At 45.8% G+C, this 56,707-nt stretch carries 59 protein-coding genes (2 of these 59 only partly in view); 28 read left to right on the forward strand and 31 right to left on the reverse strand.

Features of this window, described 5'->3' with window-relative positions; translation table 11 throughout:
* Together NI461_RS01790 and NI461_RS01795 are read left to right on the forward strand one after the other, a co-directional pair.
* On the forward strand, positions 1-396 hold the 3' portion of the coding sequence (locus NI461_RS01790; RefSeq protein ID WP_151204019.1) for an HAD family phosphatase. Its footprint begins 255 nt before the window's first position; 396 of the gene's 651 nt are visible here — the last part of the coding sequence; its start codon lies off the left edge, out of view; it ends in the stop codon at positions 394-396.
* A 163-nt stretch (positions 397-559) separates the two neighbouring features.
* Complete coding sequence (locus NI461_RS01795) at positions 560-799, forward strand: DUF2789 domain-containing protein (protein WP_151204018.1); 240 nt, start codon at positions 560-562, stop codon at positions 797-799.
* Positions 800-890: 91 nt separating this feature from the next.
* Here NI461_RS01795 and ovoA read toward each other — a convergent pair whose 3' ends face one another.
* The 3 genes from ovoA to NI461_RS01810 all read right to left on the reverse strand — a co-directional run bounded on the left by ovoA (position 891) and on the right by NI461_RS01810 (position 4,755).
* Positions 891-3,074 (reverse strand): 5-histidylcysteine sulfoxide synthase, encoded by a 2,184-nt coding sequence (gene ovoA, locus NI461_RS01800; protein WP_253156337.1) that lies wholly within the window; start codon positions 3,072-3,074, stop codon positions 891-893.
* Between the two features lie 147 nt (positions 3,075-3,221).
* Complete coding sequence (locus NI461_RS01805; RefSeq protein WP_151204016.1) at positions 3,222-4,091, reverse strand: LysR family transcriptional regulator; 870 nt, start codon at positions 4,089-4,091, stop codon at positions 3,222-3,224.
* A gap of 415 nt (positions 4,092-4,506) precedes the next feature.
* Positions 4,507-4,755: a DUF2061 domain-containing protein gene (locus NI461_RS01810; protein WP_253156415.1), complete on the reverse strand. Its 249-nt coding sequence runs from the start codon at positions 4,753-4,755 to the stop codon at positions 4,507-4,509.
* A gap of 369 nt (positions 4,756-5,124) precedes the next feature.
* On the opposite strand from NI461_RS01810, the gene leuC reads away from it, so the two are divergent.
* The 4 genes from leuC to leuB all read left to right on the forward strand — a co-directional run bounded on the left by leuC (position 5,125) and on the right by leuB (position 9,076).
* Positions 5,125-6,558 carry a 3-isopropylmalate dehydratase large subunit gene (gene leuC, locus NI461_RS01815; protein WP_253156339.1) on the forward strand — a complete coding sequence of 478 codons (1,434 nt, stop codon included), beginning with the start codon at positions 5,125-5,127 and terminating at the stop codon, positions 6,556-6,558.
* A gap of 97 nt (positions 6,559-6,655) precedes the next feature.
* Positions 6,656-7,306: a 3-isopropylmalate dehydratase small subunit gene (leuD, locus tag NI461_RS01820; protein ID WP_253156340.1), complete on the forward strand. Its 651-nt coding sequence runs from the start codon at positions 6,656-6,658 to the stop codon at positions 7,304-7,306.
* Between the two features lie 86 nt (positions 7,307-7,392).
* Positions 7,393-7,956: a hypothetical protein gene (locus NI461_RS01825; RefSeq protein ID WP_151204013.1), complete on the forward strand. Its 564-nt coding sequence runs from the start codon at positions 7,393-7,395 to the stop codon at positions 7,954-7,956.
* 40 nt (positions 7,957-7,996) lie between these two features.
* Positions 7,997-9,076, forward strand: a complete 1,080-nt coding sequence (leuB, locus tag NI461_RS01830) for a 3-isopropylmalate dehydrogenase (protein WP_253156342.1) — start codon at positions 7,997-7,999, stop codon at positions 9,074-9,076.
* 61 nt (positions 9,077-9,137) lie between these two features.
* Here the strand turns inward: leuB and NI461_RS01835 are convergent, their stop codons facing one another.
* Both NI461_RS01835 and infA read right to left on the reverse strand, forming a co-directional pair.
* Complete coding sequence (locus tag NI461_RS01835) at positions 9,138-9,557, reverse strand: hypothetical protein (RefSeq protein ID WP_253156344.1); 420 nt, start codon at positions 9,555-9,557, stop codon at positions 9,138-9,140.
* A 295-nt stretch (positions 9,558-9,852) separates the two neighbouring features.
* A complete protein-coding gene (gene infA, locus NI461_RS01840) occupies positions 9,853-10,074 on the reverse strand; it encodes a translation initiation factor IF-1 (protein ID WP_001284370.1) in 222 nt (73 codons plus the stop codon).
* A 230-nt stretch (positions 10,075-10,304) separates the two neighbouring features.
* Between infA and NI461_RS01845 the strand changes: the two genes are divergently transcribed.
* Complete coding sequence (locus tag NI461_RS01845; RefSeq protein WP_151204010.1) at positions 10,305-11,312, forward strand: AraC family transcriptional regulator; 1,008 nt, start codon at positions 10,305-10,307, stop codon at positions 11,310-11,312.
* Positions 11,313-11,418: 106 nt separating this feature from the next.
* Here NI461_RS01845 and truA read toward each other — a convergent pair whose 3' ends face one another.
* The 5 genes from truA to asd all read right to left on the reverse strand — a co-directional run bounded on the left by truA (position 11,419) and on the right by asd (position 17,280).
* The gene (truA, locus tag NI461_RS01850) at positions 11,419-12,216 is read right to left on the reverse strand and encodes a tRNA pseudouridine(38-40) synthase TruA (protein ID WP_253156346.1); all 798 of its coding nucleotides are present in this window, start codon (positions 12,214-12,216) and stop codon (positions 11,419-11,421) included.
* Positions 12,217-12,234: 18 nt separating this feature from the next.
* A complete protein-coding gene (locus NI461_RS01855) occupies positions 12,235-13,200 on the reverse strand; it encodes an asparaginase domain-containing protein (RefSeq protein WP_253156418.1) in 966 nt (321 codons plus the stop codon).
* Positions 13,201-13,249: 49 nt separating this feature from the next.
* Entirely contained in the window at positions 13,250-14,572 is a 1,323-nt protein-coding gene (locus NI461_RS01860) for a fimbrial protein FimV (protein WP_253156350.1), read from the reverse strand.
* A gap of 71 nt (positions 14,573-14,643) precedes the next feature.
* Positions 14,644-16,038: a FimV family protein gene (locus NI461_RS01865; protein WP_253156352.1), complete on the reverse strand. Its 1,395-nt coding sequence runs from the start codon at positions 16,036-16,038 to the stop codon at positions 14,644-14,646.
* A gap of 123 nt (positions 16,039-16,161) precedes the next feature.
* Positions 16,162-17,280: an aspartate-semialdehyde dehydrogenase gene (gene asd / locus NI461_RS01870; protein ID WP_151207055.1), complete on the reverse strand. Its 1,119-nt coding sequence runs from the start codon at positions 17,278-17,280 to the stop codon at positions 16,162-16,164.
* A gap of 193 nt (positions 17,281-17,473) precedes the next feature.
* On the opposite strand from asd, the gene NI461_RS01875 reads away from it, so the two are divergent.
* A complete protein-coding gene (locus NI461_RS01875; protein WP_161981119.1) occupies positions 17,474-18,601 on the forward strand; it encodes an endonuclease/exonuclease/phosphatase family protein in 1,128 nt (375 codons plus the stop codon).
* A gap of 378 nt (positions 18,602-18,979) precedes the next feature.
* On the opposite strand, the gene NI461_RS01880 is transcribed toward NI461_RS01875, so the two are convergent.
* Complete coding sequence (locus tag NI461_RS01880) at positions 18,980-19,915, reverse strand: lauroyl acyltransferase (RefSeq protein ID WP_253156354.1); 936 nt, start codon at positions 19,913-19,915, stop codon at positions 18,980-18,982.
* 121 nt (positions 19,916-20,036) lie between these two features.
* Positions 20,037-21,944 carry an ATP-binding cassette domain-containing protein gene (locus NI461_RS01885; protein ID WP_253156356.1) on the reverse strand — a complete coding sequence of 636 codons (1,908 nt, stop codon included), beginning with the start codon at positions 21,942-21,944 and terminating at the stop codon, positions 20,037-20,039.
* A gap of 33 nt (positions 21,945-21,977) precedes the next feature.
* Between NI461_RS01885 and NI461_RS01890 the strand changes: the two genes are divergently transcribed.
* The 12 genes from NI461_RS01890 to NI461_RS01945 all read left to right on the forward strand — a co-directional run bounded on the left by NI461_RS01890 (position 21,978) and on the right by NI461_RS01945 (position 33,702).
* Positions 21,978-22,223, forward strand: coding sequence for a SlyX family protein (locus NI461_RS01890; RefSeq protein WP_151207047.1), 246 nt, complete (start codon positions 21,978-21,980; stop codon positions 22,221-22,223).
* 217 nt (positions 22,224-22,440) lie between these two features.
* A complete protein-coding gene (locus NI461_RS01895) occupies positions 22,441-23,439 on the forward strand; it encodes a hypothetical protein (protein ID WP_151207045.1) in 999 nt (332 codons plus the stop codon).
* Positions 23,440-23,977: 538 nt separating this feature from the next.
* Positions 23,978-24,133 carry a hypothetical protein gene (locus NI461_RS01900; protein WP_253156358.1) on the forward strand — a complete coding sequence of 52 codons (156 nt, stop codon included), beginning with the start codon at positions 23,978-23,980 and terminating at the stop codon, positions 24,131-24,133.
* Between the two features lie 112 nt (positions 24,134-24,245).
* Positions 24,246-24,695 carry an ammonium transporter gene (locus NI461_RS01905; RefSeq protein WP_151205382.1) on the forward strand — a complete coding sequence of 150 codons (450 nt, stop codon included), beginning with the start codon at positions 24,246-24,248 and terminating at the stop codon, positions 24,693-24,695.
* Positions 24,696-24,725: 30 nt separating this feature from the next.
* The gene (gene topA / locus NI461_RS01910; protein ID WP_253156359.1) at positions 24,726-27,368 is read left to right on the forward strand and encodes a type I DNA topoisomerase; all 2,643 of its coding nucleotides are present in this window, start codon (positions 24,726-24,728) and stop codon (positions 27,366-27,368) included.
* 95 nt (positions 27,369-27,463) lie between these two features.
* A complete protein-coding gene (locus NI461_RS01915) occupies positions 27,464-28,222 on the forward strand; it encodes a hypothetical protein (protein ID WP_253156360.1) in 759 nt (252 codons plus the stop codon).
* A gap of 134 nt (positions 28,223-28,356) precedes the next feature.
* Entirely contained in the window at positions 28,357-28,929 is a 573-nt protein-coding gene (locus NI461_RS01920; RefSeq protein WP_151207040.1) for an HdeD family acid-resistance protein, read from the forward strand.
* 66 nt (positions 28,930-28,995) lie between these two features.
* On the forward strand, positions 28,996-30,129 hold the full coding sequence (locus tag NI461_RS01925) for a glycerate kinase (protein ID WP_253156361.1): 1,134 nt from the start codon (positions 28,996-28,998) through the stop codon (positions 30,127-30,129).
* 146 nt (positions 30,130-30,275) lie between these two features.
* Positions 30,276-32,264 (forward strand): ATP-dependent helicase, encoded by a 1,989-nt coding sequence (locus NI461_RS01930; RefSeq protein WP_253156362.1) that lies wholly within the window; start codon positions 30,276-30,278, stop codon positions 32,262-32,264.
* 83 nt (positions 32,265-32,347) lie between these two features.
* Positions 32,348-32,599 (forward strand): RNA-binding protein, encoded by a 252-nt coding sequence (locus NI461_RS01935; RefSeq protein ID WP_151203329.1) that lies wholly within the window; start codon positions 32,348-32,350, stop codon positions 32,597-32,599.
* 209 nt (positions 32,600-32,808) lie between these two features.
* Entirely contained in the window at positions 32,809-33,312 is a 504-nt protein-coding gene (locus tag NI461_RS01940; RefSeq protein ID WP_151203330.1) for a DUF6586 family protein, read from the forward strand.
* Between the two features lie 111 nt (positions 33,313-33,423).
* Positions 33,424-33,702 carry a hypothetical protein gene (locus tag NI461_RS01945; protein WP_151203331.1) on the forward strand — a complete coding sequence of 93 codons (279 nt, stop codon included), beginning with the start codon at positions 33,424-33,426 and terminating at the stop codon, positions 33,700-33,702.
* A gap of 171 nt (positions 33,703-33,873) precedes the next feature.
* Here the strand turns inward: NI461_RS01945 and NI461_RS01950 are convergent, their stop codons facing one another.
* The 4 genes from NI461_RS01950 to NI461_RS01965 all read right to left on the reverse strand — a co-directional run bounded on the left by NI461_RS01950 (position 33,874) and on the right by NI461_RS01965 (position 37,744).
* Entirely contained in the window at positions 33,874-35,586 is a 1,713-nt protein-coding gene (locus NI461_RS01950; protein WP_151207032.1) for a cation:proton antiporter, read from the reverse strand.
* A 135-nt stretch (positions 35,587-35,721) separates the two neighbouring features.
* On the reverse strand, positions 35,722-35,877 hold the full coding sequence (gene rpmG / locus NI461_RS01955; RefSeq protein ID WP_001205031.1) for a 50S ribosomal protein L33: 156 nt from the start codon (positions 35,875-35,877) through the stop codon (positions 35,722-35,724).
* Between the two features lie 16 nt (positions 35,878-35,893).
* Positions 35,894-36,130, reverse strand: coding sequence for a 50S ribosomal protein L28 (gene rpmB / locus NI461_RS01960; RefSeq protein WP_004976147.1), 237 nt, complete (start codon positions 36,128-36,130; stop codon positions 35,894-35,896).
* 165 nt (positions 36,131-36,295) lie between these two features.
* Positions 36,296-37,744: a coniferyl aldehyde dehydrogenase gene (locus tag NI461_RS01965; protein WP_151203333.1), complete on the reverse strand. Its 1,449-nt coding sequence runs from the start codon at positions 37,742-37,744 to the stop codon at positions 36,296-36,298.
* A 116-nt stretch (positions 37,745-37,860) separates the two neighbouring features.
* On the opposite strand from NI461_RS01965, the gene NI461_RS01970 reads away from it, so the two are divergent.
* The 5 genes from NI461_RS01970 to NI461_RS01990 all read left to right on the forward strand — a co-directional run bounded on the left by NI461_RS01970 (position 37,861) and on the right by NI461_RS01990 (position 41,528).
* Positions 37,861-38,592: a TetR/AcrR family transcriptional regulator gene (locus NI461_RS01970; RefSeq protein WP_151207028.1), complete on the forward strand. Its 732-nt coding sequence runs from the start codon at positions 37,861-37,863 to the stop codon at positions 38,590-38,592.
* A gap of 47 nt (positions 38,593-38,639) precedes the next feature.
* Positions 38,640-39,506, forward strand: coding sequence for a formyltetrahydrofolate deformylase (purU, locus tag NI461_RS01975; RefSeq protein WP_151203335.1), 867 nt, complete (start codon positions 38,640-38,642; stop codon positions 39,504-39,506).
* 192 nt (positions 39,507-39,698) lie between these two features.
* Positions 39,699-40,475 (forward strand): TonB-dependent receptor, encoded by a 777-nt coding sequence (locus NI461_RS01980; protein WP_201798508.1) that lies wholly within the window; start codon positions 39,699-39,701, stop codon positions 40,473-40,475.
* 25 nt (positions 40,476-40,500) lie between these two features.
* On the forward strand, positions 40,501-41,124 hold the full coding sequence (locus NI461_RS01985; protein WP_151203337.1) for a MotA/TolQ/ExbB proton channel family protein: 624 nt from the start codon (positions 40,501-40,503) through the stop codon (positions 41,122-41,124).
* On the forward strand, positions 41,124-41,528 hold the full coding sequence (locus NI461_RS01990; RefSeq protein ID WP_151203338.1) for a biopolymer transporter ExbD: 405 nt from the start codon (positions 41,124-41,126) through the stop codon (positions 41,526-41,528). The genes NI461_RS01985 and NI461_RS01990 overlap by 1 nt, the downstream gene beginning before the upstream one ends.
* 61 nt (positions 41,529-41,589) lie before the next feature.
* On the opposite strand, the gene msrA is transcribed toward NI461_RS01990, so the two are convergent.
* The 5 genes from msrA to thyA all read right to left on the reverse strand — a co-directional run bounded on the left by msrA (position 41,590) and on the right by thyA (position 45,315).
* Positions 41,590-42,114, reverse strand: coding sequence for a peptide-methionine (S)-S-oxide reductase MsrA (gene msrA / locus NI461_RS01995; RefSeq protein ID WP_253156363.1), 525 nt, complete (start codon positions 42,112-42,114; stop codon positions 41,590-41,592).
* Positions 42,115-42,216: 102 nt separating this feature from the next.
* Entirely contained in the window at positions 42,217-42,678 is a 462-nt protein-coding gene (locus NI461_RS02000) for an META domain-containing protein (protein ID WP_151207022.1), read from the reverse strand.
* Between the two features lie 99 nt (positions 42,679-42,777).
* The gene (locus NI461_RS02005; RefSeq protein WP_253156364.1) at positions 42,778-43,824 is read right to left on the reverse strand and encodes a DUF4105 domain-containing protein; all 1,047 of its coding nucleotides are present in this window, start codon (positions 43,822-43,824) and stop codon (positions 42,778-42,780) included.
* Positions 43,825-43,849: 25 nt separating this feature from the next.
* On the reverse strand, positions 43,850-44,362 hold the full coding sequence (locus tag NI461_RS02010) for a dihydrofolate reductase (protein WP_253156365.1): 513 nt from the start codon (positions 44,360-44,362) through the stop codon (positions 43,850-43,852).
* 110 nt (positions 44,363-44,472) lie between these two features.
* Positions 44,473-45,315 (reverse strand): thymidylate synthase, encoded by an 843-nt coding sequence (gene thyA, locus NI461_RS02015; RefSeq protein ID WP_151203343.1) that lies wholly within the window; start codon positions 45,313-45,315, stop codon positions 44,473-44,475.
* 816 nt (positions 45,316-46,131) lie between these two features.
* Between thyA and NI461_RS02020 the strand changes: the two genes are divergently transcribed.
* A complete protein-coding gene (locus NI461_RS02020; RefSeq protein WP_253156366.1) occupies positions 46,132-46,644 on the forward strand; it encodes a CHAP domain-containing protein in 513 nt (170 codons plus the stop codon).
* A 19-nt stretch (positions 46,645-46,663) separates the two neighbouring features.
* On the opposite strand, the gene NI461_RS02025 is transcribed toward NI461_RS02020, so the two are convergent.
* From NI461_RS02025 to lgt, 3 genes are all read right to left on the reverse strand, one after another.
* Positions 46,664-47,050: a hypothetical protein gene (locus NI461_RS02025; protein ID WP_253156368.1), complete on the reverse strand. Its 387-nt coding sequence runs from the start codon at positions 47,048-47,050 to the stop codon at positions 46,664-46,666.
* Positions 47,043-47,435 carry a hypothetical protein gene (locus tag NI461_RS02030; protein WP_253156419.1) on the reverse strand — a complete coding sequence of 131 codons (393 nt, stop codon included), beginning with the start codon at positions 47,433-47,435 and terminating at the stop codon, positions 47,043-47,045. The genes NI461_RS02025 and NI461_RS02030 overlap by 8 nt, the downstream gene beginning before the upstream one ends.
* 91 nt (positions 47,436-47,526) lie before the next feature.
* A complete protein-coding gene (lgt, locus tag NI461_RS02035) occupies positions 47,527-48,336 on the reverse strand; it encodes a prolipoprotein diacylglyceryl transferase (RefSeq protein ID WP_151203346.1) in 810 nt (269 codons plus the stop codon).
* A 93-nt stretch (positions 48,337-48,429) separates the two neighbouring features.
* On the opposite strand from lgt, the gene NI461_RS02040 reads away from it, so the two are divergent.
* Positions 48,430-49,209 carry an NRDE family protein gene (locus NI461_RS02040; RefSeq protein ID WP_253156370.1) on the forward strand — a complete coding sequence of 260 codons (780 nt, stop codon included), beginning with the start codon at positions 48,430-48,432 and terminating at the stop codon, positions 49,207-49,209.
* Positions 49,210-49,248: 39 nt separating this feature from the next.
* On the opposite strand, the gene NI461_RS02045 is transcribed toward NI461_RS02040, so the two are convergent.
* The 4 genes from NI461_RS02045 to tatA all read right to left on the reverse strand — a co-directional run bounded on the left by NI461_RS02045 (position 49,249) and on the right by tatA (position 53,109).
* On the reverse strand, positions 49,249-51,489 hold the full coding sequence (locus NI461_RS02045; RefSeq protein ID WP_253156372.1) for a PhoX family phosphatase: 2,241 nt from the start codon (positions 51,487-51,489) through the stop codon (positions 49,249-49,251).
* A 172-nt stretch (positions 51,490-51,661) separates the two neighbouring features.
* Entirely contained in the window at positions 51,662-52,444 is a 783-nt protein-coding gene (gene tatC, locus NI461_RS02050) for a twin-arginine translocase subunit TatC (protein ID WP_151203349.1), read from the reverse strand.
* A complete protein-coding gene (tatB, locus tag NI461_RS02055) occupies positions 52,441-52,881 on the reverse strand; it encodes a Sec-independent protein translocase protein TatB (RefSeq protein ID WP_151203350.1) in 441 nt (146 codons plus the stop codon). Before tatB ends, tatC begins: the two co-directional genes overlap by 4 nt.
* Positions 52,882-52,890: 9 nt before the next feature.
* A complete protein-coding gene (gene tatA, locus NI461_RS02060) occupies positions 52,891-53,109 on the reverse strand; it encodes a Sec-independent protein translocase subunit TatA (RefSeq protein WP_151203351.1) in 219 nt (72 codons plus the stop codon).
* Positions 53,110-53,256: 147 nt separating this feature from the next.
* Between tatA and NI461_RS02065 the strand changes: the two genes are divergently transcribed.
* Positions 53,257-54,138 carry a permease gene (locus NI461_RS02065; RefSeq protein ID WP_253156374.1) on the forward strand — a complete coding sequence of 294 codons (882 nt, stop codon included), beginning with the start codon at positions 53,257-53,259 and terminating at the stop codon, positions 54,136-54,138.
* Between the two features lie 99 nt (positions 54,139-54,237).
* Here NI461_RS02065 and rdgB read toward each other — a convergent pair whose 3' ends face one another.
* The 3 genes from rdgB to NI461_RS02080 form a co-directional block, all read right to left on the reverse strand.
* Positions 54,238-54,864 (reverse strand): RdgB/HAM1 family non-canonical purine NTP pyrophosphatase, encoded by a 627-nt coding sequence (gene rdgB, locus NI461_RS02070; RefSeq protein ID WP_253151729.1) that lies wholly within the window; start codon positions 54,862-54,864, stop codon positions 54,238-54,240.
* An 81-nt stretch (positions 54,865-54,945) separates the two neighbouring features.
* Positions 54,946-55,824: a LysR substrate-binding domain-containing protein gene (locus tag NI461_RS02075; protein ID WP_253156376.1), complete on the reverse strand. Its 879-nt coding sequence runs from the start codon at positions 55,822-55,824 to the stop codon at positions 54,946-54,948.
* 308 nt (positions 55,825-56,132) lie between these two features.
* A protein-coding gene (locus tag NI461_RS02080) for a tetratricopeptide repeat protein (RefSeq protein ID WP_253156378.1) crosses the window boundary here: on the reverse strand, positions 56,133-56,707 show its 3' portion. 16 nt of this gene lie beyond the right edge of the window; the window shows 575 of its 591 coding nt (coding positions 17-591); its start codon lies beyond the right edge, outside the window — the gene reads right to left on this strand; it ends in the stop codon at positions 56,133-56,135.

Here is a 56,707-nt window from a genome sequence, read left to right on the forward strand (position 1 = left end):
CGCCCGCAAATGCGTCCGGAGGGTTTTAAAGCCATTCAGCGTCATAAGGAGGCCGGCCATGAAATTGTGGGAATCACCGCGACGTCGGACTTTATTACCGCGCCTATTTTCCAGGAGTTTGGTATTAGCGAGATTATTGCCACCAATGCTGAAAGGGTGGAGGGTAAATATACCGGCAAGGTGATTAATATTGCCTGCTATCAGCAAGGCAAGCTGGCACGTCTGGATCAGTGGCTGGCAGGCCGTCAGGTGCAAGAGTCCTGGGCCTATTCTGATTCGATTAATGACCGTTTCCTGCTGGAGTATGCTGACCATGCCATTGCTGTCAATCCGGATGACCGCCTGAAAGCGCTTGCCATTGAGCAGGGCTGGGACATTCAGGACTGGTCAATTTAATTTATTGTAGTGCTACAGCACAACGCCGGTCGTGCTTTTTTATGCCCACTAGGACGAAAGTCGCAGTACTTTTTAGGCTGCGCGTGCCGGAACAAACATGCTATGCTCAGGGACACAAAATAGCCATAACATGATAACAATAGCAAAAGCTGAGGTGCTGAATATGACTCTAGTTCGACCGCGTATGACACATTTATTTGCACAGTTAGGTCTGGATTCAAGTGAAGAAGGAATTGCCAAATTTATTCACGAGCACCAGTTACATAAAGATCTGACCTTACTGGAAGCTCCTTTCTGGAATGAAGCTCAACGTCAGTTTCTGACAGAAAAAATTGCATCGGATGGAGAGTGGGCGATTGTAGTCGACCAGCTCAATGAATCCTTACATGAAACAACCCGCTAAGCCATTTTAAGGGCTTAGAAAGAAAAAAGAGGAAGACCTGGTATCTTCCTCTTTTTTAATTTTTACTAAAAATTCCTGGTCTTGGACTAGATTAATGAGTGCGTTTCCAGATCGTGAGCTGCGCCAGACTGTGCTGATATTTACGTGCAGTTTCACGAATGACAAAGGGCACATCCTGCGGTTCAGCCAGCAGCTCAAAATGTTCATTGAGAAGCGCCGAAATTCCTTCGAATGTGGTCAAAGCTTTTCCATCTTGTAAAAAACCACCCAGCCATTCACTGCGCGCCGTATGGTCTTCTATCCAGGTATAGGGCGAACTCAGCATCAGGATTCCACCAATATTCAGGCGTTTATAAATCTCCTTCAGGAAGGCTTTGGGATGATGCAGGCGGTCCAGCAGATTGGCAGCCAGAATAAAATCATATTCTTTAAAATGCGGTTTCAGATTACAGGCATCGGCCTGGAAGAATTCAACTCTGGATTTGTGCTGCGCCAGTCCTAGTTCCTTTAAGCTAAAGCTTTTATCCTGCATCAGGTCACCTTCGACTGGAATGCGGTAGTGCAGGCGATCTTCCTGAATCAGTTTTACGCCCATCTGGATAAACCGTGCGGAAAAGTCCAGCCCGGTGACCTGATCAAAATCACGTGCCAGTTCAAAGCTGGCACGTCCGGTGGCACAGCCGACATCAAGTGCTTTGTGGCAGGGCGTGGCTTGGAAATAAGGACGTGCCAGATTGACCAGCGTCTGGGCAAAATTGGAAACATTGAAATAATCAGCGCCATACTGGAATTCCAGATATTGCGAGACCAGCTGATCACTTTCATACTGCGACTGGAATTGTGGTAAGGCATACGCGGCTGCCACATAACGAAAACCGGCATGCTGGAAAAAATGCCGTCTAAAGGCATAACGTGAACTGTGTAAGGCCTCATTTCCGGCTGAAATCCAGGAGCCGCCTTTAATCAGGTGATGCTGGCCATCAAAAGTAGGGGAACTAAAATCATCATAAAAAGGATGTACCTGAAAACCTTCAAAAGGATAAATGGCAGTTTCGGTCCATTGCCAGACGTTGCCCTGAACATCATAAAAATCGCCCTGCTGAAACTGATCAACCGGGCAGGAGTTGGGCGCATATTTCAGTTCAATATTGGCCTGTGCCGGACTCGGTAGAGTCGGGTCCAGACCCGACACAGTATAGAGACGATACCATTCATCCTCGCTGGGCAGACGAATCGGCTGGTCGAGCTGCTGCGATTTCCACTGACAGAAAGCTTTGGCTTCATGATAATTTACCTCTACCGGCCAGTCCCAAGGCATGGGAACCTCTTCCAGCATCAGCCGCAGGGACCAGCCAAGTTCAGTCTTGACCCAGAAGGTGGGATGGGTCGCCTGAGAAAATTTTAACCATTGCTGTCCTTCTTCACTCCAGTAATCGGGATATTGATAGCCGTCTGCTTCGACAAACTCTAAGAATTCCTGATTCGACACCAGATATTGCGCCGCCTCAAAGGCTGGAATGTCGGCATGATGATGGCCATATTCATTGTTCCAGCCATAAAAGGGGCTGTGAAAATCTTTATCTAAAATGACCGGTCCAGCAGGGACGGCCAGCAGGCGGTTTTCGGGAGCAATGCCGGTGATCACATTGGCACGCCACAACGGATGATTTTGCACATAGTGTAATTGATGCTGGCGAATCAGCACCGATGAGGTTTCCAGATGAATACGCTCATGCTCAATCGCCATGATGATGGTCCACCAGGGATGTTGCCAGTTCAGGGGAAGCGTTAAGGGTGCATGTTCCAGAATATTCAGGATCAGGGCGCGAACCTGATGCCGGTAATCACGAACGGCCTGCACACTGGGCCAGTCATAATTCTGCTCATCCAGATCATCCCAGCTCATTTCATCGACCCCAATAGCGAAAAGGCTTTCAAAGCGTGGATTCAGGCGTTCCTGGACAAGTTTGGCCAATAATAATTTATTAATGAAAAAAGTCGCCGTATGACCAAAATAAAAAATCAGCGGATGGCGTAAAGAGATGGGTTTACGATAATAGGCTTCATCATTTTTTAGACAGTCAAATAACTGCTCATAGGTATCGAAAGTATTCAGAAAATACTCACGCAAGACTTTGCGCGCGCTGTGCTCATCTTTAAAGTCAAGATGCGGCGTAGGTTTGAGGCTGGGCCTGAGAGACTGCCACAGCTCAGCCTCATCAGTTCTGTCTTGTGCCGTAGCAGATAAGGTTTTGGAATAAGAATGAAGCTGCATCTGGTCCGTCCCTTCAAATACATTTTAAGTATTCATGGTATTAAATGAATTTGTTTATCTTAAAAGTACTCTAAAGCCATCATGAGATGCGAGGTATTCGGTAACAAAATGCTGCATCGCCATAGATGCAGCAGAGCAGAGTCAGATTTAGAGCGCAGGATTCTGCATCAGCTGTACCAGGGCTTCCGCCGCTTTGGACTGGGTCCGGCCCGGATGCCAGACCATGCCCAGACTGCGGTTCATTTGCAGATTAATATCCAGTTGCTGCAAATCATGATTAACCAGGGTTTTGGGTAAAACTGACCAGCCCAGCCCGATGGATACCAGCATGCGGATCGATTCCAGTGGATTATTGCTCATGGTAACTTTAGGTTTGATACCGCGTTTTTCAAACTCGGCCAGCGTGATCTGCGAGGTATAGGTCTGTGAAGACGGCAACAGGCTGGGGTAGTTGAGTAAATCTTCCAGACTCAGTTTTTTTTGCTGGGCCAGAGGATGAAACGGGGCTGCCACAAAAACCAGAGGATCATTCCAGATGGTGACATAGTTCAGGCGTTCATTGCCACGCGGCGGCAAGGTGAGAAATGCCAGCTCCAAGTCACCGGCAATCACCTGTTCATGCGCCTGTTCAGAATCGACAAAATGTACATCCAGAGTGACATCCGGATACTGCTGCACATAGTTACGTAAATGGCTCGGCAGATGATGCAGGCCAATATGATGGCTGGTGCCAATCTTTAATTTTCCCTGTATCTGACCCTGTTCATGGCTCAGGGTATAATGAATATCTCCCAGCTCGTTCAGCCAGTTTTTGACTTTAGGCAGCAGTGAATGGGCGGCATGGGTGGCCTGTACGCCGCGGCCAGCAGACTCAAACAGCTTGACCCCAAAATAGTCTTCCAGACTATGAATACGTTTGGTCACGGCAGGCTGGGTAATAAAAAGCTGATCTGCAGCTAGGGAAATTGAGCCGGTTTCCATAACTTTTACAAAGGCTTCAAAGGCTGCGAGATTCATTTTGATTACCTATAAAGAATTTTCATACTTAATTTTATTATTGTAATTATTTGGGAATAAATCAAAGTGAAATTATGTAAATTTAAAATTAATTGGCCAGCTTGTTCATATTTGAGTATTTTTTAATAAATCAACTTTTTCTCAGCGCATCGGGACACGTCTGCAAGATTCTTATAATCCTCTCGATAAGAGACATCTGCCTGTGCATCCATCCACTGCTTTGTATTTCGCAGAGAGATGATTTTTGAGATGATCCGGCTGAAATTTCAAAAATATCGAGGAGCAATTGATCTTCTTTAGCGGACGCTCTCCATGAACATTGTCACAATTCAGCATTTGCCATGAGTCGTTGTGACCGTTATTGCAATAGTGGTGGCGATTGGCACCTCCAGCTCACAACTACTCTGGACTAGGCTTAAGCTTTAATGTCTTGCGTGGGTGCCCGTTTCTGGCCTTTTCGACTCCATATCTGTTCATGAAAGAAGAAAGCAAAGGCTTGCACAGTCGGTTCAAGTAAGCTGAGAGTGATCGCCATCCATACATTACCGGTGACCCCATAAGTAACGAGCATGGCGACCGTAATGTGCATGAGGTAATAACTTAAGGTCTTTTTGAAAATACGCTGGTTGCTGTGGATAAAATGTTGAATGCGAGCCATGCCGATCACCACTAAAGACTGGAGTTTATTAAATGATAATTATTATCATTTAAAAAGTAAAAAAGAAATTCTGATTGATGATTATTGGTTTATTGAATGATAGTTCTTATAGAAAATGAAGGGAGTAGAAAACAGCTAAATCCATACGGAAAATAGAAAGCAAACTAGGGGGAGGATGAGAGTATAAAGGCAGTGAAACTTCTGAAAACTTACTTAAAATCTTTGCGTTTAAGCAGATCAGGCGCTGAGTAAAACAGGTTTAAAATATTCCAAAAGGTTTTTTAATTAATAAAAACGATAAATTAGATTTATGTAAAAACGTGGTTATAATCAATATCAATGAAAGAATTACCCAGTCCAGTGGAGCACATCGACATGGCAGGCGACAACCAAAAAGCAAAGACTTTGTATGACAAATTGTGGGATGACCATTTAGTAAAACAACGAGATGATGGCTCTGCATTACTGTATATCGACCGCCATTTATTGCATGAAGTGACTTCTCCACAGGCATTTGAAGGTTTGCAGCTTGCGGGCCGTAAACCTTGGCGTTTAAGTGCCAACGTGGCGACTCCTGACCATAACGTTCCGACCTCAACCAAAGAGCGTTCTGAAGGAATTGCCGGGATTGAAGATGATACTTCACGCATTCAGGTCCAAACTTTGGATGATAACTGTAAAACCTTTAATGTGGTGCAGTTTGATATTAACGATATTCGCCAAGGGATTGCCCACGTTGTCGGTCCAGAACAGGGATTGACCTTGCCGGGGATGACGGTGGTCTGTGGTGACTCGCATACTGCAACACATGGCGCATTCGGCTGTTTGGCTCATGGCATTGGAACTTCAGAAGTTGAACATGTATTGGCTACCCAGTGCTTGGTTCAAAAGAAAATGAAGAACATGCTGGTCCGCGTGGACGGCAGGTTGGGTCAGGGCGTTACTCCGAAAGACGTGGTCTTGGCCATTATTGGTAAAATTGGGACCGCAGGCGGTACAGGTCACGCGATTGAATTTGGCGGTCAAGTGTTCCGTGATATGTCCATGGAAGGTCGTATGACAGTCTGTAACATGGCCATTGAAGGCGGGGCGCGTGTGGGTATGGTGGCTGTCGATGACAAAACGATTGAATATGTGAAAGGCCGTCCTTATGCACCAAAAGGCGAACAGTGGGATGCTGCAGTTGCGTATTGGAATACCTTGCATTCTGATGAAGGTGCGCACTTTGACACAGTAGTCGTGTTACAAGGCGAAGAGATTGAACCACAAGTATCATGGGGAACTTCTCCTGAAATGGTGATTCCTGTGTCTGCTGCTGTTCCAACGTTGGAACAGGCCAGAGATGAGGTGCAACGTAATGACTGGACCCGTGCATATAACTATATGGGTTTAACCGCAGGTCAAGCCTTGGCAGACATTCAATTAGACCGTGTGTTTATCGGCTCTTGCACCAACTCGCGTATTGAAGATATTCGTGCAGCCGCTGAAGTTGCGAAAGGCAAAAAAGTGGCCACTAGCATTAAACAGGCCATGGTGGTTCCAGGTTCTGGTTTGGTCAAAGCCCAAGCTGAAGCTGAAGGTTTGGACAAAATCTTGATTGAGGCGGGCTTTGAATGGCGCGAACCGGGGTGTTCAATGTGTTTGGCAATGAATGCTGACAAATTGCAACCGGGTGAACATTGTGCGTCCACCTCTAACCGTAACTTCGAAGGTCGTCAGGGCAATGGCGGTCGTACTCATCTGGTGAGTCCAGCGATGGCCGCAGCCGCAGCCATTGCCGGTCACTTTGTGGATGTGCGTTCATTCTAATTTAAGTCCTCATTCCAACCTTCCCTGAGGGAGAAGGAATACCCTCTTAGGTGAGGAGAGGATGAGGGAGAGGTTACGGATTCATTGGGAAATAATCATGAAAAAATATACCGTTGAACAAGGTATCGTTGCACCATTAGACCGTGCCAATGTGGATACCGATTTAATCATTCCAAAGCAGTTTTTGAAATCGATCAAACGTACAGGTTTTGGCGATAACTTATTTGATGAATTACGTTATCTGGATGAAGGCTATCCGGGTCAAGACAATTCAAAACGTCCTATCAATCCAGATTTTGTGTTGAACCAGCCGCGTTATCAAGGTGCAACGATCTTAATTTCTCGGGCTAACTTTGGGTGTGGTTCAAGTCGTGAACATGCACCCTGGGCTTTGGAAGAGTATGGCTTCCGCACCGTGATTGCACCAAGCTATGCTGATATTTTCTTTAATAACAGCTTTAAAAATGGCATGTTGCCGGTCATTTTGTCTGAAGAAATTGTAGATCAGTTATTTAAAGAATGTACGGCGAGCGAAGGTTATCGGTTGACCATTGATCTGGAAGCGCAGGAAGTTCGTACCCCAGCGGGTGAGGCTTTTAAATTTGAAGTCGATCCATTCCGCAAGCATTGTTTGTTGAATGGTTTGGATGATATTGGTTTAACTTTACAGGCAGCAGATGATATTCGTGCCTATGAAGAAAAAACCAAGCAATCACGTCCATGGGTATTTGCTGAAATTCAGCCATAAAACAGTAAAAATTATCATGGCATGACTGCTTGACCCTTGCTAATATCAAAAGATTATTGAGTTTTTTGATGGGTAAGACAGATCTTATGGCAAATGATTGGAAACAGTGGCTTGCTTTAACTGCAGTATCGATGCTGTTGGGCGCGTGTCAAAGTATCGATACCCTGAAACTCAAGCATGGACAGGATAATACGCCAAATCCATCCCATGCCCGGATTTACTGTGCTGGAACATCGGACTGTCAGTTTGAGCGTTGGAATGAAACCCCGATTGTCCATGCCGGCAATGGCCGAATCAGTGCCGAAGCGATGAAGCAGAATCTGGTGCGCTTGCAGGCCGAAAACCTGAAGCAGGCGAACCCGATTTATTTATCGGTACCGGCAGGACAGCATGAACTGGTGGTACGTTTTTATCCGATTAGCAAGGATAAGGCCGAAACCCTGCACCTGTTCCAGCGTTTCAAGGCCAACCAGAACTATACCTTTAAAATGTATCGTGAGCGTAAAGCACACAATAAAAGTTTATTAAATGCCTCTGCACCAGATCCGCTTTGTGTGGATTTACTACAGGAGCAGAAAACCATTCGTCGTTTTTGCAAACCTTATAACGCAGTCACCGGGATTGCAGAGTTTGTAGAAAGAAAAATTTAACCCCTCAGGCACCTGCCTGACCCTATAAATGGAAAATCTCATGTCTAAACAAATTTTGATTTTAGCTGGTGACGGTATTGGTCCTGAAATCGTAAAAGCCGCAGAGCAGGTGCTGACACGAGTTAATGAAAAATTTAATCTGGGTTTAACATGGGAACAGGGCTTACTCGGTGGTGCTGCGATTGATGCGCATGGTTCGCCTTATCCGGAAGTAACCTCTGAGCAGGCCAAAAAAGCCGATGCGATTTTGCTGGGTGCAGTGGGTGGTCCTCAATGGGATAACATTGAACGCTCGATCCGTCCTGAACGTGGCCTGTTAAAATTACGCAGTGAACTGAATTTATTTGCCAACCTGCGTCCAGCGATTCTTTATCCGCAACTGGCTGATGCTTCAAGTTTAAAGCCTGAGATTGTGGCAGGTCTGGATATTCTGATCGTACGCGAATTAACAGGTGGTATTTACTTCGGTCAGCCACGTGGTATCCGTGAATTGGAAAATGGCGAGAAGCAGGGTTATAACACTGATGTCTATTCAGAATCTGAAATCAAGCGTATTGCCAAAGTTGCATTTGAAATGGCCAGTTTACGTGGTGGTAAAGTGTGTTCGGTAGATAAAGCCAACGTGCTGGAAGTCACCGAGCTTTGGAAGCAAACTGTCACGGCATTGAAAGAAGAACACTATCCAAATATCAACCTTTCACATATGTATGTCGATAATGCCGCCATGCAACTGGTACGTGCGCCAAAACAGTTTGATGTGATCGTGACCGGGAACCTGTTTGGTGACATCCTGTCTGATGAAGCCGCGATGCTGACTGGTTCAATCGGTATGTTGCCATCGGCATCCTTGGATGAAAACGGCAAAGGCATGTATGAGCCTTGTCATGGTTCGGCGCCTGATATTGCGGGTCAGAATATTGCTAACCCCTTAGCGACTATTCTGTCTGTGGCGATGATGCTACGGTACACCTTCCGTGCAGAAGAGGCGGCAAAAGCCATCGAAGATGCAGTTGGTAATGTACTGGATCAAGGTCTGCGTACGACTGATATCATGTCTGAAGGCATGCAGAAAGTGGGTACAGTGGAAATGGGCCAGGCTATTGTCGCTGCCTTGAACTAAATCAGATAGGGTGAAAAAACGCAGCTCAAGCTGCGTTTTTTATGTACTCAGATTTAACCTGTCAGCAGGTGCGGCCAGTAGTACGAACTGCAGTGGCAATATTGTCTTTAAGCAGAAAGCTGATCTTGCATTGCAGATTGACATCATAACCAGTCACAGGGCTGATATTGGTCGGTATTGGGACAGCGCCTGTGCCTGCTGCTGGAAACTGGGCAATGGGCAAAGGAATAGTGAGGGGACGCTGTACAATATAGCTGAGTTGTTGCTCGCTCAGATGCGGCCCGCTGATCTGCTGATAGCCTAAACGTTTCAAGTCCAGATTCTGGTCAATCAGCTCGCTACTTTGCCCAATAAAGCTCTGTAGATAAGCTTCCCGATCTATTTGAGAGCTGCTGAGAGGAGAAGCGCAGGCGCTCAAGGAGAATAGCAGAGCAGTGAATAAGCCAAGCGAGCTGGCTGCCTTTGGATAAGCAAATAACATAATTTCACTCCCATCAGGGCGATATGAAAATTATAGTAAAGTTGGGAAGCGGTATTGTTGTAATTTGGCAGACGGCCAATTGCATCATCTGGCGTTTAGGCAAATGCTGAGCTGGCTTTAGAGCGATCAGGGCCAACTATTGGTTTTATAGTTTTTAAATGGGTGGAGATTTAATAGAAAGCATTGAGGTGCTCTAGAGATTCGGCAAAATTTTTCAGATATATATATTAGGTATAAAAGAATCATCAGGGACAAAAAAAGCCACTAAAAAGTGGCTTTTTGCTTCCGCTCAAACTTAGCGTGCACGATAAGTGATACGACCCTTAGTCAAATCATAAGGAGTCATTTCTACCTTCACACTATCGCCAGTCAAAATACGAATATAGTGTTTACGCATTTTACCTGAAATGTGGGCAATCACTTCGTGACCGTTCTCTAAACGTACACGGAACATAGTATTAGGAAGCGTCTCGGTGACAACGCCTTCGAACTCGATGAGTTCCTCTTTATTGGCCATAGCCTACCTGAATGAATAAATTGGAAAGGCGCAAATTATAGGCAATTTTTTTGCGAAAAGCAAGATGAAACGGGCGGTAGACTGATCATCTGTCAGTAAAACAAGCAAAGCGGTGTACAAAAGTTTTAACTAAAAAAATGCGAGTTTGTGTTGTCAGTTTGGTCAATCGCAGTTAATCTAATTTTAATCTTTTTAAGTATAAATGAAGTACATACAAGGAAGGTTTTTGAGTGAGTCAGCTAACGGATGCATCCGTCGTATTGCGTTTAGGTTATCAGGCAATTCGTCGTGCAGGGTTACCTACAGAAGAGCTTCTGAGCAAAGCCGGAGTGGCTTTAAATCAGGTGGAGGCCAATGATCGTACTCCATTAAGTGCTCAGTATGCCTTCTGGGTTGCCGCAGAAGAAGTCAGTAAGGATCCAGATATCGGCTTACATCTGGGTGAGCATTTACCGCTTTATCGAGGGCAAGTGATTGAACATCTGTTTATCTCTTCTGAAAACTTTGGCGAAGGGCTTAAGCGGGCACTGGCCTATCAGCGTCTGATCAGTGATGCCTTTGATGCTAAACTGGTCATTGAGGATGATCGCTGCTATCTGAGTAATGGAGAACAGCGTTTTCCAGAAAGTCTGGTTAACCGGCATTTTACTGAATGTGCAATGTCAGGCGTGCTGCGCTTCTTTAAATTTATTACAGAAGGACGCTTTGAACCGATTTATATCGACTTTAACTTTTCCAGAGGGGCAACCGATGATGAATATTTCCGTGTTTATGAATGTCCGGTCAGCCTAGGACAAAAAGAGACCCGATTATATTTTGATCCCAGTATTCTCGATTATCCACTGTGGCAGGCAGAACCGGAACTGTTACAGCTGCATGAGCAGTTAGCAATTGAAAAGTTGCAGGAACTGGCACGCTATGATCTGGTGGGGGAAGTACGCCGTGCGATTGGTTCCACCCTGGAAAGTGGCGAAACCACTTTGGAAACGGTGGCGGCACAGCTGAATATTACGCCACGCCGTTTGCGAACCCAGCTCAGTGAAGCCAATACCAGCTTTCAGCAGATTCTTTCAGATTATCGCTGTCGTCTGGCCAAACGTTTGCTCGCTGGCACCAATGAGAGTGTTGAACGGATTGTCTATCTGACCGGCTTTTCAGAGCCGAGTACATTCTATCGGGCTTTTAAACGCTGGACCAATGAGACCCCAGTAGAATATCGCAAGCGCAAACAGCGTTAAGTTACCTCCCTAAGTCCTTCCTAACATGAGGGATTTTTATTCCTTTATTTTGACCGGCATGCAGTTGCTGATAGGAAGGATTAGGGAAGGTCAAAAGTTTTTAAAATTATTCTGGCAGGTTAAGCCAATGCGGCCCTAAAGGAACTTGGGGCAAATCAAATTGTTGCGGATATTCAGCCTGGATAAAATATAGACCATCCGGGGCAGCGGTAATCCCAGCAGCTTTACGGTCTTCAGCTGCGAAAATGCTATCAATATGGTCAATATCATACATGCCCTGACCAATTTCCAGTAAACAGCCCATGATATTACGCACCATATGGTGCAGGAAACCATCGGCTTGAATGTCGAGCACCAGATAAAGACCATGACGGATCAGACGGCAATGACTGACATGGCGTATTGGCTGCCTGGATTGACAGGCGGCGGCACGAAAGCTTTCAAAATTATGCGTGCCTTCAAACTTCGTTGCAGCCTGTACCATCTTGTCTACATCCAGCGCATCGTAAATATGGGTCACCTGCTTATGCAGCAAGGCTGGACGTACGGGGTGATTGTAGACAATATAACGATAACGGCGGGCTTGAGCCTTAAAGCGCGCATGAAAATTTTGATCCATTTCTTTGATCCACTGGATCGAAATATCTTTCGGAAGCTGGCTGTTACAGCCACGTAGCCAGCCATGAAGAGAGCGTATTGCACAGCTATCAAAATGCGCAACCAGATTTGTAGCATGTACTCCGGCATCTGTGCGACCCGCACCATGCAAAGTGACAGGTTCATTGGCGACTTTCGAGAGTACTTTTTCAATAGTTTCCTGCACACTAGCTACGCCCGGCTGCTGCGTTTGCCACCCCCGATAGTTGGCTCCAGAAAACTCAATCCCGACTGCAAAACGTTGCATATAGACCTCAAACCCTGACTAATCGTACCAATGGCGATGCCATTGTTCTACAGTCTCGTATTGTAAATACATTTTCAGGGCTTTTGCATACAGATCGGCATGTCCATAACTGTCATTGAGTAAAATCTGGCATTCATGAACCCATTCGGCAATGGCATAGCGCTGGTCGGTTGCGCCAAATGGGACCTGGGTGGTGAGTACCGAAATACAGCCTTGTGCATAAAGTTGATCAATAAGCGCCACCAGAGCCTGGTTTACGGCCAGATTGCCTGTTCCAAAGCCCTGCAGAAACAGAAAATGCGGAGGCCGTTGCAGAAGGTTATGCAGATTAGCTAACTGCTGACTTAAATCAATCGGCTGCATCATGATGCTCATGCAGTTAAAGCCGGCAGCTTTTTCAATATCCTGAAGGGTAACCCGATACACTTGCTGTGAAGGCTGAAGGGGGATATGCGACTTTAAGCCGGCAAACGCATTCAGTTCGGTGGTATGTTGCTTTAATGCCGTTTGCGCGTGCAGCAGTTGTTGGTGAAAGGCCAGATAAACTCCCGGGGGGGACTGAAGCACTGACTCTAAGGCAAATCTCAGGTTGTCTAAAGCATCACTAAATTCGCGGATCGCATCTCCCTGAACATTGAGCAGGGGATACTGGCTGCCGGTCAATATCACATGCGCGGACTGGGCCAGACAATGGGCCAGCACAGCACTGGCATAACTGAGCGTGTCTGTGCCATGAATGATGATAAAATACCGGATTTCCTGTAATTGCAGCTCTTGAATGAACTGTACCAGTTGCAGCCAGTCTGCGGCTGTACAGGCGCTACTGTCTTTAATGACAGGTGCACGATAGCATTGTACGGCATAGTCCTGATGCAGTAGATGCTCAAGCTTAGGCAGGAAAAACTCAGCCGACATGGGAGCAAGCGGATCGCCCACACATCCGAAAGTACCGCCCATATAAATTAATGCAATATTATTTTTCATCATAAAAAAAGCAGCCAAATCTGACTGCTTTAGTGTAAATCGAAATATTTTAAGAAGCGATTCTATTCAGTAACTGCTCAGCCTGCTGCTGCTGTTCTGGACTGTATTCATTTTCAGATTCTGCAATCACTTCACGTGCGGCTGCATAAGCGCCTAATTGAATATATTGCTCGGCAAGTTGGAGATTCAACTCGGCTTCATTCACCTCACTTAATTCCGGGAACGATTGTACCAGTGGATCACCTTGATCTGTTACTGCTGGAGCAGGAGGAGCAGGAATTTCAAAATTAATTACTGTCGCAGCCGGTACTGGCTTTTCAGGTTCAGGGTTATCGAATTTAAAGTCCAGCCCAGAGGTTTCCGCAGGTACTTCGCTTGCAACAGGAGTCGTCAGGTTTGACAGGTCAAATTCAACCTGCGCTTCAGTGGTTTTTTCAGCTTCTGTCGCAGGTGTATCCAGTGAGAAAGAGAAATCTAAAGGTTTAATCTCTTCATTCGATGGCGTAACCGCTGTCGGCTCTACATTTGCCGCAGGTTCAAGTTCTAATTTGAAGTCCAGACCGGGTGCTGGTTCGCTTGCTGCTTCTGGTGTGCTCTTAATATCTTCAACTGGAGCCGCATCTTGAAAGTTAAAATCTAAGCTATTGGCTGCTGGTGCAGGTGTGTCTTCTACTGGCAGGGTTTTAGTCGCAGCAATAGCAGGTTCAAAGTTAAATTCCAGAGGCTGGATGTCGGGTACAGGTTCAGAGGCGACGGCCGGTGTACCTGGCTGTAATTCCTGCTGTAACTGTTCAAATGCCTGCTCATTAGAGGATGTTGGAGCAACCAGACTATCAAAGGCACTCTGAGCCGCTGCATTATCCTGTGCTGTCGTAGTTTGTGGCTGTACGCTTTGAAAATCAATAGTTTCTTGAACAGCATTTGCTGCTTTTTCATATTCACTTTGCTTAGCTTCAGCTTGGGTTAAAATATCATCCAGCTCTAAAGAGCGAATATGGTTAATCAGTTGAGAAATCGCAAATTCATCTTTTTGCAAGATATGAATATCAAGCAACAGTAAATACAGTTCATGTTGGGAATTATCCCGATTTAAAGCCTGATTAATGTTAGCTTCGGCTGAAAAGAAATTCCGTTCCTGAATCAGGGTTTCAATCTTTTTACGGGTATCGTCAGAGAGCGGTGTAACCGTCTTTTTCGCGGTTACTGGCTCTACCACCTTGGTTTTTTGCGGGGTAACTTTAGAAGCTGTAGCTGGCTTCTTTGCCTTCACCGTTTTGGTTTTTGCCTGATCTGCTGCCTGAGCATCTTGCCGTTTTTTGAAAACCAGCAAAACAATGATCAATATTACTAATGGAATCACATAAATCAGCATGTTATTACCCCTTAAAGAATAGAAGAGCGGTGGTGTTCGCCTATTCCAAATAAATCTTCATGTATAACTTTTTAATGAGTTGGCTTCTTATCTACCTGTTGTGCTTTCAGCTGTTGTTGCAGTTGAGCAAGACGGGCATTTAATAATTGAATTTTGTGATCCTTCTGATTGAGAGCCAATTCTAATTCAGTTACGTTTCTCTGTAATTTAACGGTTTTTTCTCGGGCTGTCATAACTTTTAATGACAACTCTTTTGAAGTTTGCTGTTGTTCTGTGTTCTGATTTGCAGAAACATGGCTGGAATTGTTCTGGTTCTCAGCCACCAAGCTCATTTCTGCCTCATTCAGACGGTATTTGGTTTTCGCAGCAGGGCGTGTAGGAGCCTCAATCTGCTTGGGGTTTGCCACTTTCACTGCCGACACTGTGCCAATACCATCCAGATTCAAGGCTGCACCTTTACGCAGGCGATTCACATTGCCACCGATAAAGGCGTGGTCATTACGCTCTTTCACTTGTTGCATGATTTCATGTACAGGACGTTGCTGTTCCTGAGCAATTCGTGAGGCAATGCTCCAGAGCGATTCATTGGATTGCACCACATAGCTGGCAGCCTGAGAGGCTATTGTTTTAGGCGGGGCTTTGGCTTGAGTAGGTGCTGCCTGTGCCTGTTTTTGTGCCAACTCTTTTTGATATTTCTGGACCAGCGGATCTAGTGAGGCCTGAGATTGGGTGGTATCTGTTTGTGCTAAAGCCTGTGCTGGAGTAGCTCGGCCATCAGAATCCACTACAGGTTGAGTTGCGACCTTCTGCGACTCAGCAGTGGCTGTCTGCTCAGGCTGAACCGCATGAGGCATTGTAGTTGCTTTGGGAATCGAGCTGCTCGATAGAGGTGGAGGTGTCGTTGATTGTACTACCAGAGATTTTTCTGTAGGAGGGGCTGTTTGCGGCGCAGGATGATGCTGGGTACTCACCGGCAAGTTCAAGGCAATATCTTTTTCGCTGGCGACTACAACCGGGGACAGCGTATGCTCATTTTGTTTCAGGCTGGCTTGCAATAAATCTGTTTTGGTCTGCAGCGAGGTTCGGATATGCTGCAAACGAGCTGCATTTCCTTCCTTGATCTTGACAATAATATTCAGCTCACGATCGGTCACCGGACGTGATGAGGTGATGGTAATGACCCCGGTTCCGTTGCTATTACGGCGAGTAAAGAAATTCAGATGACCCGGTGGCTGATGTACAGCGCCCATGGCGATCAGATCTTCTGGTGTAGCCAGACTGACTTCAAGCGGGGTATTGATATCAGATTGTCGGAAGGTCATTTCTGCATACAGCAGCTCCCCAGGTGCGGACTGGACTTGTACGAGATCCACATTAATCGCATAACTGGTCTGTGAAGCAATAATGGCTAAAATGGCAAGTTTTAATTTGTTATATACAGTCATCTTAATCGTGAGCTCAGTCATTATCGCATAGCGAAAAATCATAGATTAACGGGATGTTTGTTTTTTGTAAAATTTTTACATAATACTTACACAAAAAAGCCGATCAATAAAGACCGGCTTTTAGAATTTATGACTTAAATGCGATTAAGCATTTTTATAGTCAATCAGAATACGCAACATACGACGTAAAGGCTCAGCAGCACCCCACAGCAATTGGTCACCTACAGTGAACGCGCCAAGATATTCTTTGCCCATGTTTAGCTTGCGCAGACGGCCAACCGGAACACTCAAGGTACCAGTGACAGCCACAGGGGTAAGGTCGCTCATTGATGCTTCACGTGTATTTGGCACAACTTTCGCCCAGTCATTTGATTGACGGATGATGTCTTCCACTTCGTTTAATGGCACATCTTTTTTCAGCTTGATCGTCAATGCCTGGGAGTGACAGCGCATAGCACCGATACGAACACAGTGTCCATCAATCGGAACAATTTGCTGGTTAGCCAGAATCTTGTTAGTTTCTACCTGGCCTTTCCATTCCTCTTTCGACTGACCGCTTTCCAGCTGTTTGTCGATATATGGAATCAGGGAACCCGCCAGAGGCACACCGAAGTTAGCAGACGGGAAGCCTTCACCACGTTGCAATTCTGCGATTTTTGAATCAATATCCAGAATTGGTGAGCGTGGGTCATCCAGCAACTCTTTGGTATTATTGTATAAATAACCCATGCCGGTGATCAGTTCACGCATATTCTGCGCGCCTGCACCAGATGCAGCCTGATAGGTCATTGAGGTTGCCCATTCCACCAGATTGTTCTGGAACAGACCGCCTATGCCCATCAGCATCAGGGAAACCGTACAGTTACCCCCCACAAATACTTTGGTGCCCTTGACTAGACCGTCTTTGATGACATTCATATTGACAGGATCAAGCACGATGATGGCTTCATCTGCCATACGTAAGGTAGATGCTGCATCAATCCAGTAACCATTCCAGCCTTCGGCTTTCAGTTTCGGGAAAACCTCAGAGGTGTAGTCGCCACCCTGACAGGTAATAATGACATCCATCTGCTTCAGACTGTTAATGTCTGTTGCGTCCATAAGTGCTGGGGCAGTTTTACCGCCAAATGCAGGTGCTTCACCACCTGCATTACTGGTGGAGAAATAGAATGGCTCAAAATGAGCAAAATCATTCTCATCAACCATACGTTGCATAAGGACGGAACCGACCATCCCGCGCCAACCGACCAGACCTACTTTCATGTCACTTTGCCTCGGTGCGTTAAAAAATTCAGAAGATGTTCGAGTGTATCAAAACGGGATTCAACTGCAATAGCTACACAATCAAAACATCAATATTCTTGAGAAAAATATCTGCTTTATGATACATACAAAACTGATAAAGTCAGTTTTCTTTAAGAAAAAATAATAACTTAGTACAGAGTAAATTTTTATGATGTGGATTATCCAGAGTGTCGCTATTGTCGTTATTTGGCTCAGTTTCTGGTCACTTATTCCACGAGATGAGTGGTGGATACGTGGCGCAGACTTTCCACGCCTGCAAATTCTGGTCTTGGGCTTCATTGCTTTTATTCTGTTTTTAGCGGTCGATCATCCCTGGAGTTGGGCGAGCCAGCTTATTTTTGTCGGGTTGATTGCAGCCTTGGCCTATCAGCTAAAAATGGTACTGCCTTATACCTTTGTCTGGAAAAAGCAGGTGAAACAGGTCAGACAGGATCAGTTGGATCCCCAGCGCCAGATTTCCCTGATCGTTTCCAATGTACTGACCACCAACACCAAATATCATCTGCTCATTGAAAAAATTCAGACTTTGCAACCGGATCTGGTATTAACTCTGGAAACGGATCAGGCCTGGCAAGATGCACTCGCTATAATTGAGCAGGATTATCCTTATCGGGTGCCTGTGCCGTTGGATAATCTGTACGGCATGCATCTATATAGCAAGCTCAAGCTCAGTAATACTGAGGTCAAATTTATTCTGAGCGATGATATTCCTTCAATTCACACAACAGCGACTTTGCATTCTGGTCAGACCGTGCAGCTGTACTGTTTGCATCCCAAGCCGCCCAGCCCGACTGAAGCCAAGGATTCCACTTTACGCGATGCGGAATTATTAATGGTCGGGGACCAGATCAAGGATCTGGATGAAAGCTGTATAGTCATGGGTGACCTGAATGATGTAGCGTGGTCCAGAACCACACGTTTATTCCAGCGTATCAGTGGCTTACTTGATCCGCGTGTCGGGCGGCATTATATCAATACTTTCCATGCGGATTATCCCTTATTACGCTGGTCACTTGATCATGTGTTTCATAGTCGCGATTTTGCTTTGGTGCATATGGAGCGTTTAGCCCATGTAGGCTCAGACCACTTTCCGATTTATCTGGTTTTACAAACGGGACGGATATTTGAGCATTTACAGGAAGAGCTGGAGCAAACCGATGAGGATGAGCAGGAAGCACATGAAGCAATTACGGAAGGCATTGAAAAAGCTGAAAAAGAAGAAAAACCTGTCACTGATGAGGTGGCGGTGGCTTATAAAGAGGGAGCTAAATATCCCTAGTTTTATGGGAAAAGTGTAGGATATTGCTTACAGCAGTTGACGCTTCTTGCGAATAGGCAGCTAGGGAGGAATCTCGTATTCTGGACTCATCAGCACAGGGAGTCGAGAAAGGATATTCTCATAAGGAAGACGAAGCTGAATGAAATCATTATGGAGATGATGCGGAAAGGGAAATCAAAAAACAAAAAAACCAACATGTGAAAGCACAACCTCATTAACCCGGGTTTTACAGGATGTAAAACCCGGGTTAAATATTTTTCTTTTATATTCAATTGAAAATTAAAATAATTTTTAGAGCAAATCTAAACCTGGGAAAACACGAAAATGGCAGTTGCGATGCCAATGTCTTTGTATTTGTATTTGTATTTGATCGGGAATTTAGTAAATAGATTCGTAGCCTTCCGGGCGGGTCTTAAAACGACGGTGAAACCACATATATTGAGTGGGAGCAATTCTCAGCTGCTTTTCAATAATCTGATTGACACGGGTAGCATCATCGACTTCATTTTCACTGGGCAGATTAGCGACCACCGGTTCAATCAGGACATGGTAATGCGGATCTTTAATGTCGCCACTGCGATAAAAATATAAGGGAATAGGGACGGCTTTGGCGATTTTGAGTAAGCGCCGGTGGGCGGTAACTGTTGCCGCGGGAGTGCCAAAAAATGGTGCCATGACGCCTTGTTTCAAGCCAAAATCCTGATCTGGACTATACCAGATAGCATGGCCATTTTTAAGATTACGGATTAAGCCGCGCATGTCATCATGGTCAATCTGGTGGGCATAAATGGTGGCCCGGCAACGATAAATCAGCATATCGAGCAAAGGATTGTTTTGGGGACGATAGACCACATCTGGTTCAAAATATTGAGCACACAGATAGCCACCAGCATCCAGTAAAGTCGAGTGGGTACCTAAGAGCAAGACCCCTTTGCCTTCTGCCTGGGCATTTTGGATATGTTCCAGGCCTTGAATAGACACCCGGCCCTCAAACCATTTCGGACAGTACCAGGCATTCAGGGTTTCAAATACCCCAATCATTTGGTCAACAAAAACCTGACGTGCATGTTCTTGGATCTGTTCAGGTGTCCATTCAGGAAAACACACTTCCAGATTACGAACCGTGGTTTCACGGCGCGATTTTAATCTGTTAAACGCCAGCCCGCCCAGAAAAGTGGCCACACGATGCTGAATGGCCCACGGTAAAATGGCCAATATCATCAGAAAAACAATGCCAATCCAGATGGTCCAGTATTGAGGCAGTAAAAATGACCATTGAAATTCACCGGGCTTGTACTGGGGCTTTTGACTCATAATGCGATGTTGGAAGCTAAATTGTTTGCAGTGTAGCAGAAGCGCTTTTTGAAATAAAAAGTGCATCAATAAAAAAGCATCTGTACGAATACAGATGCTTAGTTGTGGATTGTGAGGAAAATTAACCCTTGGTCATATTTTCTAGTTCATCCCAACGTTCCATTTTTTCCAGCAAGATCTCGTCAATTGTGCCGAGACGTTCAGAGGCTTTGGTTGCAGCCGCTGCGTCGGTGACAAACCAGGAACCATCGGCCAGTTTTTCAGAAAGCTCAGCTTGCTCTTTTTCCAGCGCTTCAATTTCAGCCGGCAACATTTCCAGTTCACGCTGATCTTTGTAGCTGAGTTTTTTCTTCGCTACAGAGGGCGCCGGTGCTGCTGCGGCTTCTGCCTTCGCCTGGGCTTTTTTCACTGCCATTTTCTGGTCAACCACGGTTTGATCCGGACGCTGTTCCAGATAATCCTGATAGCCGCCGATATACTCATCAATATTGCCTTTTCCGTCAAAGACCCAGGTCGAGGTCACCACGTTGTCCATAAAGGCACGGTCATGCGAAATCAGCAGCAAGGTTCCTTTGTATTCGGCCAGCATTTCTTCCAGAAGTTCCAGCGTCACCATATCCAGGTCGTTGGTCGGTTCGTCCATCACGATCAGGTTGGATGGTTTTAACAACAGTTTGGCCAGCAGAATACGGTTACGCTCACCACCAGACAGGGCTTTTACCGGGGTGCGGGCACGTTCCGGCGAGAACAGGAAGTCTTGCAGATAGCTGTAGATATGACGGCGATTACCATTGACATCGACATGGTCTGAACCTTCAGAGACGTTGTCTTTGACTGATTTTTCCAGATCCAGCACATTTCTTAACTGGTCAAAATAGGCAATTTCTAGCTGAGTGCCGGTTTTTACTGTACCTCCATGTTCCAGCTGACCCAAAATGGCTTTGATCAGGGTGGTTTTTCCGACACCGTTATCGCCCACCAGGCCAATCCGGTCGCCACGCATCACCAGTGCCGAGAAATCATTAATAATTGGGGCATTGTCACCAAATTTTACGCTGAGATGTTCAATTTCAAACACCACTTTACCTGAGCGTTGCGCTTCCTGAGTCGACATGCTGGCTTTACCTTGCTGGAAGCGACGGGCTTTGGATTCTTCCCGTAGGGCTTTTAAGGCACGGACACGACCTTCATTGCGAGTACGGCGTGCTTTAATACCTTGGCGAATCCAGGCTTCCTCTTCAGCCAGCTTTTTCTCAAACAGTGCATTTTGCTTTTCTTCAGCTTCCAATTGCTGGGCTTTTAGGTCCAGATAGCGCGAATAGTTGCCTTCATAGCTGCGCAAAATACCACGGTCAAGCTCGACAATACGGGTCGCAATGCTATCGACAAAAGCACGGTCATGTGAAATAAACAGCAAGGTCAGGTTATTCTGCTCTAGCAAGAATTTTTCCAGCCATTCAATACTCTCGACATCCAGATGGTTGGTAGGTTCGTCGAGTAACAATACATCTGGCTGCGTTAGCAGGGCACGTGCCAGCAGGACGCGGCGTTTACGGCCACCGGACAAGTCGGCCAGGTCGGCTTCCGGATCCAGTCCCATTTTACTGAGGATAGAGTTGACTTTGGTCTCCAGGGCCCAGCCATCCAGCAGATCCATCTGGTGCTGTAAGTTACCCATGCGGTCACAGGCTTCCATATCACCCAGCACACATGCTTCGCTGGCTTCATGATAAGCACGCAGGACTTCTGCAGCTTTACCAGCACCGTCTGCGACGATATCTGCGACCTTGCCAGAATCCATCGGCACGTCTTGGGCCAGCATGGAAATGGTGATGCCATTTTGTAAGGAAACTTCACCAGCATCCGGGAGTAAGCTTCCTTCAATCAGTTTAAGTAAGGTAGACTTACCTTCACCATTACGGCCAATCAAACACACCCGTTCGCCGCGTTCCAAGTTAAAATTCGCGCCGTCGAGCAAGGCAGGTCCGCCAAATGCCAGTTGGACATCCCTTAAGGTAATATAGGCCATAATGTTTCCTGAAATCCCAAATGAGGACTTAAAATGACTAAACAACAAAATCTAAATGATCAGGCGTCATTTTCCGCACCCATTGAAGATTTGCAAGTGCGAATTGCATTTTTAGATGATTTAGTTGAACAACTGAATCAGCAGGTGAGCCTGCAGAATCTGGAAATTATCGATTTAAAAAAACAAATGCAGCTGTTATATCAACGTGTTGAGTCTGCTGACCTGTCTGAAGGAATTGATGCTTTTGACCCGATTAGCAACCGTCCACCACATTATTAATTTGCAAGTGATTATGAAAAAAGAAACCCTACTAATCGTAAGGGTTTCTTTTTTAGAAAGCTTGCAGCGCATCAGCCTCGGCACCTATCGGCAATTTTTGCCGCTTTTTAGATGATTTTTCAGATATATCCACCTTCGCCCACGTAGAAAACTGTTTGACCTTTCACGCGCTTCCTACTCTAATAGAGTATTTCAGGTTTATGCTTAATCTTGCCTTATGCGCCAAAAAGTTGTCCTTCTCGATCTTGAAAATAACTTTCCTACAGCCCAGCTGCTACGTAATATCGTCGAGCATTATCCGAGTTTATATCTGTTTAACTGTGCAGGAAAATTCGAATTTGCTCTGGAAGATCTTACCGAGCTTGCCAGTTGGATTAGCAGTGGACAGATTGTGATTCTGGATACGCCAGAAGCACCACATAAAGAATATGAATATGCCGTGATCGTCGGGCAGTTGATGGCCTTGTTGGAAGCCGATACCCAAGTTGAGCTGATTTCGGCTATGGACAGCAGTGAGCTGCTGATGGACATGCTGCAAGCCTCAGAAATTCCGTGTAGCCTGATCCAGATTCAGCCGGATGATGCCGCTTCTGCCCAGGATAAACCGAAGATTCAATTGCCCAGCATTCAGACCATCAAAGCCAAGCCTGCTTTGCAGCTGGTCAAAAAATATTGCGATGCCTTGGGCAAGATGAGTGGCAAACCGGGGACACTGGAAAGCTTGAAAAACTCGGTCAGCAATATCCTGCAAGTGCTGCCAGCTCAGGCACAGCATGTCATTGGAATGCTGATTAATCTGAAAATTGTCAAACGCTATGACGAGCAGGTCAGCTTCCGTAAAAAGGTATTAAAACAATGGGTGCAACTGGATCTGGAAGAGCAGGGGACTGTTGAAAAGCTCTCGCTGGATCAGGCGCTGTCACAGCTTCATAAGGAAGAGCCAGTGACTGAAGCTGCTCAATCTTCTATTCAGTCGGTCCAGCAGGAATTGTTTAAAAACTTCAGTAAATTTGATCCAGTACAGCTGGAAGTGGCACGTAAACTGCGCGCATTGCAGGGTGATAAGCCCAAAGATATTTATGCACTGCGTGACCTGCTGGAGCAGTTATTTCCTAAGTCCGATGTACGCCTTTTACTTAAAGAGTTGATTGAAAAGGGATATGTTTATTGGAATGGACACGAAGTATTATATAGTCATGAGATGTTTCTAAATTAGAATCAGTTTATAAGAGCATATGAAAAAAATACTGTTAGTGTCGACTTGCTGGCAATGATGGGCTTTCAGGCAACAACACAGTAAAGACCTTCCGCCTAGCAGACCGGCCAAGCTGGCTTTACAGCAGATTGACTCAGATAAAGCCGAGTTTAAAGCGCTATTCGTGGGCAAATTATGATTAAAAAATCAGCCTAAACAGTTCAACTCTTTCACTAATGTTTTGAAATCCTGGTTAAAAGCGTGGTCTATCCCTATCCAACAGACGATTGGTCAGTTAAAGCAGGATCGTTCTATAGTCAGGATCAGACAGTAAGTTAGGAGTTGCATCAGATGCCTCAACTCTTAAAGCCTGAAGAATCTCAATAGGGCCATGAGGGACGGGCCTGCGCAGTATGCCGAGATCCAGCTCAAGCCCGCTAACTGCAACAGGTTCAACTGTATAGTGATGATTTAATAAAAATTGCTACTAACAGCTGTTTTGTAAATACAATTCTGTACGAGGTTTGGAGCAGTCAGCTGTACAGGATTTATTCAAGCTTTGAAGCAACAAAATATTGTAAAACAGGAGAGTAGCAAGCCGGTTTATAATGACCAGCTGATTCAGGCCAAGGAAAATCTGGATGCCTTCAGTGTGATTGACGCCGCGAGTATAGCCGCTATGATCAGCCTGCTCGATACTGAAATCCTGTCTTAACACAAACGAATCAAAGTTATAGAAGAAGAGAATAAAATAGTATTTCGCAAGCGATGCTTGCGTTTTATATTGTGCTTATGCAACTCTAATATAAGAGCATAAAGGTTAAACTATGGAAAATACCGGAATCTGGGTGGCGCTCGTCATCATTATTTTTGTGCTGGGGTCGATCTTTGGACTGCGCATTAGTCCTCGGGAAAAAGCCTTAGGCATAATGCGTGACAAAGCCCGTAAAATAGGGCTGCACCCGCGACTGGTGGTTGCACCAGAATGGACCAAAGTTCCCAAAGCGACAGAGAGTCGTGCCAGTATGGTGGCATATTATAGCATCCTGCTCCCAGAGGCGCGGTTGCCACTCATGCGTGCCCGTGTGGTCGACAATAAGCTCGAGCTGGTGCAGGGCGATGATAAATTTGCAGATTTTCCCATTGCATTAAAGGGCATTTATGCTATTGATATGCAGGCAAACTGTGTAGGAGTCTATTGGGATGAAGAAGCTGATCTTAGAGCGACTCAACTAGACGAGATCAAGACACTTTTACATGCTTTGACTGAACTTTAATTTTAGATATGAACAGGATTAACGGTTAATATGGCGAACGCTCCTCGGTCCACATCAAAAAGCAGCACGGCAAAAACTTCCGACGCTGGAAGTAAACGTGCCTTGGTGATTGTGGAGTCGCCTGCAAAAGCGAAAACAATCAACAAGTATCTCGGTCCAAACTACATTGTGAAATCTTCGGTAGGTCATGTGCGTGATCTGCCAACCGGCGGTTCTGCCAAGAGTGCAGAGAAAAAACCGGCGACACGAGTCAAATTGACCGAAGCTGAAAAAGCTGAAAAGGCACAAAATGCGTTGATTAACCGGATGGGCGTCGATCCAGAGCATGGATGGAAGGCCAAATATGAAGTCCTTCCGGGTAAAGAAGGCGTGGTCGCTGAACTGAAAAAGCTGGCCTCACAAGTTGACGAAGTTTATCTCGCAACGGATTTGGACCGTGAAGGGGAAGCGATTGCCTGGCATTTAAAAGAAGTGATCGGGGGAGATGATTCACGTTACCAGCGTGTGGTCTTTAACGAAATTACCAAAAATGCCATTCAGGAAGCCTTTAAACAGCCAGCACGTCTGGATACCAATAAGGTCAATGCCCAGCAGGCACGGCGTTTTCTGGACCGTGTCGTCGGCTTCATGATTTCGCCGCTACTTTGGGAAAAGATTGCCCGTGGTCTGTCTGCCGGTCGGGTGCAATCGGTGGCGGTCAAGCTGGTTGTCGAACGTGAACGTGAAATCCGCAAATTTATTCCTGAAGAATACTGGCAGGTTTTTGCCGATACCCAATCCAATAAAGACAATATTCGTCTGGAAGCGGTCAAGCAACATGGCAAGACCTTAAAGCTGCGTAACAAAGATGAAACCGACGCGCTTTTAAACCTGATTAAAGATGCCGAATACAAGGTCATCACGCGTGAGGATAAGCCGACCAAGGTAAATCCAAGTGCGCCTTATATCACCTCGACCTTGCAGCAAGCCGCCAGTACCCGCTTGGGGTTTTCGGTGAAAAAAACCATGATGCTGGCGCAGCGCCTGTATGAAGCTGGTTTTATTACCTATATGCGTACCGACTCGACCTTCTTGAGTGCAGATGCTGTCAATATGGTGCGTGATCATATCGAGTCCGAATACGGTACAAAATACTTGCCGGCCCAGCCGAACCGTTATGGCAATAAGGCGGGGGCACAAGAAGCCCACGAAGCAATCCGTCCATCAAATGTGGCATTGAAAGGCGATAGCCTGGCCGGAGTAGAACGTGATGCGCAGCGTCTGTATGATCTGATCTGGCGCCAGTTTGTCGCTTGCCAGATGACCCCGGCAGAATATCTGTCATCGACCATTTTAGTGGATGCCAATGGGGTAGAACTGAAAGCCAAAGGCCGTACGCTGGTATTTGACGGTTTTACCAAAGTCCGTGGTCAGAACAAGTCTGATGATGATGTGCTGTTACCGGCGGTCAAAGTCGGCGAAATACTAAAGCTGGAAAAACTTGATCCTTCTCAGCACTTTACCAAGCCGCCAGCACGCTTTACCGAAGCCTCACTGGTGAAAGAGCTGGAGAAAAAAGGCATTGGCCGTCCATCAACCTATGCTGCGATTATTTCTACTATTCAGGATCGGGGTTATGTGAAGCTGGAAAACCGTCGTCTCTATGCCGAAAAAATGGGCGAGATCGTCACCGATCGTCTGGATGAAAGCTTCAATAACCTGATGAACTACGACTTTACTGCCGATCTTGAAGGACAACTGGATAAGGTCGCGGATGGCGAGCGTAACTGGAAAGAGCTGCTGGACAGTTTCTATGGTGATTTCAAACAACGACTGACCAATGCGCAAGGCGAGAACGGGATGCGCCGTAATCAGCCGGTAGAAGTTGAGGCAGTACATTGTAAAGAATGTGACCGTCCGATGCAGATTCGTACTGGAACTACGGGAGTATTTCTGGGTTGTTCAGGCTATAACCTGCCACCGAAAGAGCGTTGCAAAGGTACATTTAACCTGACCCCGGTTGAATCTTTGGCTGCCCTTTCCGATGATGACGCTGCAGAAACAGCAGATCTGATGTCTAAAAAACGCTGTCCAATCTGCTCAACCGCGATGGACAGTTATGTGATTGATGGCGGGCGTAAACTGCATATCTGTGGGAATAACCCGGATTGTGCCGGTTATGAGCTTGAAGAAGGCGAGTTTAAAATCAAGGGGTACGACGGCCCAACCATTCCATGTGATAAATGTGATGGAGAAATGCAGCTGAAGACTGGCCGTTTTGGTCCTTATTTTGCCTGCAACAATTGTGATAATACCCGCAAAGTCCTGAAAAATGGCCAGCCTGCGCCGCCGCGTGTGGATCCGATCAAGATGGAACATTTGCGCTCAACCAAGCATGATGACTACTTTGTTCTGCGTGATGGGGCAGCAGGCCTATTCCTGGCGGCAAGCAAGTTCCCGAAAGTTCGTGAAACCCGGGCCCCTAAAGTAGCCGAATTACGGACTGTGGCAGATCAAATTGATCCAAAATATCAGTTCCTGTTACAGGCACCCGATGTGGACCCTGAAGGAAATCCGACTCTGGTAAAATTCAGCCGTAAGAACCAAGCCCAATACGTGGGTTCGGAAACACCAGAGGGTAAGCAGACCAAGTGGTCTCTGGTATATCAGGATGGCAAATGGGTGGAAGCCTAAAGCTTAAAAATATTCAAAAAATGCTGACGAATGTCGGCATTTTTTATTTATGATGTATGCCATTTTAAAAATAACGATAAGGCAGTTTTGGGGCAATGTGGAAAAAGATTCGGATTCTGATTTTATTGGTGATTCTACTGATTGTGGCCGTTAATGCCTATCGGGACCAGAATCAGGACTGGAATAAGCCGATTTTTGTCCTACTGCATCCGGTCAATGCTGATGGATTGGCCACTACTCAAAATTATATCCAGCAGCTGTCAGTACAGGATCTGGAAGAGGCCCGGACTTATTTGCAAACCTCTGCACAGCAGTATCGCGGAAAGCCGACTTATTTTTATTTTAATCTGGGGCGTGAACTGAAGGAGTTACCGCCTAAAGTGCCTGAGCAGGCGTCTTTATTACAAACGGTAGGCTGGAGCCTAAAATTCAGGTTTTATGCCTGGCAACAACATCAGGACTCAGATCCATCAGCCAACGTGACCTTGTTTTTAAATTACTATGACCCGGCCCGAACCAGCCAGTTAAAACATTCTACCGCTTTACAAAAAGGTCGGATTGGTTCAGTCAATTTATTTGCCTCAGAAAAACAGGCTGAACAGAATAAAATTGTGCTGGTACATGAGTTATTGCATGCCTTTGGAGCCTCGGATAAATATGACTTGGCCACAGGTCAACCCATTTTTCCAGTAGGTTATGCTGACCCCAAGCAGCAACCTTTATATCCACAGGCCAAAGCGGAGCTGATGGCGGGCCATCTGCCGATATCGCAAAGCACCAGTAAAATGCCCGCATCTTTAAAGCAGACCCTGTTGAATGAAATAACGGCTATTGAACTTGGCTGGAAACAATAAAAGAGTGTGTGGATAACACTGAAATTATCCACAGTCTATAACCGGCCTGGGGGACAAAAGTAGCACTTTTACACCTTTTGTTCATTTGAATTGAGTATGATCAATAAGAGAAAAAGATCATTGGAGATGAAAGAATGAAAACAGTAGGCAATGACTTGGTGCGCAGCCAGCTGCATCAACAGCGAAAATGGTATCTGGGACTGGGTATCTTATTGATGATTTTCGGTCTGGTCTTACTGGCCACTTTACCTTTTGCCACCTTGTCCGCAGTCTTTATGTTCGGGGCATTGATGATGATGGGTGGAATTCTGCATTTTATTGCGGCATTCAAAATTTTTCAGGGTGGTTTTCGCTGGTTCTGGGCCTTGTTCGGGGTTTTATATCTCCTGGCCGGCTATTATGCTTTTAGCACGCCTGTACAGACAGCAGTGGTCTTGACTCATATTCTGGCCATTATCCTGATTATTGCCGGGGTTATCCGTATCCTGAATGCGCTTTTGTTCCGTACTGCACGTGGATGGGGCTGGACTTTGTTATCCGGTGTATTCACCCTGCTGGCCGGTGTAGTCATTTTACAGTCCCCTGATGCACCATTTTGGGTATTGGGCTTATTTCTGGCCATTGATATTCTATTTCAAGGCGTGAATTACCTGTCACTGGCTACCTATATCCGCCGCGAAGTTCCAAAAAGCTCAGCAGAACTTTAAATAGACAGTTAAACACAGCTCTATATATTTGTGTTGCATGATGAATAAAAAACTGGGGATCAGTGGATGGCGAAAATCTTTGTGCTTGCACCGGATTCCTTTAAGGAAAGTCTGAGCGCTGTCCAGGTCTGCCAGGCCATGCAGAGTGGCATTCTTCAGGTCTGTCCGGATGCTGTCTGCCTGGCAGTGCCGATGGCAGACGGTGGTGAAGGAACGGTAGATGCCTTAATCTCAAGCTTAAAGGGGCAGCAGGTTTTTTGTCAGGTCACCGGCCCATTGGCCAGTCAGCGGATCAACACCTATTTTGGTCTGGTCGATGAGGGCCGGACCGCCGTGATTGAAATGGCCAAGGCCAATGGCATTCATTTGTTAGTCCCCTCACAGCGTAATCCGATGTTGACCTCCAGCTACGGAACGGGCGAGATGATCCGGCAGGCGCTAGATCTGGGTGTGGAAAAAATCATTATCGGGTTGGGGGGAAGTGTGATCAATGATGCGGGTGCCGGGATGGCTCAAGCGCTTGGCGCGCAATTTCTGGACGCCACCGATGCCTCCATGCAGGTCTGTGGCGGTAATCTAAATGGTATTCACCAGATTGATTTGACCGGACTGGATGCGCGGCTGCAACACACCGAGATGGTGATTGCTTCTGATGTCAATAATCCGCTCTGCGGTACCCAGGGAGCTTCTATAATTTTTGCTCCGCAAAAAGGTGCGACGCCTGAGATGGTGCAGCAACTGGATCAAAATTTACACTATTTTGCCGACTGCATTGAACAGCAGCTCGGACAGCAATTTCAGAATATTCCCGGGGCAGGGGCGGCTGGTGGTTTGGGTTTTGGCTTGATGGCGCTGACTGGAGCAAAGCTTCAATCTGGTGTGGAGCTGGTGATGCAGATGACAGGTTTGGCTGAAAAAATTGCCCAGGCAGATATGGTGCTGACGGGCGAAGGCAAAATCGACAGTCAAACCGCTTTGGGTAAAACACCGTTTGGCGTCGCTCAGCTAGCCAAACGTTTGAATAAACCGGTGGTTGCTTTTGCAGGTGTAATTGGTGAGGGGGCTGAGTCGCTTTATCAGGCGGATTTTACGAAGATGGTGGCGATTAACCCGCCGGACTGTTCATTGGAAGAGGCATTAAAAAATGCCGAATTCAATCTGGAAAAGGCGGTTGCCGGATTCATTCAATCGCAAATATGAAGGTATGAGTAGATGTTAAGTTTAAGGATGAAAAATAATAAAAGTCTTGTGCTGGATTGAGGGCAGATCCTTAGACTGCAATCCAAAAGCCATAATTAGGAACGCGATCTGTTAAACTATCCTTATCCACAGAATGATGAGTGACCATGAGTTTAGCCGCCCTAATTGATGAATTAAATCCACAACAAAAGCAAGCTGCGACCACCGAAGCAAAGCACAGTTTGGTTTTGGCCGGGGCGGGCTGTGGCAAGACCAAAACCATCGTAGCGCGGGCGGCTTATCTGATTGATCAAGGTGTGCCGGCCAATCAGATTCAGATTTTGACCTTTACCCGCCGTGCAGCCAGCGAAATCGTGGCACGGGTCGAGTTGGCACTGGGTGAACAGGCCAAAGGGCTGCGCGCTTCGACCTTTCATACCTTCTGTATGTATCTGCTGCGCCGTATTCCAAAAGCTTTCGGTCTGGAGCAGTTTTCCATTATTGACCGTGATGATCAGCTGATGCTGTTTCGCCTGATCCGTGGCCGTGATGACAAGAAAAATCCAAATTACTTGCCTAAGCCGCAGGAACTCTGTGACCTGTATTCTTTTGCACGAAATACCCGGCAAAAGCTCAGCCTGGCGCTGGAAAAACAGATGCCGGAATATCTGGCGCTCAAAGACCAGATTGCTGACATCATGAAAGAATATGAGGCACGTAAAGAAGCACGCAGTTTTCTGGATTATGACGATATTCTGGCGGTGGTGGCGACTGCTTTGGCGCAGTCTGACGGTCTGGTCGACTATGTCGCCTCAATTTGCCGGCATATGCTGGTCGACGAAATGCAGGATACCAATCCATTGCAATGGGCCTTGCTAGAGCCGTTAAAAGATCGGATCAGCCTGTTCTGTGTCGGGGATGATGCCCAGTCGATTTATGGCTTCCGCGGGGCGGATTTTGAGAATATCCATCATTTTAAAGAGCGCGTGCCAGATGCCCAAATCTTCAGGCTAGAGCAAAACTACCGTTCTACCCAGGAAATTCTTGATTTGTCGAACTGGCTGCTGGATCAGTCCGAAATCAACTATGACAAGCGTCTGGATGCGTATCGCGGTGAAGGGATCAAGCCGAAAATGCACATCTTCCCGAATGAGTTTGATGAAGCCACATGGATTGCGATTGATATTAAAGAGCGCCATTATATCCATGGGGACAAATGGTCAGATCATATGGTCTTGGTGCGCTCCAGCTTTTCAGCCCGTCATATTGAAGCGGCCTGTATTGCTGCAAATATTCCTTACCGTTTTATTGGCGGCATGAAACTGCTGGAAACAGCCCATGTTAAAGACCTGTTAAGCCTATTGCGTGTGGTCGCGAATCCGCTAGATGACATTGCCTGGATGCGCTTTTTGACCTTATGGAATGGGGTCGGCGATGTCGGCGCAAGCAAGTTGTCTCAGCAATTGCTGATAGAGCCAGAGATGGAAATGATTGCCGGAAAATTAGAAAAATTTGGCAAGATTCCGCTGGAAACCATTTTAATCATGAAACAGATGGCAGTACTCAAAACTGAAGTACAGGCCTGTGTAAGTCTGGCTGTACAGGCAATTGAATCTCAACTGGCTGACAACTATAAAAAGGACTGGAATCGCCGTGCAGGGGATTTTGAACTGGTGAAACAGCTGGCCTCCAAGCATACCCAGCTCAGTGAATTTCTAGAAGAATATGTTTTAGACCCGGTATCTATTTCTGAAATCGAACGCCAGTCCGACAGTGATGTGGTCACGCTGATCACCATTCATTCAGCCAAAGGAACCGAACAGAAAGTCTGTTATGTGGCTAATGTCACGCCGGGGCAGTATCCACATGCACGGGCCCAAGGTGATTTCGATGATGTTGAAGAGGAGCGCAGGGTGTTATATGTGGCACTGACCCGGGCGCAGAATGAGCTGATTCTGACCAAGCAGAACCTGAATCACTGGGCGCGTGAAACCGTGGATGAGCAGGGGCGCAAAGTCGAAAGCTATTTTATGAATGATCTCACCCGTAATTTGTGTACCATGGAAACGCATTACAAAACCAGGCAGCAGACCGTTAAAAGTGCCCTGATCGAACGCCAAGCGATTAATTTAGATTTTGGCATTGATCTCGATTAAACTGTCATACTTGGGTTTTACGCAAAAAGTAGAGTAGGCAGGTGCTTTTTGATTATTTTTGCCTATCTTCTTAAGGTGATCCGATGAAAATTTTAGTCCGTAACTTGGAACGCACGGTAACAGAAGCTGAATTGCTAACTTTGTTCCAGCAATATGGCACTGTGGAGACTTGTACGCTGGTACTGGATGCCGACACGGGTAAATCCAAGGGCTTTGCCTTTGTAGAAATGCCGCAGGGCCGTGAAGCAGTTAAGGCAATTAAAGGCCTGAATACCCTGCGTTTGCATGGCCGTGGTATTCGCGTCAAACAGGCTGAAGACAAGCCGCAGGCTTAAACCGGGCGGTATAAAAAAGAGCATTATTGAATGCTCTTTTTTTTTGTGGAGATAAAAAGCTGAAAATGTGAGTAAAGCTGTACTCTTAGATGCCTTAAACAAAAAAGTCAGTCTAATAGAAGAGCGCTTGCAAATCTTGGATTGCGTAATGAAAGCGGACGTTTTACTTTAAAGAGGCCAAAATATGTTTTAAATCTCAGGAAACCTCGATGACACGAGTTGCTCGCTACCATGCAGACCGCACCAACCAGAAACTTTATTTCGCTCGTTTAGCCTGCCAGCAGGCCGAACAGAGTGATCATGTGCAACAGGCACAGGCGCATCGTGAAGCCACTGTGTTTCATCTGCATGGAGCCTTGCTGGCCTTTTTGCAGGAACTGGTTCGCTACTACCGTTTAAATGATTTAACTCCGACCTTAAAGTCGATTGAGGAACAGCTGGCTGCCAAAGGTCAGATCTCACCTGAAGTGTCGGTTTTGCAGCGCCTGGCCAAAGACGGTTTTATTGCTGAATTAAAACGTGCCCACCGCCTGTGCGAGTACGCACCCGAACCGAGTGTACCGCAAGGGGAAGACGAAACCTCTTCAAATCTCATCATTAAAGTCACACAGTCTCCACAGGCCTGGCTGCCTGATATTGCTATACTTAGAGAGTGGCACCGTGACCTGACCTATCTGATTGATGGCTTTCGTAATGAGATGGTAGAGTTCTAATCCAATGGATTAATGGCACTTGAAATTATTATTTCTAACCTTATATCAATTATTACTCTGATGATGCAAAGTGCAATCGTGCTTTGCCACCATGTTGAACATGGAGGATATATGTCTATAGAACAGTTGAAAGACTTATTTGGTAATCAAGAGGCGATTTTAGAACTCGTTCAACTTGAAGGTGGCGTGTTAGCATTAAGAAATGCAGGCTCGGAACAGCAGCCTCTGGTCATGATTCAGTTTAATGATGAAGTAAAAGCGCTTTTGGGTGACCAAACACCTGTGATCGCACAGCAGATGATTCAGGCTGCCCTATACGGCTTGCTGGAACAGCAAGTTAATGAGTGGCAGGCAGAAGTAGTGGATGAAAAACCGAAATATCTGAGTTGATTCATCCCGGCCCAGCAGCACATCTTCGGATGTGCTTTTTTGTGGCTCTCAAATTAAAAAGCACCTTGTATTACTGCGGTCCAGGTTTTTAGTTTTCAGGGAAGAGACTTAAATTCTCTTCTAATAAAAAAAGTTGCCCGGATGGACAACTTTTCACTGAGCAAGCCCGGCTTAATGCGAGCTGTGCTGATGGGCCACTTCTATCTGGTGCAAAATATAATGGCTCATGTTCTTCGCCATTTCTTCCTTGGCATAATACACTTCACCGACCTGATCACGACGGATGATTTCGGCTTCTTCCTTGTTTTCTGCACAGACCAGAACCTGAATTTGCGGATTCAGGGTTTTGGCAATGTCGACAATTTTATGAATATCGACAATATCCATGGGAGAAAGTACCAGTAAGCGTGCGTGCTGGATATGTGCCTGGATCAGTACGCCGGCTTCAGTGGCAATCCCGGAAACCGCAGCAATCCCTTTTTTACGTAGATCTTCGACAATTTCACGGTTTTCTTCAGCAATGACGACCTTGATGTTGTGCTGCATCAAGGACAGGGTGATACGGCGACCGACTTCACCATGACCGACAATCACCACCTGATCACGCAGATAATCCTGTGATACTTCATCAGGCAGCATGGCCAGCGGGTCCCCGCTGCGTTCCAGTAAACGTGCCAGGGTTGAGCGTTCACGAATCCATTTTTGTACCGGCTCAATTGCAGAAAACACAAAAGAATTCAGGCTAATGGAAAATAAGGCCCCTGCCAGAATCAGGTTCTGTGCCTCCAGGCTTAATAGTTGCAAGGACAGGCCAAGGGTTGCCAGAATAAATGAAAACTCACCAATCTGGGCCAGTGAAGCGCCAACGGTTAAGGCCGTATTCAGTGGATAGCGGAAAAACAGTACCAGTGCCATGGCCGCAATGGTTTTACCAATCATAATAATACCGATGACTGCTAATACATGCAGCGGCTGTTCAACCAGAATACGCGGATCAAACAGCATCCCGACCGAAACAAAGAACAGGATCGAGAAAATTTCGCGTAGCGGTAAGGTTTCCTGTTCGGCACGGTTACTGAAGTCAGATTCCTTAACCACCATGCCGGCAAAGAAGGCACCCAGTGCCATCGAGACACCAAAGATCTTGTAGGCGCCAAAGGCAATTGATACGGCCGCTGCCACCACGGTTAAGGTGAACAGTTCACGTGAACCCAGACGTGCAACCACCTGCATAATCATCGGAACCAAACGTTTGCCGATAATCAGCATAAAGGCAATAAAGCCGATCACTTTAAGCAGGGTCAGCCCCAAGGTCATCCAGATACTTTCATCTACCGAACCTTCTGGGGCCTGACCGCCCAGAAGAACTGCAGTCGCTGGTAATAAGACCAGAGCAAGCACCATTACCAGATCTTCGACCAGCAACCAGCCTACCGCAATACGGCCGTTGATGGAGTCAAGCACTCCCCGATCACTCAGGGCTTTAAGAAGTACCACAGTACTGGCACAAGACAGACTCAGACCAAAAATCAGTGCAGAGCCAAAGCTCCAGCCCCACATCATGGAAATACCCATTCCCAGTAAGGTGGCAACAGCAATCTGTAAAATTGCACCGGGGAGGGCAATCCGGCGTACCTGCATCAGGTCGTTTAGGGAGAAATGCATACCGACGCCGAACATCAGGAACATGACGCCGAGTTCTGCAAGCTGGTTGGCCAGATGAATGTCACCGACCACGCCGGGAGTATTGGGACTGATCAGAATGCCGGCCACTAAATATCCGATCAGGGGAGGAAGGCGTAAACGTGCAGCAATATAGCCAAACAACAGCGCTAAGCTGAAACCAACAGCCAGTAAGATAATGAGTTCTACGTCATGGGGCACCAAACACTCCTTTATTCTGGGTTTAACGGGAAATAAGCTGAAAAAATACCAAAGTAGGCGGAAATTTTATCAAGCTGCATAAAAATAGTGCAAAAAAAAACGACCTTTAAGGTCGCTTTTTTTAAAAAGCTAAAATTATTTGATTTTAGCTTCTTTGAAAATCACGTGTTGACGGATTTTTGGATCAAATTTTTTGATTTCCATTTTTTCCGGCATAGTACGTTTGTTCTTAGTAGTGGTATAGAAATAACCTGTACCAGCTGAAGAAACTAAGCGAATCTTATCACGCATTGTCTTGACTCCTTACTTAGATCTTTTGGCCTTGAGCACGCAGGTCAGCAACAACCTTTTCAATGCCCAATTTGTCGATGATACGCATACCTTTAGTGGTTAAACGAAGACGTACAAAACGTTTTTCGCTTTCTAACCAGAAACGGTGGTTGTGCAGGTTCGGCTCGAACCGGCGCTTAGTTTTGTTGTTGGCGTGTGAGACGTTGTTACCAACGACTGGACGCTTGCCGGTAACTTGGCAAACCTTAGACATGGTGTAACTCCATTGATTTAGCCAACAGCAAATCTGTATGGCCAGTCAAAAATAAACGGATTGAATTCATTCAAGGGGCGTTTTATATCAAAAATACGCTTAAAAGACAAGCGATTTTGTCTAAAAATAAACATGAGCTGGTGTGATAGCTTATACCTTGATCAGTTATCGAAGAAGCGCCTTTGAAATCAGCTTATGAATTGGCTTATTAAACGGCGGAAGAATATATTTCAAGCTATACAGCTTAGGATTCGACATTACCGAGCGTTCATGCGACAAACTGAAGAAGCCTTCTGGTCCATGATATTTCCCCATACCGGATGCACCGACTCCACCAAATGGAAGATCATCCTGCGCAACATGCGTGAGTACCGTATTTTGTCCAAAATGCCCTGAATGAGTACGCTGTGCAATATAATCGGCACGCGCTTGATCAAAGTCGAAATAGTATAATGCAAGAGGACGCGGACGGCTATTAATAAAGTCGATAACATCGTCGATTTGATCATATTCCATGATCGGCAACAGCGGACCAAAGATTTCGTGCTGCATGATCTGCATGTCGGGCATGACATTGGTCAGAATGGTCGGTGCGATCTTGCGAACCTCGGCAAGGTTTTCCTGATGCGGATTAAATTCAATAATCTGCGCACCCTGCTCACGGGCATCTTCCAGATAGCCCTGCAAGCGCTGATATTGCTTGTCATTAATAATTGAAGTGTAATCCTGATTATGCTGGATATCCGGATACATGTGCTCAACACAGGCTTTAAAATGGTCGATGAACTCCGCAGTCTTGCCACGCGGCAGGAACATATAGTCCGGGGCAACACAGGTTTGACCTGCATTCCAGAGTTTACCCACTGCAATACGCTGCGCCACATCACGCAGATCAATGGAAGGATGTACCAGCACTGGAGATTTTCCGCCCAGCTCTAAAATCACCGGTACCAGATTTTCTGCTGCGGCTGCCATCACCGTTTTACCTACTGAAGTAGATCCGGTAAAGATCATCTTATCGAACGGCAGATGCGAGAATGCATCGGAAATCATGCCGCCCCCATTGATCACAGTCACCAGTTCTTTGGGAAAAGCCTCAGCCAGGGCTTTTTCCAGTACAGCACCAAATTCTGCCGAGGAACTGGACACTTTAATCATGGCATGATTCCCGGCAGCCAGGGCACAGATCAGGGGCCCAACAGACAACAATAAAGGATAGTTCCAGGGTGCAATGATTCCGACCACACCCAAAGGCTGATATTGCACCCAGGCTTTGGCCGGCTGGTGAATAAGGCCAACGTGACGTTTGGATGGCTTCATCCACGCCGTCAGATTTTTGCTGTAATATTTAATATGTTCCAGACAGGTCAGCAGCTCGCCAATTTTGGTTTCGCCAATCGAGCGGTTACCATAGTCCTGATTAATTGCATCGGCAAATTGATCTTGATACTTAACTAAGATACGCTTAAGTCGAGCTAAACGATCGATACGCTCCTTTGCAGTCGGCAGAGGATAGCGTAGATAAGCGTATTTTTGTTGAGCCAGCATTTCATTTAAGTACTGGCTGTCCAAAAAATGTGGTGTCATTGGTGTTGTTTTTGTATGACTGTTCATGCCGCACTACCATTATTCAAATCTCGGTTAATCAATTTTTAGAGCAAATACTCTAATTAGTCAAGTTACTTTGTGTGTTAGCCTGCTAATGCATGCACAGAATGGTTATTTTTAGGATGTCCCAAACCAAAACCTTAAAAACGAAAGAGCGTATCTTACAGCTTAGCTTAAAGTTGTTTAACGAGCGCGGTGAGCGGTCTGTAACCACCAATCATATTGCAGCTGAGCTCGGCATGAGTCCGGGCAACCTGTACTATCATTTCCGCAATAAAAACGAAATTATTAAGGAGTTGATGGAGCAGTACCAGAAGCAGACCCTGGAAATGCTGGCTTTGCCGGATGACCGTCAGCTGGATACCAATGACAAGATTCATTATTTTCAGGTATTGAGCAGTCAGCTCTGGGCTTATCGTTTCCTGCATCGAGATGTCTATCATTTGGTTGAAAATAATGAAGATTTTAGAAAGATGTATCCGCGTTTTGCCGGGCAGGTGATGCAGCAGGGACAGAAGATCTATAAAGGCTTTGTAGATGCCGGCCTTATGGAAATGACTGATTCTGAAATTGAAGCACTGATTATCAACTTATGGATTGTACTGACCAACTGGACTAACTTTTTATATATGTCGGGACATATTACCGATTCAAATAAACTGGAAGAAAAGTGGGTATGGCAAGCCTTACGTCAGATGGTTTTTCTGGAAGGGGCGTATTTGCGCGGTGAAAGCCGTCAGACTTATGAAGGCCTGTTAAGCAGTTTGGGGCCTTCCGATCTGTTTGCCAGTCTTTCTTCTGGAAAGAATATTGAAGCTGAATCAGCTATTCAGAATATTCCAGAAACGCGCTAGAATACTTGGCCTATTTTAAATTTAACTGATTAGTGACACAAACCAACATGAATATGACGACTGCTAATACCGCACGTTTATTGATTACTTGTGAAGACAAGCCTGGCATTGTGCAGGCTGTTTCAAGCTTCTTGTATCATCAGGGTGCTAACATTACTGCGCTAGACCAGTATGCGACAGCAGCGCAGGGCGGACGTTACTTCATGCGCGTTGAATTTGAATTAGATAATCTTCAAAGTCGTAAAGAGAGTATTCTCCAGACCTTTGCAGCAAATGTCGCCGAGCGTTATGCCATGCAATGGCGTTTAGCACTGGTCAGTGACGTTAAAAAAGTCGGTATTCTAGTGTCCAAGGTAGACCATGCCCTGCTTGAGCTGTTATGGCGTCATGCACGCGGCGGCCTCCCATGTGAAATCACCAAAGTCGTGTCCAATCACGAAACCTTGCGTGAAGCGGTAGAAAACTTCGGTATTCCATTTGAAGTTGTGCCTGTGACCAAAGAGAACAAGCGCGAAGCCTATGCACGGATCGATGAGTTGATGCAGGGCAATGATCTTCTGGTACTGGCGCGTTATATGCAGATTCTGGACGAAGAGTTTGTTAATACCTGGGAAATGAAGGTGATCAATATCCATCACTCATTCCTGCCTGCGTTTGTAGGAGCCAATCCGTATAAACAGGCCTATGACAAAGGGGTGAAACTGATCGGTGCCACGGCTCACTATGTGACAGCTGATCTGGACCAAGGTCCGATCATCGAGCAGGATGTAGAGCGGGTAAACCATGACTTCACAGTCGAGCAGCTACGGGAACTGGGGCAGGATGTCGAGCGTAATGTGCTGGCACGTGCAGTCAGATGGCATCTGGAAGACCGAATTATTGTAGATGGCAATAAAACGGTCGTGTTTCAGTAAGCTCCTGAATCTTCATTTAAAAAAGGCATACTCAGAGTATGCCTTTTTTGTTTGCAACAAAAAAAATGCTGAAAGCATGGATTTTGAGTTGCAAATGAAAACACTTCTCATTTATTATTGGCGTACTTTCATTGTACTAACCGATGAGCTTGATAGGTTATTTCGTATCAACTCCTCAAGGTAAAAGATTTAATGAGTCAATTTGCAGCTCCCATGACCCCTCCGCCGCCCAATCAGATGAAAAAGAAAGTCGTTTCTATTCTGGCGGCTGTACTGGTAGGGCATGCGGGTCTGCTGTGGGCAGTCAGCCAGATGAAAACGCCTGAGCTGAAGCCCGTGGACAAAGAGCCGATGAAAGTACGTTTCATCAAACTGCAGGAAGCACCAAAACCTTTACCACCGAAGCCGAAAGCAGAGCCGAAGCCAGAACCGCCAAAGCCTAAAGAAGTTAAAATTGTAGAAAAACCGCTACCGCCACCACCTAAAAAAGTCGAAAAAATTGAACAGGTGAAAAAGGCGGAAGCCCCTAAAGTCAAAGCAGCGCCTGTGGTCGAGGACAAACCGGATCCTAAACCGGCGGTTCAGACGGTGGTGACTGAAACCAAAGTGATCCCGACTCCGCCTCCAGCACCAGTTACACCGCCTGCTCCTGTCACACCACCAGCGCCGACTGCACCGCCATCACCAAAAAGTGTTTCTATTGGCGGAGGAGTATCCTGGTTACGTTCACCTAAAGTGTCATTATCACCAGGCGAATTAAAAGCATCCTGCTCTATGGTGATTGATATAGCGGCTAATGAGCAGGGAAAAGTAGTGTCTGCAAATGCACGAAATTCAGATTGTAGTCCAACGATAAAGCGTAAGGTCGAAGCGGCAGTACGTCGGGCGCAATTGACCAAATATGTTGAAAATGGAGTGGCTTATCCAACACGTGTGGAACAGCCATTTGATTTTAAGATGACCAAATAACGGCTAACCCATTAGGAGTTCGGATATGAACTTTTCAGTTTATTGGCAACATGCTGATGCAGTCAGTAAAACACTGTATTTCGTGTTATTGGCAATGTCGATTGCGACATGGACCATCTTTGTACTGCGTCTGATGGGCACTCGCCAGCTGAAACAGATCGCTTATAACAGGCTGGCTCAGGCCGTGGATCAACTGAAAAGCAAATGCGTTCCTTTGACTTTCGAGCAGCGTAAAGCAGTGGCTGAGCAGGCTTTGCTGCGTCAGATCGCAGTAGAAAAGGCCAACGCTGAAAAAGGTGTATCCGTACTGGGAACGATTGCTTCCATTTCGCCATTTGTAGGTTTATTTGGTACGGTATGGGGGATTTTCCATGCACTGGTGGCAGTCGGTAAAAGCGGTCAGGCCGGTCTTGCTCAGGTGGCAACTCCAGTCGGTGAAGCATTAATTATGACCGGTCTGGGGCTGGCCGTCGCGATTCCTGCGGTACTGGCCTATAATATTGCAGTACGTTTTAATCGCGGCTTGGCACACGAGCTTCAGGATCATGCACATAGCCTGTTGATTGATACCATGTTGCAACAGGATTCTGCGGCAAAAAAAGTTGAGACAAAAATGAGCCAGGAAAGTCTGGTTGGAGGTCAAGTTTAATGGCTTTTCAATTGGGTGAGGATAACGATACAGGCATGAATGAGATGAATCTCATTCCCCTGATCGATATTATGCTGGTATTGATGATCATTTTCTTGGTGACAGCGACCGTGGCGAACCCATCAATTCCATTAACTTTACCGCAGACCACGGCTGAAATTGTCGATCTTCCGCCTGAAAATATTACGATCAGTATTAATGCAGAGGGTGAAGTGGCCTGGAATGGAAATATTCTGACCTTGGCGCAGCTTGAAACCCGCTTTAATGAAGCTAGCCAGACTGAACGTCAGCCGACCATCGTGCTAAAAGCAGATAAAGAATCACGTTATGATACGGTGGCTCAGGTGATGTCGCGTGCGAGTGGAGCCGGACTCAGCGATATTGCTTTTGCAACCGAAAATTAATGATGAGAGATAAAAAAAGCGGCTGATTTCAGTCGCTTTTTTTTAGGGATATTTTCAGAGATTAAGGATTTTTTAATAACGCTATAAAGTGACTACGCAATTTATTCAGTTTCGGCGGAATAGAAAAATTGCAGTAACCCTGATTCGGATTGCGGGCAAAGAAATTCTGGTGATAGTCCTCTGCCGGGTAGAAGGCTGGAGCTGGGCTTAACTCAGTGACGATATTAATCCCTTCATCTTTCAAGGCCTGAATTGTAGTATCTGCTGCGGCTTTCTGTTCATCATTAAAATAATAAATCACGGAGCGATACTGGGTGCCGACATCATTTCCCTGACGGTTTAGGGTGGTCGGGTCATGGGTGGCAAAGAATACGTCCAGCAACTGGCGATAACTTACTTGCTGTTCATCAAAGTCGATCAGAATCACTTCTGCATGCTGCGTATCGCCGCGGCAGATCTGCTCATAGGTTGGATCAGGCTGATGACCACCTGCATAGCCGCTCACCACCTGCTGAACACCCTGAATCTGTAAAAATACCGTTTCAGTACACCAAAAACATCCACCGCCAAAAAGTGCTTGTTGCATGATGAAATCCTCATGGAATGGGGTCGGGTGATTATTGAATCTTGTGCCAACAGTATGAAAGATCAAAAAGCCTGTAGACACAGGCTTTTTGTAGTCTGTTGTTTAACGAGGCTGTGCGGCAGTTTCCAGCTGGATCAGTAAATTGCCATGACGGTCTAATAATTTCAGGGTTTTGCCAAACACCTGATAATGGGTCACTTTGCTAAGAGCTTCATTAAATTTCTGGTCCAGATTGTCATTATTTGTGCAGGCCATGCGCGTTCCTGCCATCTGGCCCAGGCTCAGCGTGTCTTTGCTGGCAGTATAGCTGCCCATAATACGGTTACAGCCGTCTGCACCTGAAACACGTTGCGTAGCAGCATCGAATTGCAGGCTTGGGATATTATGTGCAGTTGGTGCAGTCTTGATTTCGGTATTACCAATCTGGGTCACAATCCAGGTCCGGTTTTGTAAAAGCTGTAAATTCTGGGTAGTTTGTGCTGCTGAATTGCCTGGAAGAGTTTCACAGCCCATGATGCTTAAGGTCGATGCCATAATTATTGCTGCGGTTAGTTGTTTTAACATGAAAATTACCTCACTTTTTGAATAGCTAACTGTATATAAACAAAAAAAGAATTTATCTGCCAGTCAATTTTGTATCCTGAAGATTGACTGAATCGGGTGTTAATAAAGTTTTGAAGCCGGCAAGCCGAGGCGAATCTGATCTGAATATTCTTTGCTGGATATCTGTTTTGGCTGTTGAATACGCGGATTAATATGGGCCTGTTGATACCAAGTCTGCATATTCCAAGCTTGATCTAGTGCTTTTAGATCATAAAGATAATTGGGCAAGTAGCCTGAAACCAGAAGGCGATAATCTGAAGGCAGGGCCTGCTGGGAAACAGCCTGCACCATGTCAAAAACCAGCGTCGTGCAGTTACTGGTCAGGGTATTATACCATTTAGGTTCTTCAGCTAGCGCATCGGCCTGACGCAGATATTCTTTGAACAGGGCCTTGGCCTGTGCTTTGGGCATATTGACCGGAAAGAAATAGACCTGTTCGTTCCGGATATGGCTGCGTGTATAGACAATATCTTTTTCATCCGAAGCCACCAGACTCAGCTCGTATTTTCGGAAAAAGCCGCCAATCGCAGAAAACTCTTCATGTTTTTCTTTACGGATTTCAATTGAAAAAGTCAGCGGTTTTTGGTTGGCAAAATCAAAGCTGACCAGCGTGTGAGCGATTTCAGGACCCATCCAGTAGGAGGTGATGATATTCACTCCAGTAATCTGGTTCAGGTCGAAGCTGCGGCTTTCCCAGCGTTCGACATATTTTCCGTTCGGCTGCCAGTCGAAATTTCGGATATTGTGTAAAGTGACTTGATCACCTTGCTGTTCAGAGGATAATAGCCGCGAAACTTCTGGGTTCCAGTCACGATCCTGACGCGCTTCAATACTGAAATATGCAAACAGGCTGATCAGGAACACCAGCAGGTACAAGATTGTATCGACCTGGCGTGAAATCAGATGCCGGGTGAAATAAATACCGAGTACGATGAGGGAAAATACCACCCAGCAGCCGATCAGGAGCATAGTGCCTATTTTGCCCAAAGGCTGCTGTATCCAGAGCATCAGGCTTAACCAGAGGCTGGAAAGCATCACGAATAGAGTAAACAGGCCACCCAGTAGCCACAGACTCCAGTGCTTTGCCGAGGGCGTGCGTCCTTGCATATCTAACCTTTTACTTAAATAGGCTTTATTTTTGATAGGTGGCAAATTCAAAAGCAATCCCGCTTTTGTCATCTATGTGTTGTGCAGATGCTACTTTTTTGAAGTCTGCCGGAATTTCCGGATAGTAGGCATCACCTTGTACATCCAGTTCAATATGGGTCAGTTCCAGGCGGTCGGTTATCTGCATAGTCTGTTTGAAAATTTCACCGCCCCCAATAATGAAAACCGTATCCGGCTTTGCTGAGGCTTTGACATCGGCAACCGCCTGATGCAGTGCCTCTTCAATACTATGCGCGACTTTGGTGCCCGCAAAAGACCATTCGGGATCACGGGTAATCACCCAGTTCACCCGTTTAGGCAAGGCGCGCCCCATAGATTCAAGGGTTTTACGGCCCATGACAACTACGCCGCCTTGAGTAATTTCTTTAAAATGCTTGAGATCAGCTGAAATATGCCATGGCAGATCATTGCCCTTGCCAATACAGCGCTGCTGATCCATAGCTACCACGTGTACCACTTCTAAATCTTGAAATGCCATAACAGCCCCTAAAGGTTGAATCCCGATGTCTCCCTCTGCCCAAAGCATCTGCAAATGACACATGCTGTTTGGTCAGAAGAAATAATCAAGAGGGATGATTCAATAATAAATTAAACGGCAACCGGCGCTTTAATCGCTGGATGAGATTCATAACCGACAATTTCAATATCTTCAAATTTAAACTGGAAAATATCTTTAACTTCAGGATTCAGCTTTAACTGACATAAGCCCAAAGGCTCGCGGCTTAATTGCAGTTGAGCCTGTTCAAAATGGTTGGTATAGAGATGGGTATCACCGCCAGTCCAGACAAAATCGCCAACGCCCAGATCACAGACCTGCGCAATCATATGGGTCAGCAGGGCATAGCTGGCAATATTAAATGGCACACCTAAAAACACATCGGCACTGCGCTGGTAAAGCTGACAAGACAGCTTGCCATTGTGGACAAAAAACTGGAACAGGGTATGACAGGGTGGTAAAGCCACCTGATTGGCTTCCTTCGGATTCCAGCCCGAAACGATCAGACGGCGTGAATTCGGATTGGTTTTGATTTCATTAATCAGCCATTTGATCTGGTCAAAACCGTCCTGGTGATAGCTGCCATCCTGGTTTTGGCTGGCACCGAAATTACGCCATTGATGCCCATAAACCGGACCCAATTCGCCTGCAGGGCGGCCAAAACGCGCAGTCTGTTCAGCAGTTGCCCATTCATCCCAAATCGAGACTTTATTGTCTTTTAAATATTGAACATTGGTATCGCCTTTCAGGAACCAGAGCAGTTCAATGACGATGGAACGGAAATGAACTTTTTTGGTGGTCAGCAGAGGGAAACCTTGGGAAAGATCAAAACGCATCTGATGACCAAATACCGAGCGTGTGCCTGTACCGGTACGGTCGCCTTTATCGCCACCCTGGTCGAGAATGTGTTGTAAAAGGTCAAGATATGGGCGCATAGTTCTCTCTGTTTAAAGCTATTGAAAATTGCCATGTTAAAAATAAAAAAAAGATCAGCTCGAGATTAATTTACTGTCAGAATGGCAATTTAAATTGCATTCATCATAGCATTTTTTAACGGGCTTTCATCGTTCCGCCCACAATAAAAACGCCTCTTGAGCGTCAGCTTAAGGCAAAATAATGGCCGCAGATGAATGGTTCAAAGGGGTGTTATAGATTAGGCTTAGCCACCGATCAGGCCAGGAGTGGGCTGAGTTTAAGTTTTAGCTTCGACCACTTTTATTTGGCGTGCTCATGATGTACCAGTGATTCAGGTTTTTTATGGGGGCTTTATTGCCTGAGTTGTAAACATGTAGATCCAGTGCTGAACCAGTAAACTTTTGTGCTTATTGAATTGTATATTTCATGCAATTTTTTAAAGGTGAGCCGATTTTCATCAATATGTTGTATTTTTAGTTTAATTGCCCTAAAGGCAATATAGATAGAGCGAATCTGGGAGCAATATACTCTGGTTTTTCAATGCTAAAAGTAGAAAATGTGAGACGTATAGATCAGTGCATGATTAAAAAGTTGAGTAAAAATGAAAATTTAACAGTAGGGGTTAATGTTTAAAAGAGCTAAATAAAATTTCACTATTTTCATGAAAAGTGCAGAAAAAAGAATCTCAAAAGAAAGAAGGCTTTAGTTATACTTTAACAACAATAGAAAAATTTAATTACATTTTATTCGTGAAGAATAACATTTAACCGTCTAGTATTCTCCGTTTGTTAAGAAATGAAAGCCAACATCTACGGCGAGGAGGAGTAGGTAAAAACATGGTTTATGATCAGCCCGTGAATGTGAGTGCAGTACATGCTCCTGTTCAAGCGAATATCATGTTGCGTTCTCAAGCAAGACAAAACCCGAAAAAAACCTCATCCGCTTCTGCAACTAAGGCAGTCGGTTCGAGTAACGGTCACCGTATCAATATTGAAAAATTCACCAGTTATTTACAGGGAATTACACGCCGGACCAGTACCCAGAAATGTGCACGTAGTATCCGTGTGGGATTGCAATCTTCCGGGGCAAAAATTGTCAATCATCCGGTGGCCGCAGCGGACTGGGGAAGTACCTTGAAACAACTGGGGTATAAGAAAATCAATCAGTCTTTTGACCGTCCTAAAAAAGGCGATATTTATATTATTGACCGCACTGCCAAGCATCGTTATGGACATATTGCTGCTTATTCAGGAAGTGCCTGGGTATCGGATTTTAAGCAAAACAGTCATGCAATCTATCGCACCAAGAACCTGACTTATAGTTATTATCGTCTGGCCCCAGACCTTTAACTTAAATACTATCAGCGTCTTAATTGTTACAGCGTCTGGCCCGATTGACATGGATGGACGCCAGAAAAAGTCCAATTGCTGCAAAGCCCAGACATTGTAAAGCCAGCGCAAATTTTTCCCAGTCCTGTGCATGTTGCGGCAGATAGCCCCATAGGGTGACCATCGCGACAATCGGGATGACCCGGCTGAGCGCAGCAAAGCCATTGGCATAAGGATGGCCGGCAGGAGTCTTGAAACGCAGCTGGCGCAGTCCATAGTTTAGTAGGCCAATTCCTACACTGAAGCTGATCCATAGCGGGCCGAGCTGAACCATGGTAGAAGCGCTATATATCAGAAGACAGACAATGATGACCACCACCAGTTTCATCTGACGGGTACAGCATTTGGAATACCAGTGCTCAAGCATGAGGTGGCTCTGGGTCTTGCCGGTTCTGATTCAAGAGTGACAGGGGCGAAAACAGACAGATGCTCAAAGTCATAAAGCCAATCCCCTGAGCACCCGGAAGTAAAATCTCACCCTGCTGCATGTGCATAAAAACCAGACTGATCACTAAAGCCAAAGGAATCCAGGCCAAGACGCGATAGAGCAGGCCAGTCGGCTTTTTAGAGGCAAAGTGAATTTTGCAGTAACGGCAAATCAAAAAAATAATGCCTGTGCCGACAAACATTAAAATGGCATCCAGTGGCAGCGGTTGCATCCAGTACAGTAGCGCCGTCATGGCTGCAATGACTATAAAAAACAGCAGTTTTTGCAGAAAAGATAGCTGCGGATTAAACCAGAACTCAAGCATACGAATGGAGGAATGAAAGGACAAAAAGTACTTTAGCATATTTTTTTCAATAAAAAAGCGAGGCCGCTGCCTCGCAATGTTGTGGGTCTAATTAACAGTTTTTCTGAGGACCCCAGTCATAAATTTTCTTCTGGTAGGCATACCACATCATCCAGAGGCCAATCAGAATCATTGGCAGGCTCAGGAATTGTCCCTTGCTCATCCAGCCAATAAACAGCTGGCCATTGTCCGGTTCACGGAAGAACTCGACGATGAAGCGCGCCAGGCCATAACCGATCAGGAACAGTGCCGATACTGCCATGCGTGGGCGTGGCTTCGCGCTGAACCACCACAACACAACAAAGAGAATCAGGCCTTCACACAGCGCTTGGTAGAGCTGTGAAGGATGACGTACCAGCTGCAAGGGGTCTGTCGGGAAAATCATGCCCCAGGCAAAGTTTGGATCTGTAACTTGACGGCCATACAGTTCACTGCCTATAAAGTTACCAATCCGGCCGAACATCAGACCTGTCGGTACGCAAGGTGCGATAAAATCCAGAGTCTGGAACCAGGTCATGTTATATTTCTTGCACCACCAGAGCATGGCTAAAATCACACCGAGGAAGCCGCCATGGAAACTCATGCCACCGGTCCAGATCTGGAACAGCCAGAGAGGGTTTTCCAGAAACTGGGAAAAGCCATAGAAAAATACGTAACCGACCCGGCCCCCAATAATGACCCCCAGCGCCCCAAAGAAAATCAGGTCAGACACCATATCCGAGGTCCAGCCACGCTGTTTGGCACGGTAGGTTGCCAGTCCCCAGGCAAATAAAAAGGCCAGTAGATACATCAGTCCATACCAGTGGACTTGCAAGGGCCCGAGCGAAATTGCCACGGGATCAATATTTGGATAGGTCAGCATTCCTGTTCCTTGTGATTCTGTTTTGCACAGATTTTAGCTGAAAGATAAGAAAAATGTTGTACATTCAATGTGTAAAGATCGAGAGCAGCAATTATGTGTATAGTGGCCTTAGCCTGGCAGGTACTGGAAGATACCCCGGTCTGCCTGATTTCAAATCGTGATGAATTCTATCAGCGTCCAACGCATGCTTTATATGAATGGGAACATAGTCCGATTATTGCCGGGCAGGACTTACAGTCTGGCGGGACCTGGATGGGCATTACCGCTTCAGGAAGATGGGCGGTGATTACCAATTTTCGTGATGGACGGGACCAGAATCATTATCCCACCTCACGCGGGCATATTATTCAGAAATTTCTGGAATCAGGGCTGCCGCCAATCCGTTTTGCCCGGGAACTGGAAAAGCATCAATGTGATTATGCCGGTTTTAACCTGTTTATGGGCGATCAGCATCAAGCGGTATATATGAGCAATCGGGGTGAAGCACCACAAGTGCTGGCGCATGGGGTGTATGTCGTCTCAAATGGACTGATAACAGAAGACTGGCAAAAAACCCGCCATTTGCGTAAGCGCTTTACCCAGGAATTTCTGCCGATGTTGCAACAGGACCGTATTTCAGAAGCAGAGCTGTATCATGCAACTTGGGATATTTTGGAAGATGAACGCCAGGTGATTCCAGATCTATTACCTCAAACCGGAATCAGCCTTGAAATGGAACAGCTGCTGTCTTCGACTTTTATTCAAAGCCCGACTTACGGCACCCGTTGTTCGAACTTCCTCAGAGTGAAAAGGGGGCAGTGGCAATGGCTGGAAAAATCCCAGCAAGGTGACATGGCAGGACAAGTGGTAGAGAAAATCATCACACTGCAATAAAAAATGCCGACATTTGTCGGCATTTTTGAGAGCTCTGGATTAAGCCTGAGCTGTTTCCAGTGCTTCACCTGCGATTGCACCACCATCTTTACGGGTAATCACCACAGTGGCAGAGCGAGGTACTTTACCTAAGCGGCTATAACGCTCACTTTGGTTAGCAGGCCATGCGCCGCCCGGGTGCTGCACGTTAACAAAGATTGCTTTGTAGTCCGGGGTAATGGTAACACCGGTAATTTCACAACCTGACGGGCCAACAAGGAAACGACGTACGCGATCATTGCTTAACTGCGCACCGACAAAAGTTTCTTGTCCTTCCTCTTTGGTGGTTGCAGCAAAGGCTTTATGGCCATCGCCCACGGAACCAGGAAGTGCAGCAAGCATCATACAGTTGGTTTCGTCGGTATATTGGCCATCATCAGTTTGAATCCATAAGATACCGCGTGGATCGAACCACATGCCATCCGGGCTAGAAAAGTCATTGAGATTATCCAGACCAGACAGGTTGATGTTTGAAGCGGCACGTGCTTCAGCGCCAAACAGGAAGATGTCCCAAGTAAACGTAGTGGCAGTGACAGTGTCATCAGTTTCACGGAAACGGATGATATGACCATTCATATTGCCTGAATTGCTGGCAGTTGAACCTTTGAAATCGACATAGCTACGCGGGTTTGCAGCATCCGTTGGGTAGGCACGACCACGGTTACTGTTGTTGGTCAGGGTAACATAGACTTCGCCATTTTCAGGGTTTACCGCCACCCATTCCGGACGGTCCATTTTGGTTGCACCCACATGGTCGGCGGCCAGACGAGCATGGACCACAATATCTGCTGCATCTTTGAAAGAATAAGTAGTATTGGACTGATCTAAACCATTTTTACCATAACTTAGCTCAACCCACTGGCCTGTACCATCTTCTTTAAATTGTGCAACGTACAGGGTTCCTTTATCCATATACTTGTCACCTGCAGCATAGCCACCATTGACATCTTTAGGATCCCAAACGGCTTCAGAGACAAACTTATAGATATATTCGCCCGTAGCATCATCACCCATATAGAATGCAAGTGGCTGGCCCACAATCGGATTACTAGAGCGGCAATCTTCATGAGCAAAACGGCCGAGTGCAGTACGCTTAACCGGGCGAGTGTTTGCACTGAAAGGGTCAATTTCAACAATAAAGCCACAGGTATTTATAGCATTACGGTAGTCACTTAAAGCATTGCCATTCGGATCAGCCGTAATGTTCCAGCGGTCATACAGATCACGATCGCCCGTGAGTTCCGCATCTGTCTTATCCCAAAGGTATTGACTTTCTGCAGACTTGCCACGGCCATAACGTGCTAAAGCAACTTGTTCATTATCTGGGCGTACATCACCCTCATCACGAGAGAAGTAACCACTCCAGTTTTCTTCGGCAGTCAAATAAGTGCCCCAAGGTGTATACCCATTACCACAGTTGGCAAAAGTACCACGGGTTAATGTCCCCGTTGGTGAAAAGCGGGTTTTGACCAGGTCTGAGCCACGTGCCGGTCCGCGCAGTTCCATTTCTGTTGCAGCGGTAATACGGCGGTTAAATGGGGAGTTCAAATTAATTTTTACGTTTTGAGTGTTTGGATCTTTCTGAATTTCAATGACTGAAACACCGTGAGCATTTACTTCACGAATAATCTGCTCTTCAGGACGTTTGCCATCTTCTGTTGTAATCACACCTACTGGTGTATGTAACTCAGATTGTTGTAGATACTCATGGTTTAAAACCAGTAAACCTTGTTTTGATTCTTTTAATGAGTAATTTTTCTTGGTTGGGTCCATGCCAAAGAATGACATCCCGTCGTGGTTATCACCTGCGCGGAATTGGTAAGATGGACCTGAAGGTAATTCAGAATCTGTTTTTTCAGGATAGCTGCTATTGATCGGATCGCCAACAGCATACAGAACATTAAGCTCGTAGCCTTCAGGCACACTAAAAAAGTTCTGGGTATTTTTTTTAACCGCTTCAAAAGACAGCTTGTTTGGACGTTGCGCCAGGTCGCTCCATACATGCTTATCATTTTCTTTATCTGGGTTAGGTGGGGTCGGTCCAGAAGAGGTATCATCGTTGTCATCAGAGCAACCGCTTACAGACGCTGCAAATGCCAAAGCCATGGCGCCGCTGCCTGTTTTAGCAATAAAGCTGCGACGGTTGATATATTGATTCAGAATCGTTTGGAAATGGGTATTATTTGAGGTATTGCTATCTTCGGTAAGGTCCTGACAAGGTATCATTTCTTTATTTTGCATTTGAAAGTCCTGTTAAAATCAAGTGTTCAGTTGTGTTGAAGTTGTTCCATACCATAAGCCTGCTATATGACAGTACGCTTAAGGAAATATTGCAATAAAGTGAAATAAGTTATTGGAATTAAAAATAAAAAGAGACGGTTGTAGCCGCCTCTTTTTATTCTCGATTGATTCTTTAGGTCTCGATATCTTTTAAACGTCTTTTCTCAATCAGCTTCCCGGTCAACAGCCCAGTCTCAAATAACAGCCACATAGGAATGGCCAGCATAATCATCGACAGCGCATCAGGTGGCGTCACAAACATGGCCACAAAAAAGCATCCGACAATAATAAATTTGCGTTTTTCAACTAACTGTTCGGTACTCACCACTCCAATTAAAATTAACACCAGGGTAATAATCGGGATTTCAAAAGTCAGGCCAAAAACCAAAAACAGTTTTAAACAGAAATTGAGGTAACTGTTAATATCCGTCATGGGAGCAACAGTTTCAGGGGCTACACTGATAAAAAAGTGCAGAATTGAAGGTAAGGCCACAAAATAAGCAAAACTGATTCCGAGATAAAACAGAATAATACTGCCCAAAAGTAGCGGCAGTGCCAGACTTTTTTCTTTTGCATACAGAGCAGGCTTAATAAAGGACCACAGCTGATACAGAATAAAAGGCATGGTGATCATCAATGCCAGAAAAAAGTTAAGCTTAAAGGGCGCCATAAATGTCGCTGTCACATCTGTTGCAATCATGGTCGATGTGGCAGGAAGCTGTGCACGTAGAGGCTCAGACAAAAGCTGATAGGTAGAATTGGCAAATGGCAATAAACAGAAAAACAGGCCGATCAGCACCGCCACAATTTTAAACAGGTATTTGCGCAGAATGACCAGATGCTGGGTAATGGGCATCTCTTCAAGCAGCGGCTGTTCAGGAATGGCTTCGGAATGGGCAGTAGGCAAGGAACTCATACGGCTACCTTCATATCCAGATATTGTTGGGGGTGGTCTACAGTGGTTTTAGGTTGACTGCGAGAGGGCAAGTACACCGCAGGAAGGGTGGTTTTTAAAGGTTCATAACTTAAAGATTTATAGCTGAGAGTTGATTGATCTCGCGTCATGCTGTGCTGCACCTGATCGGTTTCAAGCGGTTTTTGCAAATTCTGCATTTGTGCCTGCATTTTTGCTTCAAGCTCCTGAATACGTTTCATCTCTGCCTGCATTTGTTCACGCAGTTCCGATAAACGCAATTCACGATCCAGGTCATTTTGAATATTGCTGACGGTACGTTTAACTTTGCCATACCATTTGCCGACAAAACGTACAGCTTCAGGTAGCTTGTCCGGCCCCAGCACCAAAAGTGCAATGATCCCGAAGATAAACAGCTCGGTCATTCCAATATTGAGCATGGCAGTCTCTTAGCTTTTGACTGAACTTTCAGGTGTTTTTACTTGTGCATCAATCGTGCGTGGCTGTTGCAGCTGCGCTTGTTCAGCTTCTTCATCTTTCACTGACTTTTTAAAATCCTTGATTGCACCACCTACATCTTTGCCCAGGTTTTTTAACTTTGATGTACCGAACAATAAAATCACCACAATTGCAAAAATCAGTACATGCCAAATTGATAATCCAGCCATCATTTTATCCTCTTTATATTATGGCTCTATCTCAACAGGCTTTTATGACACAGAGGTGACGGTTATATTTCTTTTTGAAGACAAGAGAAGAAGCAAGACTGAATATGATAGGATTTTTTACATTGATACAAATGAGTCCTGTCGGGTATGGCACTGCTTCTGCCTCTGATCTCTTTTTTAACCGGATATTGGGGCATTCAATATTTAAAATCCCTTCGCCCCTTCATGGCAGCAATGCTGGCCCGGGTGCTGATTCCACTCGTTATCATTTATAACATGGTGTTTTATCAGCAAGGCAGCCTGTGGCTGCTTGGCTTTAGCGTATTCAGTTCCATTCTGCTATTCAGCCTGTTTTATGCTGTAAGTAAAGATAAACTCCGTGCCCTGTGTTTTAGCTATTTAAATGGGGTATGGCTGGGTTTTCCTTTTGCTCTGGCCGTTTTTGGACCTGAGGCCAGTAGTACGATTGTGGCGCTGTATATTGGTGGCTCACTGTTTGGCAATGTTGTGGCTGTTCTGGCTGTTAGCTCCACACGGCAGACTCCCCAATTTATTCTTAAAAATGTCCTGATCTCTCCACCTGTTATTGCTTTGAGTATTGCCGCAGTCCTGTCGTGTTGGGACTTGAGGGCTTATGAAATGCATCCGGTCGTGCAATGGGGGTATCAGGCCAATAAAGTACTGGTGACTTTTAGCGGAATGTGCATTTTAGGCATGTGGCTGAGTAAAGTGCGGATTCATTTACGAGATCTGCAACGTAGCCTGCTGCTTATCAGTGGCCGCTTTATACTTGCGCTGGGACTGACAGCAGCCGCTTATTTCACTTTGCCGATTCCACCTCAACTCCTTATTTATGCCGTCATGCTGATGTATTTTTTATTACCGCCTGCGGCCAATATTGTGGCGCTAGAAACGCATTATCAGGGTACAGGCCATTCAGCCAAATATATTGCGTCAGGAACAATTGCCAGTGCCATACTCATCGCGCTTTATGGCATGATCTTGCATATCTGGGTGCCGGGTTTATAAATATTCGATCAATACCGGGACATGGTTTGAATAAGAAAGGGCTTATTTATCGCTTTCTAACGCCCTTCTCAAAAGGAAGAAGGGCTTTGTTGTGCTCGCTTATTTCTCTAGACTGGCTTTAAACAGCTGCATGGCCTGACCACGATGGCTGATTTTATTTTTCTCCTCTTTACTCATTTCTGCGCTGGACAACTGCAATTCAGGCAGCCAGAACAGGGGATCATAACCAAAACCATTTTCGCCACGAGGAACTTCCAGAATTTCACCTTTCCAGATGCCCTGAAAAATTTGTGGTAGTGGATCTTCGGCATGCTGGACCAGCGCCAATACACAAACAAACATACCGTCAATGACTTCATTTTCTTTACGCAGCGGCTTGAGTTTGCTTAACAGCTTTTCATTATTAGCTGCATCATTGCCATGTTCGCCTGCATAACGTGCCGAGTAAATTCCCGGTGCACCGCCTAATACAGGCACACAAATACCGGAATCATCGGCAATCGCAGGTTTGCCTGAAATCTTTGCTGCGTGACGGGCTTTAATAATGGCATTTTCTACAAAGCTTAACCCATCTTCGACCGCATCTTCGATATTCAGCTGACCTTGCGGAACGACGTCGACAGGCAGTTGTAACTCTGCAAACAGTTTTTCAAATTCAGCAATTTTACCTTTGTTATTACTTGCAAGTACCAAGGTTCCCTGAGATAACCAAGCCTGAGCTGACATATATTCGTCACTTATGAGTTGAAAATACGGAACAGGTGATTTTAACCGAATTCAATCTAAAGTCGGCAATTTTACCTGAATTTATACCGCCTCATCTTTTGATGCGGTGAGCTGCTTCACCAGATGCTTTAAATTGCTGCTCCAGCAAGCCGGTTGATCTGCAATCAGGTAGGTGTTCATGATGGCAAAAGGTTCATGAATTTCCGCAACTTCTACCGCATTTCTAAAATGTGACTGCTCAACATAGGAGCGCGGTAAAATTGCCATTCCCATATTCATGCTGACACAGCTCATAATACCGTCCAGGCTACCCATTTCGATAATATGACAAACAGCGAGCTGTCGACTCTGTAAAAATAAATCGATGACACGACGGTAACTGCATCCTTGGCGGAATGCGAGAAATTTCTGTTGTTGTAGCGTTGCGGCAGTCAAGGGCTGTATGGTGTTTTTTGAAGTTACCACCACCAGCTGTTCTGTAAACAGATGCAGATTATACAAACCATGCACTGGCTCAGGACTGGCAATAAAGGCACAATCCAGCTGAGCATTCTGTACGGCTTCAATCAGTGTGCGGCTGGGGGCGGTCTGCAAGCTGAAGGATAGGGCAGGGAAGCTTGCAGAAAATCTGTTTAAGATCTGCGGCAGATGGACAGCAGCAGTAGTTTCCATACTGCCAATCTGGATCGGATGCGAAAGATAGGGCTTTTCCTCAATAAAAATACTTTTCACTTCATCATGCAGGGACAGGATTTTTCTGGCATAAGTGAGCAGCTGTTCGCCAGCTCTGGTCGTTCTGACTGGTGTTTTACGGGTCAGCAGTTCAGTGTTTAGCTCGGACTCAAGTTTTTTAATGTGGCTGGTGATATTGGATTGAACCGTAAATAGTTTGTTGGCAGCCAGAGAAAAACTTCCCAGCTCAACAACCGTCAGAAAAATTTCCAGGGATTTTAACTGCATACTTTTATCTCAAAATATCTCAAAAACAGATAATAGCTATCTCTAAGAATCATTTTACATGATGATGGTTTTTCATTCTAATGCATGAATGATTTAAACTTATGCAGTGTTAAAATTATGGCAGCTTTTTTTAAACAAGGTTTGCTTTATCTGACGATAGGGCTGACAGTGCTGTTTTTTCAACAGCTGGATGCTCAGTTTCAGCAAAAAACTGGCTACAAAAATTTCTTTGAGGACGTGCCTGAGCATTTTGGGCAATAGTTCAGACCATAAAAAAGCACCCAAAGGTGCTCTTTTGCAAATCCAGCTTATTGTGCCTGAATCCATTTGTCTGCACGGTCACGTGCCTGACGGATTTGATCTTGAGTCAGGTTGGCTGCCAGAGCCGTTTTCTTGCCTTCAGAAAGACTGATAACCTTATTGTCGAGCATGCCGTCACGAGTAGAAAGCTCATACCACTGATAGGCGCCCATATAATTTTTCTTTTTCTCTTCCATCATGGCAAGGTTAAAGCTGGCACGGTTATCGCCACGGCTAGCTGCCTTTTCAAAATACTGGCGGGCAAGCGTTTCATCTTTTTTAGTACCGATGCCATCTGCTAGCATACGGCCTACATTTAGCTGGGCTACGGCTAAGCCTTGATCCGCAGCAGCTTTATACCAGCTAAAAGCCTGACGCTCATCTTTTTGAATGTCTTTGCCATACTGATATTTAGTCGCCAGATAGAACTGTGCTCCTGGTTGACCGGCTTTGGCAGCTTTAATCAGGCTATTAATGTCCATAACTGAATATTGGGCGGCTTGGCTTGCCACTGATGGGCTTGGCGCAACATAATCTGCATGGGCATTTAAGCTAAAAAGTCCCGCCAGTAGCGTCGAAGTGA

The sequence above is a fragment of the Acinetobacter sp. S4400-12 genome (genome assembly GCF_024129495.1).
GTDB classification, from domain to species: Bacteria; Pseudomonadota; Gammaproteobacteria; order Pseudomonadales; family Moraxellaceae; genus Acinetobacter; species Acinetobacter lwoffii_C.

What these genes read in the sequence shown, in the direction of transcription:
- NI461_RS01795 (WP_151204018.1), top strand. Translation starts at nt 560, where the DNA reads ATGACTCTAGTTCGACCGCGTATGACACATTTATTTGCACAGTTAGGT.
- ovoA (WP_253156337.1), bottom strand. Translation starts at nt 3,074, where the DNA reads ATGCAGCTTCATTCTTATTCCAAAACCTTATCTGCTACGGCACAAGAC.
- NI461_RS01805 (WP_151204016.1), bottom strand. Translation starts at nt 4,091, where the DNA reads ATGAATCTCGCAGCCTTTGAAGCCTTTGTAAAAGTTATGGAAACCGGC.
- leuC (WP_253156339.1), top strand. Translation starts at nt 5,125, where the DNA reads ATGGCAGGCGACAACCAAAAAGCAAAGACTTTGTATGACAAATTGTGG.
- leuD (WP_253156340.1), top strand. Translation starts at nt 6,656, where the DNA reads ATGAAAAAATATACCGTTGAACAAGGTATCGTTGCACCATTAGACCGT.
- NI461_RS01825 (WP_151204013.1), top strand. Translation starts at nt 7,393, where the DNA reads ATGGCAAATGATTGGAAACAGTGGCTTGCTTTAACTGCAGTATCGATG.
- leuB (WP_253156342.1), top strand. Translation starts at nt 7,997, where the DNA reads ATGTCTAAACAAATTTTGATTTTAGCTGGTGACGGTATTGGTCCTGAA.
- NI461_RS01835 (WP_253156344.1), bottom strand. Translation starts at nt 9,557, where the DNA reads ATGTTATTTGCTTATCCAAAGGCAGCCAGCTCGCTTGGCTTATTCACT.
- infA (WP_001284370.1), bottom strand. Translation starts at nt 10,074, where the DNA reads ATGGCCAATAAAGAGGAACTCATCGAGTTCGAAGGCGTTGTCACCGAG.
- truA (WP_253156346.1), bottom strand. Translation starts at nt 12,216, where the DNA reads ATGCAACGTTTTGCAGTCGGGATTGAGTTTTCTGGAGCCAACTATCGG.
- NI461_RS01855 (WP_253156418.1), bottom strand. Translation starts at nt 13,200, where the DNA reads ATGAAAAATAATATTGCATTAATTTATATGGGCGGTACTTTCGGATGT.
- NI461_RS01860 (WP_253156350.1), bottom strand. Translation starts at nt 14,572, where the DNA reads ATGCTGATTTATGTGATTCCATTAGTAATATTGATCATTGTTTTGCTG.
- NI461_RS01865 (WP_253156352.1), bottom strand. Translation starts at nt 16,038, where the DNA reads ATGACTGAGCTCACGATTAAGATGACTGTATATAACAAATTAAAACTT.
- asd (WP_151207055.1), bottom strand. Translation starts at nt 17,280, where the DNA reads ATGAAAGTAGGTCTGGTCGGTTGGCGCGGGATGGTCGGTTCCGTCCTT.
- NI461_RS01875 (WP_161981119.1), top strand. Translation starts at nt 17,474, where the DNA reads ATGTGGATTATCCAGAGTGTCGCTATTGTCGTTATTTGGCTCAGTTTC.
- NI461_RS01880 (WP_253156354.1), bottom strand. Translation starts at nt 19,915, where the DNA reads ATGAGTCAAAAGCCCCAGTACAAGCCCGGTGAATTTCAATGGTCATTT.
- NI461_RS01885 (WP_253156356.1), bottom strand. Translation starts at nt 21,944, where the DNA reads ATGGCCTATATTACCTTAAGGGATGTCCAACTGGCATTTGGCGGACCT.
- NI461_RS01890 (WP_151207047.1), top strand. Translation starts at nt 21,978, where the DNA reads ATGACTAAACAACAAAATCTAAATGATCAGGCGTCATTTTCCGCACCC.
- NI461_RS01895 (WP_151207045.1), top strand. Translation starts at nt 22,441, where the DNA reads ATGCGCCAAAAAGTTGTCCTTCTCGATCTTGAAAATAACTTTCCTACA.
- NI461_RS01905 (WP_151205382.1), top strand. Translation starts at nt 24,246, where the DNA reads ATGGAAAATACCGGAATCTGGGTGGCGCTCGTCATCATTATTTTTGTG.
- topA (WP_253156359.1), top strand. Translation starts at nt 24,726, where the DNA reads ATGGCGAACGCTCCTCGGTCCACATCAAAAAGCAGCACGGCAAAAACT.
- NI461_RS01915 (WP_253156360.1), top strand. Translation starts at nt 27,464, where the DNA reads ATGTGGAAAAAGATTCGGATTCTGATTTTATTGGTGATTCTACTGATT.
- NI461_RS01920 (WP_151207040.1), top strand. Translation starts at nt 28,357, where the DNA reads ATGAAAACAGTAGGCAATGACTTGGTGCGCAGCCAGCTGCATCAACAG.
- NI461_RS01925 (WP_253156361.1), top strand. Translation starts at nt 28,996, where the DNA reads ATGGCGAAAATCTTTGTGCTTGCACCGGATTCCTTTAAGGAAAGTCTG.
- NI461_RS01930 (WP_253156362.1), top strand. Translation starts at nt 30,276, where the DNA reads ATGAGTTTAGCCGCCCTAATTGATGAATTAAATCCACAACAAAAGCAA.
- NI461_RS01935 (WP_151203329.1), top strand. Translation starts at nt 32,348, where the DNA reads ATGAAAATTTTAGTCCGTAACTTGGAACGCACGGTAACAGAAGCTGAA.
- NI461_RS01940 (WP_151203330.1), top strand. Translation starts at nt 32,809, where the DNA reads ATGACACGAGTTGCTCGCTACCATGCAGACCGCACCAACCAGAAACTT.
- NI461_RS01945 (WP_151203331.1), top strand. Translation starts at nt 33,424, where the DNA reads ATGTCTATAGAACAGTTGAAAGACTTATTTGGTAATCAAGAGGCGATT.
- rpmG (WP_001205031.1), bottom strand. Translation starts at nt 35,877, where the DNA reads ATGCGTGATAAGATTCGCTTAGTTTCTTCAGCTGGTACAGGTTATTTC.
- rpmB (WP_004976147.1), bottom strand. Translation starts at nt 36,130, where the DNA reads ATGTCTAAGGTTTGCCAAGTTACCGGCAAGCGTCCAGTCGTTGGTAAC.
- NI461_RS01965 (WP_151203333.1), bottom strand. Translation starts at nt 37,744, where the DNA reads ATGAACAGTCATACAAAAACAACACCAATGACACCACATTTTTTGGAC.
- NI461_RS01970 (WP_151207028.1), top strand. Translation starts at nt 37,861, where the DNA reads ATGTCCCAAACCAAAACCTTAAAAACGAAAGAGCGTATCTTACAGCTT.
- purU (WP_151203335.1), top strand. Translation starts at nt 38,640, where the DNA reads ATGAATATGACGACTGCTAATACCGCACGTTTATTGATTACTTGTGAA.
- NI461_RS01980 (WP_201798508.1), top strand. Translation starts at nt 39,699, where the DNA reads ATGAGTCAATTTGCAGCTCCCATGACCCCTCCGCCGCCCAATCAGATG.
- NI461_RS01985 (WP_151203337.1), top strand. Translation starts at nt 40,501, where the DNA reads ATGAACTTTTCAGTTTATTGGCAACATGCTGATGCAGTCAGTAAAACA.
- NI461_RS01990 (WP_151203338.1), top strand. Translation starts at nt 41,124, where the DNA reads ATGGCTTTTCAATTGGGTGAGGATAACGATACAGGCATGAATGAGATG.
- msrA (WP_253156363.1), bottom strand. Translation starts at nt 42,114, where the DNA reads ATGCAACAAGCACTTTTTGGCGGTGGATGTTTTTGGTGTACTGAAACG.
- NI461_RS02000 (WP_151207022.1), bottom strand. Translation starts at nt 42,678, where the DNA reads ATGTTAAAACAACTAACCGCAGCAATAATTATGGCATCGACCTTAAGC.
- NI461_RS02005 (WP_253156364.1), bottom strand. Translation starts at nt 43,824, where the DNA reads ATGCAAGGACGCACGCCCTCGGCAAAGCACTGGAGTCTGTGGCTACTG.
- NI461_RS02010 (WP_253156365.1), bottom strand. Translation starts at nt 44,362, where the DNA reads ATGGCATTTCAAGATTTAGAAGTGGTACACGTGGTAGCTATGGATCAG.
- thyA (WP_151203343.1), bottom strand. Translation starts at nt 45,315, where the DNA reads ATGCGCCCATATCTTGACCTTTTACAACACATTCTCGACCAGGGTGGC.
- NI461_RS02020 (WP_253156366.1), top strand. Translation starts at nt 46,132, where the DNA reads ATGGTTTATGATCAGCCCGTGAATGTGAGTGCAGTACATGCTCCTGTT.
- NI461_RS02025 (WP_253156368.1), bottom strand. Translation starts at nt 47,050, where the DNA reads ATGCTTGAGCACTGGTATTCCAAATGCTGTACCCGTCAGATGAAACTG.
- NI461_RS02030 (WP_253156419.1), bottom strand. Translation starts at nt 47,435, where the DNA reads ATGCTTGAGTTCTGGTTTAATCCGCAGCTATCTTTTCTGCAAAAACTG.
- lgt (WP_151203346.1), bottom strand. Translation starts at nt 48,336, where the DNA reads ATGCTGACCTATCCAAATATTGATCCCGTGGCAATTTCGCTCGGGCCC.
- NI461_RS02040 (WP_253156370.1), top strand. Translation starts at nt 48,430, where the DNA reads ATGTGTATAGTGGCCTTAGCCTGGCAGGTACTGGAAGATACCCCGGTC.
- NI461_RS02045 (WP_253156372.1), bottom strand. Translation starts at nt 51,489, where the DNA reads ATGCAAAATAAAGAAATGATACCTTGTCAGGACCTTACCGAAGATAGC.
- tatC (WP_151203349.1), bottom strand. Translation starts at nt 52,444, where the DNA reads ATGAGTTCCTTGCCTACTGCCCATTCCGAAGCCATTCCTGAACAGCCG.
- tatB (WP_151203350.1), bottom strand. Translation starts at nt 52,881, where the DNA reads ATGCTCAATATTGGAATGACCGAGCTGTTTATCTTCGGGATCATTGCA.
- tatA (WP_151203351.1), bottom strand. Translation starts at nt 53,109, where the DNA reads ATGGCTGGATTATCAATTTGGCATGTACTGATTTTTGCAATTGTGGTG.
- NI461_RS02065 (WP_253156374.1), top strand. Translation starts at nt 53,257, where the DNA reads ATGGCACTGCTTCTGCCTCTGATCTCTTTTTTAACCGGATATTGGGGC.
- rdgB (WP_253151729.1), bottom strand. Translation starts at nt 54,864, where the DNA reads ATGTCAGCTCAGGCTTGGTTATCTCAGGGAACCTTGGTACTTGCAAGT.
- NI461_RS02075 (WP_253156376.1), bottom strand. Translation starts at nt 55,824, where the DNA reads ATGCAGTTAAAATCCCTGGAAATTTTTCTGACGGTTGTTGAGCTGGGA.